The sequence below is a fragment of the Dyella tabacisoli genome (genome assembly GCF_003350925.1).
In the GTDB taxonomy this organism is placed as follows: Bacteria; Pseudomonadota; Gammaproteobacteria; order Xanthomonadales; family Rhodanobacteraceae; genus Dyella_C; species Dyella_C tabacisoli.
The window spans coordinates 45,681-103,351 of the sequence record NZ_KZ857178.1 but is presented as its reverse complement, the minus strand read 5'-3'; the positions used below and the strand labels follow the sequence as shown (position 1 = coordinate 103,351).

The window sequence follows — 57,671 nt, the reverse complement described above, 5'->3', positions numbered from 1 at the left end:
ATGGGCAGGTACATAGTCTTTATCGCCATGGCAGGCCACAGCGTTTATTGCCGTCAGGCATGCATCTGGTGCTGCCGCTGCTTGATCGGGTAGGTCATCGCATTGATCTTGGTGGTCAGGTGCTGCGTTTCGAGCAGTCGATGGCCGATGCGCACGATGTGCGCGGCACGGTGTACTGGCAAGTGCTTGAGCCTGAGCGTGCGGATGCGGTCATCGAGCAAGCCGATCAGTTGATTCGCGGCGGCGCCCTTGCCGCGCTGCGCGAAGAGCCCGAGTCGGCGAATGCGGATTTCAGCAACACGGACAGCCGCGATCTCGGCACCCGCCTGAAGCAGGCCATGAATAAAGTATTGCGCGAGCGCGGCATGATGGTGACGCGCGTTGAGTTGGATTTCGCCTAAGCGCCTGTTCAATGGCTCTACGCGAAATCCATGCGCAAAACGCCTTCAGAGCGTTCGCGTTAGGGGATTCTCAAACCCGCTTCGGCGGGTTTTTCTTTGCTGCCGGTAACCCCGTGCCGGATACTGCCGGCCTTTCGCGTAACGCCAGGACTACTCATGACGCCATCATCCATGACCGCACGCGCTGATCTGCAAGCGGCACTGGAACGGGGCATCGCTGCGCTCGGTCTGGATCTGCCGGGCGATGCCGTAGATCGGTTGCTCGACTATCAAGCCTTGCTGGAGCGTTGGAACGCCACTTACAACCTCACCGCCGTGCGCGATCCCGCCGAGATGATTACCCGTCACCTGCTCGACTCGCTGGCGATCCTGCCGCATGTGCAAGGCGCCACCTTGGCCGATCTGGGCACGGGCCCCGGTCTGCCGGGTATCCCGCTGGCGATCGCGGCGCCGGGACGGCAGATTTTGCTGGTCGACTCCAATGGCAAGAAGGTGCGTTTTCTGCGCGAGGCGATCCGTGCCCTCAAACTCGACGGAGTGCGCGCCGTGCAATCGCGAGTGGAAGACGTGCAAGGTCAGTTCGACTGCGTTACCGCGCGCGCCTTTGCCAGCCTCGCCGACATGCTGGGCTGGGGTGGGCATTTACTGGCCCCGGACGGTATCTGGCTGGCCATGAAAGGCAAACAGCCGGACGACGAATTGCCCGGCGTGCCAGCCGGTTTTGCCGTACGCGGCATGCATACGCTGGCCGTGCCGGGGCTGAGTGCGGAGCGCCATCTGGTGGTGCTTGGTCGCGTACACGACTGAACAGCCCCGGCCCAGCGGGTTGACTCACGGTGGCCGCCATGCGGCAGCGCGCGGCTTGGCCTGACCGACGTCAGGCGCAGCGCCACGCACCACCACCTGACGGCCACCGTGAATCAACGCGAGCTACTCGGAGACTTTAGACAGGCTCTGAATGGTAATCTAGCCCCCTTTTCACTCGCGTACGGTACCCACGAGACCATGGCTCGCATCATCGCTGTCGCCAACCAAAAGGGCGGCGTCGGCAAGACCACGACGGCCGTTAACCTTGCTGCGGCACTCGCTGCCGCGAAGCGCAGGGTGCTGCTCGTTGATCTGGATCCGCAGGGCAATGCGACCATGGCTTCGGGTGTGGATAAGCGCGCGGCCAAGCCCAATGGCTGTGAAGTGCTGTTGGACGAGGTGCCGATCGAGCAGGCCATCGTCAAAACCGAGGCGCTTTACGATCTGCTGCCCGGCAACGGCGACCTCACCGCCGCCGAATTGAAACTGATGGATGCGATCGCCCGCGAAAGCCGGCTCAAAGAGCAGTTGGCCAAGCTGGGCGATCGTTATCACACCATCTTGATCGACTGTCCGCCCTCGTTGCACCTGCTTACCCTCAATGCACTCACCGCCGCCGATGGCGTGCTGATTCCAGTGCAGTGCGAGTATTTCGCGCTGGAGGGTCTGTCCAGTCTGTTGGAAACGATCAAGGCCGTGCGCCTGCGCTTGAATCCGCAACTGGAGATCGAGGGCATGTTGCGCACCATGTACGACGTGCGCAACAACCTGGGCAACGAAGTTTCCGCGCAATTGACCCAGCATTTTGGCGACAAGGTGCTGCGCTCGATCATCCCGCGCAACGTGCGTCTGGCCGAGGCGCCCAGCCATGGTCAGCCGATTCATTTGTACGACCGCAGTTCGCGCGGTGCGATTGCCTACATCGGCCTGGCCGGTGAGATGATCCGCCGCGAACGTGGTCTGGCCGCGGCCGCTGGCGTCAGCCAGCAAGCCGAGGCGGTAGCGCTGCACGACGAAAGCGACCCGACGTTCGACCCAGCCATACTCGACGCCGCCGTCGACATTCATCAGGAGTAAGCATGGCAGCTGCAGCGAAGAAGCGTGGACTGGGCCGCGGGCTTGATGCCCTGCTAGGCGGTAGCGGCGAAGGTAGCCCCTCAGTCATCGAGCAGGAAGGCGAGCTACGCATGCTGCCGATCCAGCAGATCCAGCCAGGCAAGTACCAGCCGCGTCGTCATTGGAACGACGAAGCGCTGGACGAGCTAGCCGCGTCGATCAAGGCGCAGGGCTTGATCCAGCCGGTGGTGGTGCGAGCCATCGGCAAGAACAGCTACGAGCTGATCGCCGGCGAACGTCGCTGGCGCGCCGCACAGCGCGCGCAGTTGAGTGAGCTGCCCGCGCTGGTGAAGGACGTGCCGGAAGTGGCCGTGCCGGCGATGGCGTTGATCGAGAACATCCAGCGCCAGGACCTCACCCCGCTGGAAGAGGCCGATGCCCTCAAGCGCCTGATCGACGATTTCGACCTCACCCATCAGCAAGCGGCCGATGCCGTGGGTCGCTCGCGCGCAGCGGTATCCAACCTGCTGCGCCTCACCGAACTGCCGGCGTCGATCAAAAAGCTGCTCGACGAGAGCAAGCTGGAAATGGGCCACGCCCGCTGTTTGTTGACCCTGCCCGAGCGTGATGCCGAGCGTCTGGCGCTGGAAGCGGCGCGTAATAGCTGGAGCGTACGCGAGCTGGAGGAGGCCGCCCGTCGCGCACAGACCGCGCCGAAAGGCAAAGCCAAGAGCGTCCCGGCACGCGATCCGAACATCGCCGACCTGGAGCGTGAGCTGGCCGAGCGCTTCGCCACGCGAGTGGAGCTGGCCCATGGTCGCGGCGGCCGCGGCAAGCTGGTGATCCACTATCACAGCAGTGACGAGCTGGAAGGGATTTTAGGCAAGATTCGTTAAGACAAGTCGGCCTGTTATAGAGGCATGCCGACTTGCGTGGGGTCTTTCGGGGAGCGACCGTGACTGCTCCTTTAAATCAATGACCTGACACCATTCATCCACACGCATTAAAATGCGTCGCCTTGCGCTTTAAGGCGCTTCCGTTTTCGTAGAAAGGCTGCCTCCATGCCGCAACTTTCCGTCGTCGTGCCGGTGTTCAACGAGCGCGACAACATTCCGCCGCTACTCGCCGAAATTGCCGCCGCATTGCGCGGCAGGATCGAGTTCGAGATCGTTTACGTGGACGACGATTCCAGTGACGACAGCGTGGCGGTGCTGGCGGCCGAAAAGGCCAGATACCCCGAGTTGCGCATCGTGCGTCACCTCGCTCGCAGCGGGCAAAGCACCGCCGTATGGAACGGCGTGCGTGCGGCGAAATCGCCGTGGATCGCCACGCTCGATGGCGATGGTCAAAACGATCCGGCCGATATCCCCAAACTGTTGGCTGCGCGAGACACCGCTGCGGCCAACGTGCGGCTGTTCGCCGGCTGGCGCACCACGCGCCGCGACAGTTTCAACAAACGCATTTCTTCAAAGATCGCCAACGCGGTGCGCTCGCGCATGCTCAAAGACGCTACGCCCGATACCGGCTGCGGCCTCAAGCTGTTTGAGCGCGAGGTGTTTTTACGCCTCCCCTATTTCGACCATATGCACCGTTATTTGCCGGCACTGACCAAACGTGCCGGTTTTGTCAGCCAGAGCGTGCCGGTAGGCCATCGCCCCCGCACCGCCGGCACCTCCAAGTACGGCATGCTCGACCGACTATGGGTTGGCATTGCCGATTTGCGCGGTGTGGCCTGGCTGATGCGCCGCGGCAAGGTGACTCAGGTCGAAGAGTTGTAAAGCCGGCTCCAGGGAGCTGTCGCACAACGGTTTCGCAGGCGTATGCTGGGCATTCGTCGCCAAGCTGGGACGTTGCCATGAGCATCGTCATCAAAAGTGTCTACGAACCGGCTGCGAAAGCCGATGGCTACCGCGTGCTGGTCGATCGAGTGTGGCCGCGAGGTCTGAACAAAGAAGACGCCGCGCTGGACGTTTGGGCCAAGGAGTTAGCGCCGTCAACCGCGTTGCGGCTATGGTTTGGACATGACCCAACGCGTTGGGAGGGGTTCCGTCATTGCTACGCCGGTGAGCTGGATGCCATCGTCGAACACTGGCGTCCGCTGGCCGAGCGGGCCGCACGTCATCCGGTCACCCTGCTCTATGCCGCAAGCGACGAAGAGCATAACCACGCGATGGTATTGATGGCTTATCTCGATACCTGGCTCAAGGCACATGGCCCGCGTGTTGGTGATGTGTCGGTTGCCAGCTAGCCAGCATCTGCCGTGTCTGTTCACGGCCCAGTTCGATCAACTCGCGCGCGCGATAAAACTCGTAAGCCGTAGAGGCGTTGCGCGGTAACTGGATCAGCAGGTCTGGCTCATACGCCGCCAGGCGCAGGCGTGACAGATTGGCTTGCATCAGATCCATCGATTGGTTCAGCAGCTCCAGCACACCGGGCTCATGCGGCTTGCTTTCACTATGCGGCAGCAGCCGACCGACAAACTCACTGATGCGCTGCCGATAGCTGGCGGGGTCGATACCGTTGCCGGTGCTCATGGGCGTCGGTGCAGCGGCCTTGGCCTGACCATCCATGCTGATGGCGATCAAATAGTCGGCAGGTTCACGAATCAGCGGTGTCACCGGCACCGGATTGAGCAAGGCGCCGTCGACCAGCCGTCGACCGTTGACGAGATGCGGCCGGAACACGGTGGGAATGGCGATCGATGCGCGAATAGCATCGAACAGCGAGCCGCGCGTCAGCCACACCTCGCGCTCGCGATCGATATCGGTGGCCACGGCGGTAAAGGCAATCGGCAACGCTTCAATACACGTGTCGCCGATCAGCTTGCGCAGCGTGCCGATAATCCGTTCGCCTTTGATGAGGCCACCGCCGGAAAACGTCCAGTCGACCAGTCGCAACACATCCAGCTTGGCCAGTGAGGTCACCCAGTCGCGATAAAGGTCCAGCTTGCCCATGGCGTAGACGCCACCGATCAGCGCACCCATCGAGGTACCGGCGATGGCGGCAATTTCGTAGCCTTGCGCTTGGATTTCCTCGATCGCGCCGATGTGTGCCAGCCCTCGCGCGCCGCCGGCGCCGAGGGCTAGTGAAACCGTAGGCTTGCGCGTAACCGGAAGATCTGTGGCGGCAGTAAGGTTTGTGCTCATAGCCTGGATCAATGGCGATTAAGTCAGATCAGCCTCTGCGCAGTCGCCACGGATTGCAAGTAAGCACGCGCGAACTACCGTGGCGTTTGCTGATAACCGGTCAGCGCGAGCTGCAGCAGGATCTTCATTTCTTCACGCAGCGACATGGGTGCAACCACCTCGGCATCCGGGCCGTACTTGAGTACATCCATCAGCAGTTCTTTGGAATTGGAATACGGCAGTTTCAGCTCGTAGCGGCCATCCGACAGCCATTCGCCCTTCTGCTGCGAATGCCATTGCTCGTCGGCGACCCAGCGTGCGGCATGTTCGGAGAAGCGGATCGTCGCCCAGGCCTTCGGTTTACCGGCAAAGATGCCGTAGCTGGAGGCGAGCATTTCATTGAGATCACCCTCGGTCACATCGATGGCGGTGGTATCGAGTGACTGCGGCTCGGCAATGCGATCCACGGCGAAGCTACGCAGTGCTTCGCGGTTGTGATCCCACACGTCGAGATACCAGTTGTCGCGATAGTGAGTCAGCCGTTGCGGCGACACGGTGCGCCAGCTATCGGCATTGGTGGTGCGTGCGCGGTAGCGGAAGCGCAGTTGTTTTCGTTCCAGCACCGAGCCTGCGACGATGCGAAAGACCTGCTGATCGAGTTTGCGCTCACCCCATGCGATGACGCGGATGCGCTCGATCGGTAGCGCTTTGCCGCTGCCTTGGTCGGAAAGCAAATGTTCGATGCGCGCCTTGAACGGCGCCAGCGCGCCGGCCAACACGCCGGGGCCTGAGCGACCGATCAATTCATTGAGCGCCAGCAAGGCGGCCAGTTCATCGGAGGTCAGCCACAGGCCGGGCAGCTCGAAGCGTTCGGCCTCGCTCTGTTCATAACGGAACGCGGCATGCTCGCCGCCGGCGCTTTCGATCGGTGCGCCCAAGGCGTCGCGTAAAAAGCCGACATCGCGATACAGCGTGGCACGCGAACACTCCAACTCATCCAGCAGTCGCGGCAGCGGCACGGGGTAGTGCGCCGATTTCAGCAATCGGTGCAAGGTGAGAATGCGTTCGTAACGATCCATGGGCTAAGGTCTGTGTGGAGCCATCCCTAGCATGGGCATGGCTTATGGCAGTCGCAAGTCCGCAAGGTCACATGCAGGCTGAAATAGCCTCTCCCAAACCCCGAACTTCTATAGATGCCAAGTACAGGACCCATGGAGCAGAGCCAAAAGATTCAAGCAGGCGCCACGGCAACGGTCCAAGCCGCAACCAGCGAGCCACGATTGCGCTGGTACGGCGCCGATCTGCTTGAAGTACTGGCGCTCAGCGGTTACGGCATCTGGATCTTGCTGGGCTTGATGCTGGGGCTGGGTATCTACAGCGAAGGCCGGGGCCAGGCCCTGGTGCCGCTGGCCCTGGGTTGCGGTTTCGTGAGTGCGGGGCTATTGGTGGCCTGCTTGCGTTTACCGATCTTGCCGGACTGGCATGGCTGGCAGCTTGGCCGTGGCAGCCGACCCACCCGCAAGGCCATGCTGGCTTTCGCGGCCTTTCTGCCGATGCTGGCCGTGGCCGGGCTAGTGCGCGGTAGCAATGATTTCTGGGCCACTCGCGTGGCTGGCGCGGCACTGCTCGCATCTAGCGTGGTGAGCCTGATCTATACGGCTAGTGAGCATCGCCGGCTGGGTCTTTCTAACTCGCCCACCACGGCATGGTGGTTCAGTCATGCCTTATCCGCATGCTATGTCGGTGGTCTTTGGCTCTGGCTTTGCGTGGCAGCACAAGACGAGTCCGTGAACCGGATCAGCTCCGCGTCGTGGGTCATGAGTCTGTTGGTGCTGGCAGTGTTGCTGGCCTTGGTCGAAAGCCTGCGCAGTCAGACATCGAGAAACCATGGCGAGAGCGGGCCGTACGCACGTTGGCTTGTTGCTCTTCTGGTTTATGGATGGCCGTCGCTGGCCTTGTTGTGGAGCTATATCGAAGGCGACAGCGTTTGGCTCGCAACGTCGGCCGCGCTTAGCTGTGGCCTGGGCAAAATCCTTGAGCTGCGACAATACGACGCTGCAAGCGCCGGACGGAGCTGAATCGCAGCCGCGCTGATCGGCTGTTATACAGGCCATTGCGGGAAAGAAGTCGCCACGGGTCTTCAAATTACCCGGATAAGACTGGATCATTGCGTCTTTAAATAATACGGATACCCCTCGATGAAGAAGACCCTGCTCGTCAGTTCCCTGCTTGTCCTATTCGCCAGCATGGGCGCGCAGGCCGATGATGCCCCCGTGCAAGGCAGCGCTAGCGCAAACAACGGCGGCTGGAGCGGCTCAGGCGAATTCGGTTTCGCGGCGGCACGAGGCAATTCGCGCACTGACAATATCAACGCCAAACTGGGCCTGAGCCAGGAAAACGAGCTGTGGAAGAACAACTTCTTCCTCAACGGCATGCGTTCCAAGGGCGAGGTCAAAGTAGTCGACAGCACCGGCGCCACCATCAGCAAATTCAGCACCACCGCCAACCGTTACGACACCGGCGCATCGGTGGGCTACAAGCTCGATCCACGCAGCTACATCGTCGGTGCGGCGCGTTACGAGCATGACGATTTCGGCGCCAATCGCTGGCAGGGCATTGTTTCGGTGGGCTATGGCTATATCGCGCTGAAAACCGAACGCTCCGAGCTATCGTTCGAAATCGGTCCCGGTTACAAGCGCTATCGTCCGGCCGATACCACCACACTGGTCAATGGCGTGAGCACCAAGGTGCACCAAGATACGAAAAGCGAAGGCGTGGCGCGCGGACTCATCAACTACAAATACCGCCTGACCGACAACACCACGTTTGAGGACACCTTCCTGCTGGAAGCCGGCTCGAACAACAAGTACTACCAAAACGACATTGGCCTGTCGGTCAGCATGACCAAGAAAATGGCGCTCAAATTCGGTTACCAACTGCGCTACAACAGCAGCGTGCAGCCAGGCACCAAGAAGACCGATACGCTGACTACGACTAACTTGGTTTATAACTTTTGATTTGAGAGCGGGGAACGGGGAATAGGGAACGGGGAACATGCGGCTTGAGTAATGGCTGTGATGCCGTGTTCTTTTTTAGGCGGGGAATAGGGAACGGGGAACGGGGAACATGAAGTTCGAGGGGATATTGCAGGTCCGCGTTCTTTTTGATTTTTCTTTGTTTTTGCTCTTGCTTTTTCGCTTCTGCTTTTTAGGCTTTTCCCCGTTCCCCGTTCCCCGTTCCCCGTTCCCCGTTCCCCGTTCCCCGTTCCCCGTTCCCCGTTCCCCGTTCCCCGTTCTTCAGTGCTGCGCCAGCAACGCAGCGGCACCGAGTTCAAACAGCGCGTTCGCTACCTGTTGACCCAGCTCATTGGCCTGATCGCTGGCGCTGCTGGCCTGCGCATGTATTAGCTGACCACTGGCGGCATCGCCGACCATGCCGCGCAGATGCAGGCCGTGTTCGGTAACTACACACCATGCGCCGACCGGCACTGTGCAGCTCCCGCCCAATGCATGATTCATCGCGCGTTCGGCGCTGACTGCCAGACGGGTTTCGTCGTCATCCAGTGCTGCAAGCAAGGCAAGTACGGCGGGTTGATCGTCGCGCGCCTCGATCGCGATAGCCCCTTGGCCCGGCGCCGGCAGCCAGGCCGGTGCCGCAAGCCGGCTGCGGATACGTGTCGCCAGACCCAGTCGTTCGAGCCCGGCGCAGGCCAGCACGATCGCGTCGTAATGGCCGTCGTCGAGTTTGGCCAGCCGCGTGCCGACATTGCCGCGCAGATCGAGCAAGCTCAGATCCGGCCGCACTGCGCGCAATTGCGCCTGCCGCCGCAACGACGAAGTACCCACGCGCGCACCTTGCGGCAGCGCAGTCAGGTTGGCGTACAGGTTGCAGACAAACGCATCGGCCGCATCCGCACGCGGCAAGATCGCCGGCAACGCAAAGCCCGGCTCCAACTCGGCCGGCACGTCTTTCAACGAATGCACCGCCAGATCGGCGCGCCCTTCCAGCATCGCCACTTCAAGCTCTTTTAAAAACAGCCCTTTGCCACCAATGGTCGCCAAAGGCTGATCGAGAATCTCATCGCCACGTGTCGACAGCGGCACCAGATCGACCGTGAGGCCTGGGTGCGCGGCACGCAGGGCCGCAGCAACATGTTCGGCTTGCCATAACGCGAGTGCGCTTTTGCGGGTGGCAATACGCAGGATGGATGGGGTCATCGGAGATCTCGTCAACTAGGCTGCGCGTGGTCGGCGCATGGCGGGTAGAAAGCGCGCCATTGTCGCGTAAACGCTGGTATTGCGCAGTTAATCTCATCGACACTCGTTGCCGCAGGATGACCGTCGATCACCCCATTCGCAGAAGCTTGCGCAATGCCGGCAGATTGCGCCGGCTGACTTCGGGGGTGAGATCGGTGCCGCCCAGGCGGGCGAGGACGCGGCCGTCGGTAAGGGTCTTCAGGCCTAGCAGGCGCTGGGGTGGTACCAGGCAGTTGCGATGCAACCGGATGAGTTGCTCGGGATAGGCCTCTTCGAGCTGGCGCAGTGATTCTTCCAGCAGCAGTTGGCCACCGCGATGTTGTACGACGACGTATTTTTCTTCGGCGAGCAGATAGATCACTTCGTCGAGGGCAATGCGTACCTGCTCGCCGCGCTGGCGACCGCCGAGGTAGCGGGTGTGCTCACGTGGCGTGCTGGCCAGGCGTTGTCGCGCGCGTTGCAGGGCATCGCGCAGGCGTTCGATGCGGACAGGCTTGAGCAGGTAGTCGATGGCGCCGAGGTCGAAGGCATGCACGGCGTAGTGTTCGTAGGCGGTGCAGAAGACGATTTGCGGACGCGGCTGGCCGGCGAGTCGCCGCGCCAAGGCGATGCCGTCCAGGCCGGGCATATTGATGTCCAGCAACAGCAGGTCGGGTTGCAGTTCACTGAGTGCGACCAGTGCGGCCTCGCCATCGCCGATGCTGCCGGCCACGGTGATCTCATCGCATTCGCTAAGCAGCGCAGCCAATCGCGCGCGCGCCAGCGGCTCGTCGTCGACGATCAGGACACGCATATTGAGGGCGTGCGTATGGAGAGTGGACATCACGAATCCTCCGGCAACTGCAGGCGCACGACAAAACGACCGTCACGCGGCCCGGCCTCCACTTGCGCGCGCGGGCCATAGCGATAGGCGACGCGTTGGCGCACGTTGTCCAGGCCATGGCCATGGCCGCGCTCACCAGGCGCCGTGGGCAGCGGGTTGTCGATTTCGATGATTAAACCGCGGCCGTCGCGATAGCCGCGCAGTACCACCTCACCGCCTTCGCGCAGGGGCTGTATGCCGTGGCGCACCGCGTTCTCCACCAGCGGCTGCAGCAGCAGGCGCGGTAGTGAAAAGGTGGCCGGTAGCGCGTCGAGTTCGCGACGCACGTGCAGGCGTTCGCCCAGGCGCAGTTGCTCAATCGCCAGATAGCGTTCGATCAGCGCGAGTTCTTCGCCCAGTGTGCCGTCACGCGAATCGTGCTGACCCAAGGCAGCGCGAAACAGTTCGGATAAATCCTCAATGGTGCGTTCGGCAGCGGCCGGGTCCAGCCGCACCAGGGCCGCTACGGTGTTCATGCTGTTGAATAAAAAGTGCGGTCGAATGCGTGCCTGCAGCGCATCGACCTGCGCCCGAGTGACGGCTTCCAGACGGGCCTGCCACTGCGCCAGAACGTAAAAATAGCGCAGCACGGCGGCACCGAGCAGCGCGGCGATCAGCATGCTGTCACGTACAAAGACAGCGGTGTCGGTATGCATCAGTTCGAGGAACAGCGCGTCGTTAAGCCAATGCGCCAGCATGCTGGCGCCGGTAGCGAGCAACAGGATCAACAACCATGCGCCGATATAAGGTGCGTGGCCGGGCAGTCGTCGCAGCAGTGGCCGCAGCTTGCACAGCGCGACCCCGATCACCAGCATCAGCCAATCGACAAACAACATACATACACAGTAGCCGCGCCAGCCGCGGCCATTGTCGGCCGCCAGCCAAACGACAGTGGCGGTCAATGCGCCGATGACGAGCAAGGCGAACAGCACCGGCAGACTGCAGAAGTCCGGTAGCGGGCTGGGTTCGATCGGTGGTCGGCGGATGCTGGAATCGCGCATGGGCGACAGTATGACCAAGAGCGGGGAGGGCTGGTGAGACGGCGCCGGCTAATGCGAGATGCATAGGCACCCACCATGCGGGTGCCTATGGAGCGGCGTCAGCCGGTAAACCGGTCGCCCATCCAGGCACGCAGATCGGCGATCTCTTCGGCGCAGACTGAGTGCGGCATCGGGTAGGTGTGCCAGGCCACGTCGTATCCCAATGACTGCAACAGGTCGCGTGAGGCCACGCCACGGGTCAGCGGGACAATCGGGTCGCCGGTGCCGTGACCCCAGAAGATCGGCGTCTTCGCATTGGCGACATGGCGCTCAGGTGCAAAAGCCTCGTGCAACGGCATGTAGGTGGACAGTGCGATCACCCCGGCCAACGGCTGAGCGTGGCGCAAGCCGGCAGCGAGGGCGATAGCGCCGCCTTGTGAGAAGCCCGCCAGCAGGATGCGTTCGCTAGGCACGCCGCGTTCGTGTTCGTGGGCAATCAATGTTTCCACGGCGGCAATCGAGGCGCGGATGCCCGTTTCGTCCTGCCGCGAGATCAGATCGATACCCGCAATGTCATACCAGGCCCGCATCGGCATGCCGCCGTTGACGGTCACCGGACGTACCGGCGCATGCGGAAACACAAAGCGCAGCGCAGGCCAGTGAGGTGCAACCAGCTCAGGCACGATAGGCGCGAAGTCGTTGCCGTCGGCGCCCAGGCCATGCAGCCAGATCACGCTGTAGAGAGGGTGGGTCGCGGTTTCGTGTTCGACAGTAAGCAGGGTCATACGGGCTCGCTGGTGGGGCGTGAGAGGCGCTGCGATCGGTAGCCGATGGTTCGCCAACGCGCCAGCAACCGGGGCCAATCGAATCTTACGCATAAGACAGATAACCGCGGAGCCTAACCGGAAGTCATGGTCAGGGGAAACGGGACACTTGGCGTTTGCGATGCGTGTGCTCTTGGCTATCCTGCATCGTTTGGATCGCGGAGTACCCCATGCGCCGAATGTTTGTTGCCGGCCTCGCAGCGCTTGTCGCCTTACCGGCGGCGAGTCAGTCGCCCATCACGCCAAGCCTCGACCTGGAAACCGTCATGGCCCCGCCGGACTGGATCGGCGCGGCGGTGACATCGCCTTATTGGAGCGTAGACGGGCGCAGTCTGTACTACAGCTTGAAGCGCGACGGCAGCAAGGTGCGCGATCTGTATCGCGTCGATCCGGCCAGCGGACAGAGCGTCAAGCTCGACGCCTCGGCGCAGGCGCAGGCCGACGGCCCGGCGGTGTTCGATCGCGCGCATCGTTACGCCGCGTTCGTGCGGCATGGTGATGTGTTCTTGGTCGAACTGGCCCAAGGGCGTCGTGTGCAGGTAACCCGCACGGCAGAGGCGGAATCCGCACCGGGCTTTTCCAGCGATAGCCGCGCGCTGCAGTTTCGCCAGAATAACCAGTGGTATAGCTACGACATCGCCGCCGGTGTCACGGCGCCGGCAGCCGTGCTGAAGCTTGCCGACGATCCGCAGGCAAAGCAGCCCGACGCACTCGGCGACGAGCAGCTCAAGCTATTCAAGACACTGCGCCAGCTCAAGGCCGATAAAGACGCCCTGCGCGAGAACGACGACGCGCTTGCCGCGGCCGATCTCGGCCGCGCACCGAAGCCGATCTGGCTCGGCGATAAAGTCGAACTTATCGATACCGAGTTGTCGCCGGACGGCCGCTGGATGCTGGCAGTGACGCAGCCGAAGGGTCATGCCGAGGGCAAGGCACCGCAGGTTACCCATTTTGTTACCGACAGTGGCTATGCCGAGCAGCAGGAAACACGCGTCTATGTAGGCCGTAAAGATCCGCCGCCACAATCGCTGCTGTTGCTCGATCTGCTCCATCGCAAGAGCTATCCGCTGGCGATCGACAGCCTGCCCGGCATCAAGGAGGACCCGCTCAAAGAGCTTCGCGGCAAGGCTATCGCCGCGCTGGAGAAGGCGGGCAAGCACGATGAGGCCAAGGCCTTGAAGGCCCCTGAACTGCGCGCCGTAAGAATCATATCTTCGGCCGACGATGGCGGTGGCGGCGGCATCGTGTGGAGCGACGACGGCCAGAACGTAGCCGTGCAATTGCGCGCGATCGACAACAAAGATCGCTGGATCGCCAGTGTCGATCTGGACAAACACACGCTGCTCAACCAGCACCGTTTGCACGATAACGCCTGGATCAACTGGAACTTCAACGATTTCGGCTGGCTCAAGGACAACCGCACGCTGTGGTATCTGAGCGAAGAAACCGGTTTCTCGCAGCTTTACAGCAAACCGCTTGGCGGCAAGGCCAAGGCCTTGACCGCCGGCAAGTTCGAGGTCAGCCATCCGCGGCTGACCGACGATGGCCAGTGGTTTTATCTGCGCAGCAATCAGGTCGCGCCTTACAGCTACGATGTCTATCGCGTACCGGCCAACGGCGGTGAGCTGAGCCGATTGACGCAATACCAGGGCTTGGAAGACTTCGCGCTATCGCCCAATGACCAGCAACTGGCGCTGCTGCATTCCTCGCCCTATGTACTGCCGCAGATGGCGGTGCAGGATGTCGCCGGCGGCGCGCCGCGTGAATTGACTAACACCATGAAGCCGGGGTTTACCGCGCGCTCGTGGATCGCCCCGCAAATCGTCGGCGTATCGTCCTCGCATGGCGCCGGCACGATCTGGGCAAAGTATTACGGCCCGGCGGATAAGGCTGCCGCTGCCGGCCGACCCGCAGTGATCTTTGTGCATGGCGCGGGCTATCTGCAGAACGTCACCCTGTCCTGGTCCAACTACTACCGTGAGCAGATGTTCCACAACCTGCTGGTGCAGCAGGGTTACGTGGTGCTGGACATGGACTACCGCGCCTCCGAAGGCTATGGCCGCGACTGGCGTACCGCGATCTACCGTCAAATGGGTCACCCGGAGTTGGACGATCTGCTCGATGGCAAGGCCTGGCTGGTCAAGCAGCAAGGCGTCGATGCCAAGCGCGTCGGTATCTATGGCGGCAGTTACGGTGGTTTCATGACCGAGATGGCCTTGCTGCGTGCGCCGGGCGAATTCGCCGCCGGTTCCGCCTTGCGTCCGGTCAGCGACTGGCGGCTGTACAACCACGAATACACCTCGAACATCCTCAACGATCCGCAGCTCGACCCCGAGGCATACGCCATCAGTTCGCCGATCGAATACGCCGACAAGCTGCAAGATCCGCTACTGATCCAGCACGGCCTGATCGACGACAACGTGCTCGCCGAAGATTCGATTCGGCTGTATCAGCGCTTCATCGAGCTGCACAAGAAAAACTTCTGGATGTCGCTGTATCCGATGGAACGCCACAGCTTTGTCCATGCCGATTCGTGGTACGACGAATATCGCCGCATCGACGAGCTGTTCAATACCTGGTTGAAGCCGCAACCGTAGCCGATAAGGCTCGCTTGCAAACACCTGGTTAGCGTCGAATCTGGGCTGATGTTTTTCTCCTCCCTTGCTTGTCCCAAAAAGGGGGCGGGCAGGGGAGGGCGTCACGGGGTTGATGATGGATGCTGTGCAAAATACCGCCCAGGCGGTTGCCCGAAGCTGCGTCGAAACATCGCTACGAAAGCACTGATGCTGGCGTAGCCGAGCGCATCGGCCACACTGTTCACGGCTTCGCCGCAAGCCAGTCGTTCCAGGGCTCGGATCAGCCGTGCCTGCTGTCGCCATTGCGCGAAACTGCAGCCGGTTTCGCTGCGAAACAAACGGCTCACGGTGCGTGCCGACAGGCCGGCCCAGTCGGCCCAGGCATCCAGGCTGCGTGCATCGTGCGGCCGGTCCAGTACCGCGTGGGCAATACGTAGCAGGCGGCGATCACTGGGCATATTCAAATGCAGCGGCTCAACCGGCGCGTGGCGAATTTCATCCATCAAAACGCTGAGTACCCGCTCTTGTTCGTCGCTCAAGGTGTCTTGCAAGGCCCAGGTGCTGGCGCGCAAAACCAGGGCACGCATCAAGTCATTGACACCTAGCACGCAAGTCTTCTCGGGCAGGCCGACGGCGGCCAGCGGCGCAACATGAACGCCCCAGCCGCGCGTGGCCTCGGCAATCCGCACCGTATGCAGTTCGCCCGGCGGCATCCAGCCGACCCGGCGCGGCGGCAAGGTCCATGCGCCGTTTTCGGTGCGTACGCTGATAACGCCGCGTTCGAGATAGAACAATTGGCCACGCACATGACGATGCCAGTCGCTTTCCGTCGTCTGTAGCGGCGTGCCGTCGGCTTCGTCATCGACCACGTAGGCGATCAGTGCCGGGCCATCCAGACGCTCTACGCGTTGAAAGATTTCGTCTGCCTGATTCATGTGGATCGCTCTAAATTGGCCAGTTCTAGATATAAATTGTCCGACTAACGTTATCAGGCCAAAGCGCATTCCGCCTACGCTAGCGCTCTACGCGCATCCCCCTTACGTCGCGCGTTGTCCACCAGCCGACGCCTTGTCACGGCGAAGCCAGTTCGGACGTCCTCTTATAAACAGAAGGAGATCGGTATGTCGTCATCCGACTCGCCGTCCATTCCGATGGACGCTACTGAGGCACTCACCAGCTTTGTCGTCAACGCACTGGTGATGTTGGACCCGGCTACCCCCGAGGCGTTGCGGCGTCAGGTGGAGCCACGCATGTTGGCGCAGTTGCCTACGCTGTACGCGCTGGGCGTATTCGAACTATTTGCGATACGCGATCCGGCCCTGCGCGCGCTGGTGCAAGAAGAGCTGGCGGAGCGGGAGCGTAGCTGGCAGCGACAAAGTGAGGCTGCCTAGCTGGCTGAATAGTTCTCAAGGCAGATAGTGTCATGCATATATTTGCCTTGACAAATATATTCAAAGCAATATTATGCGCGACATGAAAAAGGATCCCACCCCATTTGAGCCCGCCAGAGAGAATCTGGGCGTACTGTTAGGCCTGGTACGCAGCGAGATTGTTCGGGCGATGGAAGCCGAGCTGTTGGCGATGGGTGTGGAGCTGCGTTTCACCCAGTTCCTGATACTGAAGCGGCTGGCCCGGCTGGGCCCGATGTCGGCCAGCGAGCTGGCTCGGGCGGTGGAGTTGGATGGCGGCGCGATGACTCGTCAGCTCGATCAACTGGAACGCAAAGGTTATTTGCGCCGCAGTCCGCACGAACAAGACCGGCGCGCTTTGCGCATTGAGCTGACCGAAGCCGGCACGGCGCTATGGCTGCAAATGACTGATTGCAATACCCGAGTGCTGGAAGCCGCCCAGCGTTCATTGAACGAAGTCGAGCGAGAGCATCTGCACGACTACCTGGATCGCGTATTGAGCGCGCTGCGCGATAAATCCTGAAGCTTCGTTTTCATCCCTGGATTTCTTAAAGCTCGTTTTCCCTGGCCCGTTTCTTAAAACCCGTCTCAAACACTACTCATCGGACATATCTCCATGCGTCTGCACCTACTTGCGGCTGCCGTCGGCCTGACTCTCGCGTTGGCGGGATGTGCCAGCAGCGGCGGTTTGCATCCTGACGGCACGCCGATGGATCCGGCCTCGCTCAAGAGCGAGCGCAGCCTTGCCACATTCGATGTATCGCCGGCGTCATGGCCGGCGCAGGATTGGTGGACAGGCCTGGGCGATCCGCAGCTCGATGCCCTAATCACCGAAGCGTTGCAAGACAACCCGAACCTGGCGGTGGCCGATGCGCGTGCGCGCCAGGCACAAGCACAGGTCGGCGTAGCCGATGCCGCGCGCGGCCCCAGTGTGAATGCCGGCGCCAGTGTGGCTGGCGCGCGCTTGCCGACGACCTTGCCACCGCCGATCGGCAGCGGTCATTTTGGTTTGGCCAAATACGGCTATGCCAGCTTCAAGTGGGATCTGGATCTGTGGGGCGGCAAGCGTGCAGCCTGGCAGGCCGCCCTGGGTGCGGCTCGTGCTGCGGATGTAGAGCAGCGCGCGGCACGCATCGAGGTTTCCGGCAATGTGGCGCGCGGCTATGTGCAACTGGGCTATGCCTATGCACAGCAAGACGTGGCCAAGGCCGAACTGGAACGCGCCGACAACGCCCGCAAGCTGACTACGCAACGCGTCACTGCCGGTATCGACAACCAGATACAGCTCAAGCAGAGCGATGCGGAAGTCGCCAGTGCGCAAGAGCAGTTGGCGCTGGCCGATCGCGCCATTGATGCGGCCTGCTCGGCGTTGTCGGTACTCCTTGGCAAAGGGCCCGACCGTGGGCTGGACATCGGTCGCCCCCAGGTACTCAAGCCATCGACGCTGGCGGTTCCAGCCAATCTCTCGGTCGATCTGCTCGGCCATCGTGCCGATCTGGTCGCCGCGCGCTGGCGGGTAGAGGCGGCGAGCAAGGACATCAAGGCCGCCAAGACGCAGTTCATGCCCAATGTCAGTTTAAGCGCCATGGCCGGTGTGATCGGGCTTGGCGGCGGCACCAATATTTTCCAGCTACCGGCGCGTTTCTATGAAGGCGGCCCGGCGATCAGCCTGCCGATCTTTGACGGTGGCCGCCTGCGTTCCAACCTGGCCGGAAAAGACGCTGAGTACGATCTCGCCGTGGCGCAGTACAACCAGACTCTGGTCGGGGCAGTCAACGAAGTAGCCGATCATTTGTCGGCATTGCGCTCGCTGCAAGAGCAGATGGTCGCGGAACAGCACGCGCTGGACGCCGCCTCGCAGGCCTGGCAGCTCGCGCAACAGCGCTTCAAGTCGGGTATCGGTAGTTATCTCGAAGCGCTTAGCGTGCGCCAGCAATTGCTGGTGGCCGATCAGCGCATGGCCGCGCTGCAATCGCAGCAGGTCGATCTTTCAGTGCAGTTGATTCAGGCGCTCGGCGGCGGTTTCCGCCCCCAGGCCGATGACGCTGAGCTTGCCAATCATTCCAACTCACCCCGTTTCTGAGGCTGATCCCATGTCTAGCCAAACCCCGCTCGCGGCCGACAATACGGCCGTCCAGCCGCCCAAAAGCCGCCGCGGTTTTCTGCTGCGCCTGCTCATAGCCGTTCTTGTGCTCGGCACGATTGCCTGGGCGCTGTGGTATTTCCTCGATGGCCGCTGGTACGAGGGCACCGACGATGCCTATGTCAACGGCAATGTCGTGCAAATCACTCCGCAGATCGCCGGCACCGTGGTCAGCATCGGCGCCGACGACGGCGACCTGGTTCACCAGGGTGACGTGCTGCTCAAGCTCGACCAGGCCGATGCCGATGTCGCGCTGGCGCAAGCCAAGGCCAACCTGGCCAATACCGTACGCAAAGTGCGCGGCTTGTACAGCAACGTATCCGGTGCCCAGGCCGATGTTGCCGCACGCAAAGTGGCCGTGGACAAGGCACGCGCCGATTTCGATCGTCGTCGCAACCTGGCTCAGTCCGGCGCGATCTCGGCCGAAGAACTGTCGCATGCACGCGATGCGCTGACCTCCGCCGAAAGCGCGATGACGGCATCGCAACAGCAGTACCAGACCAACAAAGTGCTGGTGGACGACACTGTGGTTGCCTCGCATCCCGATGTGCAGGCCGCTGCCGCACAGTTGCGTGCGGCCTACCTCAATGACGTGCGCACCACCCTCGTCGCGCCGGTAACGGGCTATGTCGCCAAACGCACGGTGCAAGTGGGACAGCGCGTGCAGCCAGGCGCCGCGTTGATGGCCGTCGTGCCGTTGCACGAAGTGTGGGTGGATGCGAACTTCAAAGAAACCCAATTGACCCATATGCGCATCGGTCAGCCGGTGAATGTCACCACCGATGTCTATGGCAGCAAGGTCGTCTACAAAGCCCAGGTGAAAAGCCTTGGTGTGGGCACGGGCAGCGCGTTCTCCCTGCTGCCGGCGCAAAACGCCACCGGCAACTGGATCAAGATCGTGCAACGTGTTCCGGCGCGCATCGTGTTCACCGAGCCCAAGCAGCTCGAAGAGCATCCGTTGCGCATCGGCCTGTCGACCAATGTCGACGTCAATCTGCATGACCAGAGCGGCCCGATGCTGTCGCAGCAAGCACCCACCCAGCCCGCTTTCAGCACCGATGTGTATCAGCAGCAGCTAGCCAAGGCCGATGGCGTGATCGAGCAGATCGTGCACGCGAATATGCCGAAGTAAGTGGCGGGGAATGGGGAATAGGGAACGGGGAACGTGCAGACTGATGGATGCTTGCGGCGCCGCGTTCTTTTTTGATCTTTGTTTGTTTTTGCGCTTGCTTTCTTGCCTCTGCTTTTTAGGCTTTTCCCCGTTCCCCGTTCCCCGTTCCCCGTTCCCCGTTCCCCGTTCCCCGTTCCCCGTTCCCCGTTCCCGATTCTCTGACCCTATCCATTAGGCCGCCATGAGCACCGAATTCCGTCCGCCCAATCTGGCGTTGTCCACGATCGGTTTGTCGCTGGCCACCTTTATGCAGGTGCTCGATACGACGATCGCCAACGTATCGTTGCCGACCATTGCCGGCAATCTTGGCGTCAGCTCTAATCAAAGCACCTGGGTTATCACCTCGTTTGCGGTGAGCAACGCGATTGCCTTGCCGCTGACCGGCTTTCTCACGCGCCGCTTCGGTGAAACCAAGCTGTTCGTATGGGCGACCCTGCTGTTTTCGCTGGCCTCTTTGCTGTGCGGTATGGCGCAAAGCATGGGCATGCTGATTCTGTTCCGTGCGATCCAGGGCGCCGTGGCCGGGCCGATGTATCCGATCACGCAGAGCCTGTTGATCTCGATTTATCCGCCGGCCAAACGCGGCATGGCGCTGGCGTTGCTGGCGATGGTCACGGTGGTGGCGCCTATTGCCGGTCCGATCCTTGGCGGTTGGGTCACGGACAACTATTCGTGGCCGTGGATCTTCTTTATCAACGTACCCATCGGCATCTTCGCCAGCATGGTCGTGGCCAATCAGATGAAGGGTCGACCGGAGCGCACCGAGCGTCCGCGGGTGGACTACGTCGGCCTGATTACCTTGGTACTCGGCGTGGGTGCGCTGCAGATCGTGTTGGACAAAGGCAACGACGAGGACTGGTTCAACTCGCAGTTCATCGTACTCACCAGCATCGTCGCGGTAGTCGGCTTGATCGTGTTCCTGATCTGGGAGCTCACCGACAAAGATCCCATCGTCAATCTCAAGCTGTTCCGGCATCGCAACTTTCGCTTCGGCACCTTATCGCTGGTGCTGGGCTATGCGGCGTTTTTCGCTATCGCTTTGCTGGTGCCGCAGTGGCTGCAGCGAAACATGGGCTATACCTCGACGTGGGCGGGCCTTGCCACGGCACCGTTGGGCGTCTTGCCGGTGCTGCTGACACCATTCGTGGGTAAGTACGCCGGTCGGTTTGATCTGCGCATGCTCGCCTCGATCTCTTTTATCGTGATGGGCGCCACCTCGTTCATGCGTGCGGATTTTTTCCCCGGCGTGGATTTCGGTCACATCGCTTTTGTGCAGTTATTGCAGGGCCTGGGCGTGGCGTTCTTCTTTATGCCGGTGCTGACCATCCTGCTATCGGATCTGCAGCCCAACGAGATTGCCGCGGGCTCCGGCTTGGCGACTTTCTTGCGCACCCTGGGCGGTAGCTTCGCGGCCTCGCTGACTACGTTTTTGTGGGACCGCCGCGCGACCGTTCACCATGCCCAGTTGACCGAGCATGTAACGCCCTACGATCCGGCTACGGTGGCGACGATGAACGGTATTGGCGATCCACAAACCGCCGCAGTAACGGTCAATCAACTGATTACCCAGCAGGGTTATCACATCGCCTTCAACGAAGTGTTTCATCTATTGGGCTGGATTTTCTTCAGCCTGATCTTGGTGGTGTGGTTGGCTAAGCCGCCGTTTGCGGCAAAAGCTGGCCCGGCGGCAAGCGGACATTGATTCCGTTTCACTCTCCCTCGTTGTCTACGAGGGAGAGTGAAGAGCCTAGATATCGAAAGCCAGCCCTACCAGCGCCGACGTCTCGCCACGATTGGGATCGTGCAAGCCACCGTTCGAAATATGACGGATCTGAAAGCTCCAGCGTTGCCCTTGCCAGCCCACGGTGTTGACGAATTGGCCGGTGCTGCTCAGCGCTTGAGAGCGGCCGCTCAGCAGGGCGCCCTGAAACGAGTAAAACAGCGGGAAATACCAATCGCCGGGTTCGCCGTAATGCAGGCGCGCGCCACCGGCGACCAGCCAGATCGCGGTATTAGTGCCAAAACGGCTATAGCGGAAACGATCGATATGGCGGCTGTCGATCCAGCCCAGCGATACATCCGGCGACCATCTGAAACGACTGTCGCCGATGCGATGCGCGTCAAGCAGGACCTCGACAAAAGCACTATTGGCACCGTAGCTATCCATATAACTACGGCCACCTTGTATCTCGATGCGGGCGGCAGCGGCGGGCAGGGTGGCGCCAATCAGGCTGATTGCGAGTGCACCGCGGGAGAGTAGAGAGGGATAAGTCATGGTGAGGCCCCAGGGGTGGAGACTCCGTTTATGTACTCAAAAGTTCAAATATCAAGGTGACGCTTGCATCGGCTAGATCAGAGCAGCCTTGGGCTATTCTGCGCTTTCAGAACCGGTGTGCAAGCCAGCTTACTCCGTCTTTATCGCTGAAATTTGCCGCATGTGGTGGGATAAATATTTTACCCGGCACTTATTGACAAGGATATTCAGCCGGGTAGAATGCCTCGACTTTCAGCCGGGTAAAACACTCCCATGCAAGCACATAGCAACGTCACCTGCACCGCCTTTGTCGGGCACCGCCTGATTGCCTCAGGACCGCTCAGCGAGGTCGTGCTGGCGACCAAACAGGCGCTCGATGCCGCTGGCGATGAGCCGGTGCTTATCTTTAACGATCGCAGCAGCCGGCAAGTCGAGATCGATTTTCGCGGCACACCGGGCGAGGTGCTTGCGCGACTAAGCGACGATACGACAGCCCCGCCCGCAGCGCGCGGACCGGGCCGGCCAAAGCTTGGCGTGGTGGCGCGTGAAGTGACCTTGCTGCCACGGCACTGGGACTGGTTGGCAACGCAGCCTGGCGGTGCATCGGCGGCGTTGCGGCGCTTGGTTGAAGATGCCTCGCGCGGCAACAACAGCAAGGTCCGTGCGCGCGAAGCCAGCGAAGCCGTCGATCGCTTCATGCAAACCATGACCGGCGATTTCCCCGGTCATGAGGAAGCTTCGCGTGCGTTCTGGCGTAAGGAGGCTGCGATGTTCGAGGCGGTGACCGCTCCATGGCCGGTCGATGTGCGCGATCATCTGCGTCGACTGGCGGCCATGGCTTGGGACGAAGCCAGCGGTACGTCGTGAGATCTCAAAAAAAAGCGCCAGGACACCACTTCCTGGCAACTCTAATTCTACTCGTCTTCCGGCCCGTGCTGGAGTGGCAAGAGAGCTATTCCGATCGCTGAATCAGCCCTCGTAAGATCAGGCCCCCCGTAACACCACCACATCGCGGAAAAACCATCCATGTCTGCCCCAGCTACCCGTCGGCCCGTGCTGACCGAAGGCCCGATCGCCCGTACCTTGCTGATGTTCGCCCTGCCGATTCTCGGCAGCACGGTGCTGCAGTCGTTGAATGCCTCGGTCAATGCGATGTGGATCGGCCACTATCTCGGCGAATCGGCATTGAGTGCGATCAGCAACGCCAACCTGATTTTGTTTCTGCTGCTCAGTGCCGTGTTTGGCATCAGCATGGCTTGCACGATTCTGATCGGTCAAAGCCTAGGCGCGCGCAATATCGCCGAAGCCAAACGCGTGGTCGGCACCAGCGCGAGTTTCTTCATCGTCGTCTCGGTGGTGATCGCCCTGCTCAGCTATATCGGCACGCCATGGTTGTTGCAGCGGCTTGGCACCCCGGTCGATTCGCTGCCCTATGCGGTGCCGTATCTGCGTGTGATCTTTATCGCGTTGCCGTCGATGTATTTCTACAGCTTTCTGATGATGAGCTTGCGTGGCGCGGGCGATTCGCGCACACCATTTTTGTTCATGGGTATCTCCGTGTTACTGGATATCGGACTCAATCCGCTGCTGATGTTCGGTATCGGTCCGTTTCCGCGCATGGGCATTGCCGGTTCGGCCATGGCAACGCTGATCGCTCAAAGCCTGACCTTGTTCGCGCTGCTCGGTACCTTGTATGCGCGCAAGCATTTTCTGCGCCTGACCGGCGCGGAGCTGCGCTATCTCAAGCTCGATCCGCAGATCTTGCGCACATTGATATTCAAAGGCTTGCCGATGGGCTTGCAGATGATCGTCATTTCATCCTCGGCGATGCTGATGATGCGTCTGGTCAACAACTACGGATCGCAGACGACCGCGGCCTACGGCGCGGCCAATCAGCTATGGAACTATGTGCTGATGCCGGCCATGGCGATCGGCGCGGCGGTATCGTCGATGGCGGCGCAAAATGTCGGCGCGCAATTATGGGATCGCGTGAATCGCATCGCCCGCATCGGTGTGCTGTACAGCCTTTTGCTCAGCGGCGGGCTGATCGCGCTGATTTGCATCTTCAATCGGAGCGCATTGAATCTGTTTCTGCCCGGCGACGGCGACGCCATGCAACTGGCCCGGCACCTCAACATCATTGCGGTGTGGTCCTACATGTTTCTCGGCGTCACCTTTGTCTTGTTCGGCGTGGTGCGTGCCACCGGTGCGGTATGGCCGCCACTCATCATTTTGTTCGTGACTACGTGGCTGATCCGGCCGCCGTTTGCGCTAACGATGATCCCTGCGTGGGGGTCCGATGCGATCTGGTGGAGCTTTCCTCTGAGCGCGATGATTTCGATGTTGCTGGCGGTGGCGTATTACCGATGGGGTGGCTGGCGGGATGCGCGGATGTTGAGTGCGCCGATTGGGGCTGCCAAGTAGCTTGCTTCGCTGAGATCCAGCGGATGGCGTGCGTATGCGGCTATTTCGATAGCCGCTGTGCTCTTACCGTCAGTCAAACCCAGGAAGAGGTTGATCTTCGGCGGTGCTGCCGACGCCTTTCCTATGTCGATGCATCGTGGACTTCAATCGCGAATAAACCTTACGCGGAAGCGATTTGAGAGAGAGCATCGGTTTTTCGATGGCGTACCAAGAGAACGCCGCCAGGAGAAGAGCAAGCGGCCAGGCGATAAGCGCGTTTGCCAAGGACGAGATGCCGGGAATGTGGTGGGCTATCGCTTGTTGAACGGGGAATCCCCAAAGGTATAGGCCGTACGAATAGTCTCCGAAACGGTTATAGCCATACCAGGGTATGTTGTAGGCAAACGCAAATACGAAGCTGGCCAACGCGACCGCCATTGCAAATGGGTAAAGACCACTGTCACGCAGGAGCCAGGCCAAGGCGCTGGCCGCAAAGACGACGGGCCAGCCGATATACACCCACTGCCGATTGATAAAACAGAAGGCACCCAAAGCAAAGTAGGCCGCGAGCTGGACAAAGTCCGGCAGCGGAATCAGTGGAATAGTGGAAGGCCTTAGCAGACCCCAAACACACAACGCCACGATCAGAATGTTGAACAGGTACTTGCGCGCCAGAATGCCCGATACCCCGACGATCGCCACCCACAAATACATCCGCACCTCGGCTGGCAACGTCCAGATCGACCCGTTGACTGCACCGTGCACCTGGTTCCCGGTAAACACGCCAGGAAGGTTGAAAGCGAGATTCTTCCCAAGCTCAAGGTTCTTCATGACGTAGTGCATGACCTCGGTCGCGCGCAGATAGTCGCGAAGCGGGAGTTCGGTGAAGATGGCCCCGAGCAAAAATGCCGAGCCCAGCAAGCAGAATGCGTAGGCGGGGTAGATTCTCAGAAAACGCGCCCATAAAAAGCTGGGCAAATGACCGCGGCGAAGGTAGCTGCCGGTAATCATCAAGCCGCTTATGACGAAGAACGCGTTAACCGCCAGGGTACCCGAATAGACGCCCCAGCCAAGCCAGGTGAACAGGTCAGGCAGCGCAGTATTTCCACTAATCGCCGCACTATGCCCATAGATCACCATGCTCGCGGCAAGCAAGCGAAGTAACAGGAAGTTGTCCTGATCTTGGTTCAACGCATCGGCGAGTGTTCTTACTCGAAACATAGTGTCGTTGGGATGGTGAGCGGGTCACGCATAGTAGCGGGGGCTTTGCGCATGTAGGCATATCGGCAACAGAGATCAGTAAGCAACGCAGAACGCCGCATCCTTGCAGCTTTCTAGCAAACGGATCGAGTAGTGCGTGGTCTGCGCACTCGCCGACGAATGAGATGGTGAGGCAGCGTAGCTCCCTCCCCTGCTAGTCCCGAAAAGGGGACTCCCATCGGTCGCAGGGAGGGTTGGGGAGGGGTAAAGGCTTGCGGCAAGGTTGCACCCCCTCCCAGCCTCCCCCTGCAAGCAGGGGCAAAAGCAACGCTCGCAGCTTTTGACCTTGTTTTTGATTTTGACCTTGCTCTTGACCTTGGGGCCCCTGTGCGTCGGTGAGGGTCGGACGACAAGGCCCGCAGGGGACTCGGCATGGATGCCGAGTCCTTTTCGCCAGTGCATGGATGCACTGGCGAAAAGCCCGGCCGACCCTCACGCACCCGAAGGGCGACGCGCGGGGTGGCCTTCTCTTTGGTTACTTTCTCTTGGCCACTCAAGAGAAAGTGACTCGGGCCCCGGCAGGGGTTCGAAAGCCCGCCGCAGGCGAACAACCTAGCCACAACAGCCATTAACAACACCAGATACCACAGCAAAAAAAGCACCCACAAAAAACGGCCGCCGTAGAACGCCTACGACGACCACTTGGGCAAAACACCGAATCACTTCAGCGCCTAAGGTCCCAACAATCACACAGCCCTACAGCGAAAAGTCATAACGCGCGCCGAGCTGAAAATAACGTGGCGTTTGGAAGGCCACCGGACGTAGATAGTCAATGTTTTGGCTTGGCAAGCCGGTCTTAGGGTTGAGCGCGGAGTTTTCACCCACCTCGATCACACTCAGCACCTGCTTCTTTGAAAACAGGTTGAAGACACCCAGGGTAAAGGCCAGCGGCTGCTCGTTGCCGGCCCAGCGCGGACGGTACTCGGCGTTCATATCCACGGACCAGGTCCACGGCAAACGACCTTTCGAGCCGCGCGGACTGGGTTTGAAATTGCACTCGAAGTACGAAGCGCCATAGCCGATCGAATCGACTGGATCGAGACCAATGCAATTCTTCGGTCGGCCCGAGGCAACGGCGAGATTTGCGCCGAACAACCATTCCGGCGTGGCCTGGAAATAGCCGAAGGCTTTCAACTGATGAGTGCGATCGTTAGGCAACGGGCCGTTGGTGTATTGCATGATCTCTGGCGCATCCCAGTCCTGAGTGACCGACGGATCGAGCTGACCGATGTCCGATTTCAATTGGCCTTCCGAATTGCCATAGCTGCGCGAAAAGGTGTAGTCCACGCGACCGTACCAGCGCTGATCGAACTGGTGCTCCAGGTACATATTCAAGGCGTAGTACTTGCGCTTGAGATCCGGGAAAGCCACGCCGTTTGGTGTAGTGAAGTCGTCCTTGGTCAGCTTGAACGGCACGTAGTTGCCCTTGCCGCTGATGTCTACCAGGAACTCGTTCGATTGCCCCGGATTGAACAGATAGCAGCCGGCAATACGCGCATTGCTGATGTCGATGCCGTTGCGATCGGCGTATTTCTTGAACGGCCGATCGTCGCAGAAATCGTCGATCGAACTCTTCAACTTACGCACCGTGGCTTTGGCGCCGAAGCTCCAGTTGCTGTTGATCGCCTTGTCGAAACCCAGGATGTACTCATCCTGGTAATAGGCTTTCAGGTTTTGTGCGGCGACCGAACGCGGGTCCGGGGTCACGCCATCTTCGCCATTCAAATAAAAGCGACTGCCCAGAGGAGCCAAGTTGAGCGGCTCACCGTTCGCGGCCACGCCGTTATAAGCGTAGTACTCGCTGTAATAAGTGGATGCGGAGGCGCCGCGAATGGCGACGTTCGACGGCACCGCGAGATGGTAGCGGCCGGCATTGGCATAGAGCTTGAAGCTGGAATCGCCGAACACATCCCAGGTGACGCCCAGGCGTGGCGCTAGCTGGTGGCGTTGTTTGACATAGACCTGGCCGGCGCCGTTGAGATTCTTGAACTGCTCGTTGCGCAAGCCGAGGTAGGCCATCCAGCGATCGCTGATCTGCCAATGGTCTTCGATGAACTGTGCAGCCTGCACGACTTTGACCGTGGCGCCGGTTTTGAACAAACGCTTTTCGACCATGTACAGCGCGTCTGGAGGCGGGACAATATCGGGTCGACCTCGTATTTCACCGGCGTCTTTGTAGATCCAGCGATAACCGCCTTCGTATTCATTGCCGGCAGTCGATTGCAAGGTCTGCGTATCCAGGCCGGCGCGCAAACTGTGTGAGCCTAGCTTGTATTCCGCATCCAATCGCCAGCCGCTCGTCTTGTCCTGCGCACCCTTGCCGAGCACGGTGCGATTGACCAGGCCGCAGCCGACGATGGGCCTGCCGGCGCCATCGCGCGCATCGAGAATCCACGGACAATTCGGATCGGAGGCGTAAGCGAGATTGCGCACATGCTCGGTCTTACTGGTGCCGTACAGCGCGTTGACCGTCAGATCATCGGTGAGATAGCCGGTGTATTTGCCGATATACACATCGCCGCCTGGGGCAGAGCCCGGACCCGAATCGAAGTTCTTGGTCTTGTCCGAACCAAGGTAATCCGTTGCCCGCCCGACCGCGTAGTCGTACTTGTAGACCTGACTGTCGACACTGGTTTTGTCCGACAGACCGGTAAGCTCGATCAGATGGTTATCACTGATGTTCCAGTCGATCTTGGCCAACCATTTGGTCGCCTTAGAGTCGTAGCTCACTTGCTGCGGCGTGGTGATCGGTTCGACCGTCTTGCCGCTGGTGCCAGTGAAATCGCCCGCCGCATAGAAAAATAGCTTGTCTTTGATAAGCGGGCCGCTGACATAACCGGTGTACTGCGTCGACGAACTCTTGTTATCGCCACGCGACTGGTAAAGCCTGCCATCGGTGTAATAAATGCTGCGCGGCGAGTCGCGTAGATACTGCGGAATCACATAGGTGCCTACGCCGCTTTTCCATCGGTTGCCGCCGCGCTTGGTGACCACGTTGATGACACCGCCGGTGGAGCGGCCGTACTCAGCGCCATAACCGCCGGTATAGATCTGCTGCTGGTCGATAGCGTCGTAGGGCAGGCTGGTGAAGCCCAGGCCGGTGAGCGCATTGGTGACCGCGTAGCCATTGATGTAGTACTGATTTTCAGAGGCCGACGAGCCGCCGAACGAAGCCACATTGCCGTAACGCGAGTCGCCGGAGATAACGCCCGGCGCCAATAAAGCAGCCGCGGTGACATTGCGTGCCAATGGCAGCTTCTGCAATTGCTCGGAGGTCAGCACCGTGCGCGAATCGACCGCGGATACATCGATCGCCGGCAACACGGTACCTGTGACGTGAATGCTTTCCAGGTTCTTGGCCTGTCCGGCCGTAGCGACGGTGAAAGAGACGTCGGTACCGGAGCCTACGTTGACTTGCACGTTGTCGCGGCTTTCGATGGCGTTGCCGTTCTTTTGCAAGGTGACTTTGTAGCGGCCGACCGGCAACGAACCCGCACGATAACGGCCATCGGCTTCTACGCTGATGTCACGACTGAAACCGGTATCGAGGTTCTGGATTTTTACGTGGCTGCCAGGTTCGGTCACGCGACCAAAGATTGCACCGGAAGCGTTGGACTGAGCCATCGCGGCATCGGCGAAGTTAAGACTCAAAGCCGCCGCGAGCGCGGTGTGGCGCCACGACGGTGTCCGTGTGTATTTTTGGATCGACATCGATAACTCTCCCCGAAGCGGTTCAAAGCAGACGAGCGCAGTGGCGCCCAATGGCGAAGCGCGGGCTTACGACGGCTTAGCTGCTTGCACCGGATAAACCGCCGTGGCATCCCTCCGTGCCTCGGCTGTTTTCGTAAGTTCTCGCGATCCGCCCGCCGACCTTAGGGGGCATGTAAAGAATAAGTCAACAAAAAAACCAATGACCTTCATGGCGTTGTAACGTCGACGCGGCATCGCGACGGCGTTGCACTTCGCCTGTAAAATTTTACGAAACCAGATAGTTGCTGCCCAAAGGCACCGACTGGCCCGCGCCATGGGTGTGGATATCGATAGCTAAACGGATGCTTAATGGATGAGCGAATTTACTTGCGAATTGGATGCTCGTCCTGGCACCGAACAGGAGCGTTGCAGCGACTGATCGGGCGGCCACAAACCGGTTTAGTGATGCCTTATGGAACCACCGCGGGCAGTCACGATGCTTGCCATCTCCATCCCCGCACCCCTTGGCCCATCAAGGAAGTCAGTGCTTATTAAAGCGCAGAGCTTTGGCTTATTACCGTCTAATCAAGTGGTTTGTTGCACCACCGCATTATCTAGAGGTGTAACTTTTTTGTCTCAAAATTAATCCAATGAGAAAGCTTTCCAGATAACCTTCTTGAAGCTTGCATATAACTTGCGCGAAGCTTGCGATTATTAATCGCAATAACTTAAATATCAATGTTTTTAATGATATAGGCCATCATCAAGGGCATGAAAACAGAAGTCATATAACCGCCTATTCATGCTCGCAGTTAATGGCCCTAATTACGCAGACCACTATGATTTTTATGTAAATGGCGCATACCATCCGTTGGGGCAAATCATTTCGCCCTATGCATCGCAAGGATGCTGGAATGACTTCGGGACATTCATTCTTTGGGGAGAGGTGAAGTGAACTTCAAGACAACGACATTGCGCGACTCGATCGTCGTCGCGCTGATAGCAGGTTGTGCGGCATTCGCCAGTACGGCGACAGCGCAAGAAACAGCTAAAACCCTGGACCGCATCGTTGTTACGGGATCCAATATTCCACGCATCGATACGGAAACGGCTTCGCCGGTCCAGGTGATTTCGCGCCAGGAAATAGAGCGCAGCGGCAAGGCGACCATCGCCGAGTATTTGCAGACGTTGACCTCCGATGGCGCCGGCTCGATTCCGAAAACCTTCGGTAACGGCTTTGCCGGTGGCGGTACCGGTATTTCGCTGCGCGGCCTCGGCGCCGGCTCGACTCTGGTGCTGTTGAACGGCCGGCGCATGGCGCCGTTCGGTCTCGCCGACGATGGACAAAAGGTGTTCACTGATCTCAGTACGATTCCGATGGAAGCTGTCGATCGCATCGAAGTGTTGAAAGACGGCGCCTCGGCGATTTACGGCTCGGATGCGATCGCCGGCGTGGTGAATGTCATCCTACGTAAGGATTTCACTGGAGCCGTGATAAAGGGCTCTTATGGCGTGTCCGACTCGGGTGACGGCAATCAGTGGAAAGGCTCGATCACCGCAGGCATGGGCGATCTGGCGAAAGATCGCTACAACGTTTTCTTCAGCCTTGAAGGCACCAAGACCGAAGAGATGCTGGTCCGCGATCGTACTGATCGCGATTGGATCGGTACCGGCGACTTGCGTCCCTGGGGCTACAACATCACGAGCAGCCAGAATCTAGCCGGTGCGATCACCGGTGGCGGCACCGTTGCAAGCAGTTCGCCTGTGGGTTCAATCCGCAATCCGGCAACCGGCATTTATAAGTCGCTGCCTGGCTGCTCGACGTTTTCTCAGATTACCCCGGTCGATCCGGGCGGCGGCTGCCTCTGGCAGGCCGGTCAATTCCGCTCCCTGACGCCGAACGACAAGACCATCAACTTCTTCGTACGTGGCAGCTATGCCCTTTCCGACCACGCCGAGTTGTACAGCGAGTTTGGCTATTCGAACAAGCAAACCAAGTTTCACACCACGCCTTCGGGCGTATCGGGTACCTGGGGATATCCGGGCGGGCCAGTCAATGCCAGCAGCGGTCCAGGTGCCGTCGTGCTTGGCGCCAACCATCCCGATAATCCGCTAGGTGTGCCGGCCAGGCTGCGCTATGCCGCATTCGACGTCGGCCCGCGCACCATCCTTACCGACAACGATTTCTATCGTTTCCTGGTGGGTATCAAAGGCAGCTTTGGCGAGTGGGATTACGACGTCGGCTATTTGCACTCCGAAACCAGCATGACCAATGAGCGGCATAATTTCCTGCGCTATAGCCATGTCAGAACTGCACTGACCGATCCCAACAGCCCGGTCGGCTACTGGCGCATCGGTCAAAACTCCTATCTGAATAGCCGTGCGCTATACGACTACATCTCACCGGCTATCCAGGCCGATGCCGCCAGTAAGCTGGACTCTATCGATGGCCGGGTGTCGCGTTCGCTGATGGATCTACCCGGCGGCTCGCTGGGCCTGTCGATCGGTGGTGAATATCGGCGTCAATCCGTTTCGTTGTCGCCACAAACGTATACCGATATCGGCGACATCATCGGCCTTGGCTTTTCTTCCTATCGCGGTGTGCAGCAGGTCGGGGCCGCCTATGTGGAATTGGTGGCGCCGGTCTTGAAGACGGTGGAGTTGTCCGCCGCGATGCGTGTGGATGCCTACCGGCACGGTGACAGCTCGACCACGCCTAAAGTGGGTATCAAATGGACGCCTGCCGAATGGGTCGCGCTACGTGCTACCTATGCGGAGGGCTTCCGCGCGCCGAACCCGGCCGAGTCGGGCAAGGGTGGCCTGGCTGCCTTTAGCAACGCCCAGGACCCGGTGCGCTGCCCGAACGGTACGCCGGTACCTGGTGGCATTGCCACCCAGGCTGATTGCAACGCCGCCATCGCCATCATCACTTCGCCCAACCCGAACTTGAAACCCGAGGAATCGAAGAGTTACACCTTGGGTCTCGTATTGGATCCAACCCCCACCACCTCACTGACCATCGACGCTTGGCGGATCAAGCGCAGCAACGAAATCAACCAAGGTGATACGGCGGCGGCGATCTTAGCTGGCAATGTGACACGCAGCGATAACAACCTGCCTGGCATCCCCAATAGCGGCACCCTGATGGCGACGAGCGTCGGCTATATCAACTCCGCTTCCACTACGGTACGCGGTATCGACCTTGATGTGCGCCAGCGCTTTGAAATGGGCGAGTACGGCCGCTTAAGGCTTGACCTGCAATGGAGCCGGGTCAACTCGTTCGAGCGCAAAGATCAGGGCATTACCCGGCAGTACGCCGGCACGCACGGCAATTGCGATACCACCAACTGCATCGGCACACCTAAAGATCGCATCAACTTCGGCGCGACCTGGGACATCAATACCTTTACCTTCGGTGCGGTAGTGAATTACATCGGCAGCTTTAAGAACATCCGCTTCAAAGGCGATGTTTGCGCCAACACGTTTGCCGATGGCTCTCCCGCTCCAAACGGCTGCAAAATCCCTTCGTTCTATACGGTGGATCTAACTGGCCGCTGGAAGCCAGCCGAGGCATGGGAGATCTTCGGTTCGATCCAGAACGCGTTTGACAAGACTGCCCCGCTGGACCCGTTGACGTATGGCGCCATGGGTTACAACCCGCTGCATTCGAGCGGTGCCATCGGCCGGTACTACACGATCGGTGCCAGGTACGCGTTCAAGTAAGCGTCTACCGCTTGGCCTCCCAGAGCGGGAGGCCAAGCCTCGCTACACACGACACCTTCCATTGCATTACCCCCCAGTAAAAGCTAGGGTGCCGCCTGTTTCGGGTGTCCCACGGCTTTTCGACCATGGGATGAAACGGGAAGCCGGTGCGATGCCGGCGCTGCCCCCGCAACGGGTAAGCGAGAGATACAGACAGCGATGGCCACTGTGCTCGATCGAGCATGGGAAGGCGCTGTACCGGCACGCGGCTCACCGTGTGCAACTCGCAAGCCCGGAGACCGGCCCGAATGACTCATTGGTGGCTCGCGGTGGGCGAGGCCGAACCACGTGACAAGCGTAAGTCGCTTGCCGTCGTTCTGCGCTGCCCTCCGTCGCGTCGCCTATCCATAGATGCTTCGGGGTAACAAAATCATGAAAAAGACTCTGCTGGCGACGGCACTGCTGTCCTGCACGATGGCTGCCTATGCGGCTGATCCAAACACCACGGCGCTGCCCACGGTCTTGGTCACCGCAACACGTACCGCGATCACCACAGATGAGGCCCTGGCCTCGGTTACCGTGATTACGCGCGAAGACATCGAACGGCTGCAACCGGTGTCGGTTACCGATCTGCTCATTGGCTTGCCGGGCGTCACCGTCGCGCAAGCGGGTGGCCTGGGTCAGCAGACCTCGATGTTTCTCCGTGGCACCAACTCGACGCATACCTTGGTCTTGATCGATGGCGTGCGGGTCGGCAACGTCAACTTCGATCTGCCGGCGTACGAGCAGATTCCGGTCGATCAAATCGAGCGTATCGAACTGGTACGCGGCCCGCGTTCGAGTCTGTACGGCTCCGATGCGATCGGTGGCGTCATTCAAATCTTCACCAAGCGTGGGCAGCGCGATGGCGGCCTCACACCTTCGCTGCGGGTATCCACCGGCAGCAACCACTACGTGGACGGCCAAGTCGGCCTTGCCGGCGGTGATACGCATGCGTGGTACAACCTGAGTCTGGACGGGCAGTACACGCGCGGCATCAATGCCTGCCGCGTCGGCGCGGCCGAGGCAGGCGCAGGCTGCTTTGTCGACGAGCCGGATCGGGATGGCATGCGCAATTGGAACGGTGCCTTCAGCGGCGGTTATCGCTGGGACAACGGTACCGAGCTGACAGCTAGCTGGCTGCGCAGCAAAACCGATATCAAATCCGACGGTAGCCCAGCGGCTGGCAATCTGGTGCAGAACGAACAAGACGTCGCCGGCGCGCACCTGAGCTTTAGCCCGCTGGACATCTGGAAGGTCACGCTGGGCGTCGGCCAGAATCGCGACCGCTCGAACCGTTTCTATCAAGGCTATTACGCCGGCGATTTCTTCAATGCCGCCGGCTACTACGCCCATGTGCCGGCCGGCTATGTCAATTCGCGACGCAATCAGGCCTCATGGCAGAACGACATCAGCCTGGCTACCAATCAGTTGCTCACCGTGGGCGTGGATTGGCAGCAGGAACATATCGCCAGCGACACCGCCTATCTCTCCACAAAGCGCGACGATACCGGCGGCTACGCACAGTACCTGGGTACCTTCGGCCGTAATGAAGTGCAGTTATCGGTACGTCGCGATCACAACGAACAGTTCGGCAACCACACCACCGGCGGCGCCTCCTGGGGTTATGGCTTCGACCACGGCCTGCGCCTCACCGCAAGCTGGGGCAGCGCCTTCCACGCGCCGACCTTCAACGATTTGTATTACCCCTATGGCGGCGGCAATCCGAATCTGAAACCGGAGAAATCGCACTCGACCGAACTCGGCCTGAGCCAGAAGCTGGATAGCTGGAACTGGGCGTTGAATGCCTACCAGACCCAGATCAACCAGCTCATTACGCTAGACAGCAACTACTACCCGATGAACATCAGCAAGGCCCGCATCAACGGCCTGGAAGCTCAGCTCGGTACGACACTGGACGGCTGGCAGGTACAGGGTTACCTGACCTTGCAGCAGCCGAAGAATCGCGACGGCGGTGCGAATGACGGTAATCTGCTGGCTCGTCGCCCGCAACGTACCGCACGTATCGACCTGGACCGCCGCTTCGGTGACATCGGCATCGGCGCTACCTTCAACGCCGCCGGCAAGCGCTACGACGATTTGGCTAACGTGCATCGCCTGGGCGGTTATGCCACCACGGACTTGCGTGCCAGCTATACCTTCGCCGCGGATTGGCAGGTTGAGGCGCGGTTGGCGAATGCGTTCGATCGTCGGTATGAGACGGTGTATTACTTCAATCAGCCAGGGCGGACTTGGTTTTTGACGGTGCGGTATAGCCCTTCTTTGCGTTAAGTGACTTCGGTTGTTTTCGCTAGGTTGATCGCCTGCGGCGGGCGATCAACCTAGCCATAACCCTCAACTTATCTCAAAAAGGAGTACTACCGGCACTACACAACCCCCCACCGCGCAGGCATAAAGCCAACATGACCAAGCGCCATCCACACCATCATCGGCTCGTCCGATGGACCCCGCGAGCACCGCGCCCGTGAACTTCTTCGCGCCCATGATTCGCCGTCCGGTCGGCACCTCCCTGCTTGCCATCGGGCTCACCCTGGCTGGCATCTGTGCCTACATGCTGCTCGGCGTATCGGCCTTGCCGGTGCTGAAATTTCCCGGCATGGCCGTGTATGCCGAGGTACCCGGTGCCAATGCGCAAACCATGGCTTCTACCGTGGCCGCGCCGTTGGAGCGGCATCTGGGGCGCATTCCGGGCATCAAAGAGATGCATTCGGAGAGCAACGACGGCTCGACCTCGATCCGCCTGCTTTTCAACTACGGTAAATCGACCGACAAGTTGGCTCGCGATGTGCAGGCGGCGATCAATGCCGCGGCGATCGATCTGCCGACGAGCATGACGGTGCCGCCGCGCTACTTCAAATTCGATACGGCGCAAATGCCGGTCTTGTTGCTCTCGCTCACGTCGACCAGTTTGCCGCCGGACCGGCTGTTCGACCTTGCCGATACCTTGGTCAAACCAGCGATATCGCAAATCCCCGGCGTGGCGCAGGTACGCGTTATCGGCGGTCGGCCGAAGGCCGTGCGGGTGCAGTTGAATAACAGCGCGTTGGCCAATATGGGCCTTACCGCCAACGACGTGCGCAACGCGCTGTCTGCGGCCAATGTGACCTCGCCGCAGGGCACCTTGAGCAATGGCCTCAGCCAGATGACGGTCACCGCCAATGACGCATTGCATAACCCCGAAGAATTCGCTCGACTGGTGATCGGAACAAAAAACGGCCACTCGATTCGGCTCGCGGATGTAGCGACGGTGGAGAGCGGCCAGCAAGACGAGTACCAGGCGGCCTGGTTCAACAGCACACGCTCGGTGAGTGTGCGCATTACCCGGCGCTCCGAGGCCAACGCCGTCGCCGTCGCCGAGGCCATTCGCGCCAAGTTGCCTGAGTTTCGGGCCTGGCTACCGGCCGATCTGCAAATTACCCCGATCTTTGACCTCACCCAGACCACCAAGTCGGCGCTGCGCGAAGTGCAGATCGCCCTGCTGATTAGCGTTGCTATGGTGGCGGTGGTGATGCTGGTTTTCTTGCGCCGACTGCGGCCGACCTTGATCGCCATGCTCAGCGTGCCGCTGTCGTTGGCCGGCGCCTTCGTAGTGATGTGGGCGCTTGGCTACACGCTCAATACCTTGTCGTTGGTGGCGCTGGTGCTGTGTATCGGCTTTGTGGTGGACGATGCGATCGTGGTGATCGAAAACATCGTGCGCCATATCGAACACGGCCAGCCGCCTTTGACCGCGGCCTTGAACGGCATGCGCGAGATCGGCTTTACCGTCGTGTCGATCACCTTGTCGCTGATCGCGGTGTTCGCGCCGCTACTGTTCGGCAACAACATCCTGGTCATGCTGCTGCGCGAATTCTCAGTGACCCTGGCCGCGGCCGTGGTGATTTCGGCGCTGGTCTCGCTCACGCTTACCCCGGCGTTGTGCGGCTATTTTCTGAAATTCGAACCACCCGGCGCGCGCGCGCCGGGGCGCATGGAGCGTGCGCTGGAGCGCTTCGACCGCCGCCTGCAAGGTATCTACGAACGGGCGCTCGATTGGGCCATGCGTCACCGCCGCTTGATGCGTTGGCAGCCGTTGATCTTGCTTATCGGCACCGTAGGCCTGGCTATCGCCGTGATGAGTACCGCCGGTGCCAACTTCATGCCCGAGGAAGACATCGGCATGATCCAGGGCAATATCAACGCCGATGCCAATATTTCGCCGACGCTGATGGCCGAGCGCGCTCAGCGTGCGGCCAAGATCATGCAAGCCGACCCGGCGGTACTGGATGTAACTACCTTTCTCGGCAGCGACCGCGCCGGTGGCAATGTCGGCAATCTCGCGACTATGTTCGTTGACCTCAAGCCGCTCGGCCACGGTCCTGACCAGCGGCACGACTCCGTCAAACAGGTCATTACGCGGTTGTCCAAGGCCTACAACGCACTGCCAGAGCTGCGTGTCTCGCTCAATGCCATGGGCTTTTTCAACGAAGGCGACGGCGGTGGCCCGAGTTTTCAGCTCATAAGCAGCAACAACATCGACCTGCAACCCTGGGTGTTCAAGCTCACCAAGGTGATGCGCACGATGAAGGAATTTCGCGAAGTCAGCAGCGATTACGACAGTCTCGGCAAGCAACAAATGCTGAAAGTGGACCGCATCGCCGCCGATCGCCTGCAAATCGGCATGGGCATGATCGATTCGGCGCTGTACAACGCTTTCGGTCAAAACCAGGTATCGATCATTTACTCGGACATCAATCAGTATTGGGTGGTGCTCACCTCGTCGGCCGAACATTCGTTGAGCCCTGAAACCTTGTTGAACACCTATGTGCGCAGCCGCCAAGGCCGGATGATTCCACTGTCCGCGGTAGCGCGCATCGAATCGAACATCACCCCATCGCTGGTCATTCACAGCGATCAGCTCGAAGCCGCACAGATCTTCTATAACCTGGCCCCCGGCATCACCCAAGACCGCGGCATGCAATTGATCGAGCAGGCGGTGCAAAACACCCGGCTGCCGGCAGGCGTGCAACTGGGCTATAGCGGCGATAACCAGCGCCTGCAGGAAAGCCAGTCCAACGTTCAATTGCTGCTGATCGGTTCGATCTTGGCGATGTATATCGTGCTCGGCATTCTTTACGAAAGCCTGGGCCATCCGCTGACCATTCTGTCTACTTTGCCGGCAGCCGGTGTGGGTGCTTTCCTCGCGATGCTGGTAACTCAGACACCGCTGTCATTGATGGCGATCATCGCGATCCTGATGCTGATCGGCATCGTCAAGAAAAACGCCATCCTGATGGTCGACTTCGCCCTGGTCGCGCAACGCGAACGCGGGCTGTCGGCAGCCGAAGCCATTCGCGAAGCGGCCATCGTGCGCTTTCGCCCGATCACCATGACCACCCTGGTCGCGATGGGTGCGGCGCTGCCGCTGGCGATCGGTTTCGGCATCGGCTCGGAAATGCGCCAGCCGCTGGGCATAGCCATCGTTGGCGGGCTGTTGATATCGCAACTGTTGACCTTGCTCAGCACGCCGGCGATTTATTTGTGGAACCACGACCGGCTCATCAAGAAGGCAGCAGGCCGCGAGCGGCGCGCTGCCAAGCGTGCGCTGAAGGCGAGTGGCCAACTGGCGTAACTGTGCGGCCAGCTTGCGAGCAGAGAAGTAGTTGAAGGTCTGTAGCAAGAGCGGCCCCCCTCCCAACCTCCCCCTGCAGGCAGGGGGAGGGGCAAAAGCGGCGCGAGGACTGGCTTTTGACGTTGCTCTTGACCTTGGGGCCCCTGTGCGTCGGTGAGGGTCGGACGACAAGGCCCGCAGGGGGCTCGACATGGATGTCGAGCCCTTTTCGCCAGGGCAGGAAGCCCTGTCGAAAAGCCCGGCCGACCCTCACGTACCCGAAGGGCGACTCACCGGGGTGGCCTTCTCTTTGGTTACTTTCTCTTGGCCACTCAAGAGAAAGTGACTCGACCACCGGCAGGTGGCCGAAAGCCCGCCGCAGGCGAGCCAGCTAGCCAAAACATTCACTGGCTGGAGCAGATCATTTCGCAATACCTTGAATGGCTGGTTCCAAGAAAACGAACCCTATCCACGCCCCTGCCTTTCGGCAGGGCCGGACTTCAGGCACATTCGCATGTCATGTACGGCAGGCATAAAGTCAGCATGATTGAACCTGCCGCATACGCTGCGTTCGAATACCCGCAGCGCTATGCAGCGCATCATTGCCTGTGCGGGGCCCGCAGGATACGTTCCAACGATGGCCTGGGAGGCCTGTGAATATTTTCGCACCACTGATTCGCCGCCCGGTCGGCACCTCGCTGCTCGCGTTGGGGCTGATCCTGGCCGGCGCGTGGGCTTACATGCTGCTGGGCGTGGCGGCGTTGCCGTCGCTGGAATTCCCCGGTGTTTTTGTGGTGGCGCAGATGCCTGGCGCCAGTGCTCAAACCATGGCCAATACGGTGCTGGCCCCGCTGGAGCGTCATCTAGGCCGCATCCCTGGGGTGGAGGAAATGTACGGCAACGCCACCGAAGGCTCGGCGAGCGTGCAGGTGCGCTTCACATATGGCCGCAGCGCTGACAAAGCCGCACGTGACGTGCAGGCCGCGATCAACGCCGCCGCCCCGGATTTCCCCAGCGGCATGCCTTCCCTGCCGCAATATTTCAAATTCGATACATCGCAGATTCCCATCCTGTTTATCGCGCTGACCTCGACCAGTTTGCCGCAGGATAAGTTGTACGACCTTGCCGATACCATGCTGAAACCCGCCGTGGCGCAGATTCCCGGCGTAGCCCAGGTGCAGGTTTTCGGCGGCACGCCGCATGCCGTGCGGGTGGAATTGAACACCGCAGTGCTGGCTGCCAAAGGGATGAGCGCCAACGATGTCAGCAATGCGCTGACCGCCGCCAATGTCACCTCACCGCAAGGTTTGCTGACCGATGGCCACACGCAGATGACCGTCACCGCGAACGACTCGCTGCATACGCCGGAAGAATTCGGCCGTATGTTGATTGCGGTGAAGAACGGCATACCGGTGCGCTTATCCGATGTGGCCACCGTGAGCAGTGGCCCGCAAGACCAGTACCAGGCTGCCTGGTTCAGCGGCAGCCGTGCAGTGGCGATGCAGATCAGCAAACGAGCCGAAGCCAACGCCGTAGCCACGGTAGAGGAGATTCGCGCCAAGTTGCCCGGTTTCCACCTCTGGATGCCGGCCGACGTGGTGATGACGCCGATCTTCGATCTCACTCAAACCACCAAATCGGCATTGCACGAAGTAGAGATCGCCTTGCTGATAAGCATCGTGATGGTGGTGCTGGTGATGTTGGTGTTTCTGCGTCGGCTACGGCCGACCTTGATCGCCACACTGAGCGTGCCGTTGTCATTGGCGGGCGCCTTCGTGGCGATGTGGACGCTCGGATACACACTCAATACCTTGTCGCTGGTGGCGCTGGTGCTGTGTATCGGCTTTGTGGTGGATGACGCCATCGTGGTGATTGAAAATATCGTGCGCCATATGGAGCACGGTGAGCCTCCACTGGAGGCTGCCTTGATCGGTGTTCGCGAGATCGGCTTTACCGTGGTTTCGATCACCTTGTCGTTGGTGGCAGTGTTCGCACCCTTGCTGTTCGGCAACAACATGCTGGTCATGTTGCTGCGCGAATTCTCGGTCACGCTGACCGTGGCGGTGGTGATTTCCGCACTCGTCTCGCTCACCCTTACGCCGGCGCTATGCGGATATTTCCTCAAAGTCGAGCAGCCCGGTGAACGCACGCCGGGCCGGCTAGAGCGAGTATTGGAACGTTTCGACCGCCGCCTGCATTACCACTATGAGCGCGCCCTGGATTGGGCCATGCGCCATCGCCGGATCATGCGCTGGCAACCGTTGATTCTGCTGGGCCTGACGGTGGTGCTTGCCATCGCCGTCGCGAAAACCGCAGGCGGCAACTTCATGCCCGAAGAAGACATCGGAATGATTCAAGCTGATATCAGCGCCGACACTAATATTTCACCCACGCTGATGGCTGAGCGCGCTCAACGCGTTGCCGGCATCATGCAAGCTGACCCGGCCGTACTTGATGTGCTGACCACGCTTGGCGCCAACGACGGCAATGGCGCCGTAGGCAACACCGGCAGCATGTTCATCGACCTCAAGCCGCTCGGTAACGGCCCCAATGATCGCCGTGACAGCGCCAAAGTGGTGATGGCGCGGCTTGCCAAGCAATACGACGTCATGCCGAACACCAAGGTGACGCTTAGTCTGGTGCAGTTTCTCGGTGGCGGCGGCAGCGGCGATAAAGGCGGCAAGTACGAATTCCAGCTCATCGGCACCAACGGCGAGGACTTACAGCCATGGGCCTTGAAGATGGTTCGCCAAATGCGCACCGTCAAAGACATACGGGACGTCACCAGCACGTTCGAACGCACCGGCAAAGAGCAATTACTGAAAGTCGATCGCGAAGCCGCCAGCCGTCTGCGGGTGAGCATGGGCATGATCGATACGGCGCTGTTCAACTCGTTCGGCCAGCGCCAAGTCTCGGTGATTTACTCCGATATCAACCAATACTGGGTCGTGCTGACTGCATCGAATGCGCAATCGCTAAGTCCCGAGACCTTGCTCAACCTCCACGTGCGCAACAACCAGGGCATGATGATTCCGCTATCGGCGGTGGCGCATATCGAGCCGAACATGAGCCCGACGAAAATCCGCCACCACAATCAACTGCAGGCAGCGACTATCAGCTACAACCTCGCTGACGGCGTAGCGCAAGACCAAGGCATCAAATTGGTGGAACAAGCGGCGCTCGCGGTGCGCCTGCCCTCTGGCGTGCACGTGGAATACACCGGTGACAACCAACGCCTGCAGCAAGCGCAATCCAACGGCATGGTGCTGTTGCTCGCCTCGATCCTCGCCATGTACATCGTGCTTGGCATTCTCTACGAAAGCCTGGGCCATCCGCTGACCATTCTGTCCACCCTACCGGCCGCCGGCATGGGTGCATTTCTGGCCATGCTGGTCACGCAAACTCAGGTCACTTTGATGGCGATCATCGCGATCTTGATGCTGATCGGCATCGTCAAGAAAAACGCGATTCTGATGGTCGACTTTGCCCTGGTCGCCCAACGCCAGCATGGCATGTCGCCGCCCGACGCGATTCGCCAGGCGGCCCTGGTGCGCTTCCGTCCGATCACCATGACGACCCTGGTGGCCATGGGCGCCGCCTTGCCTTTGGCGATCGGTTTTGGCGTGGGCTCGGAGATGCGCCAGCCGCTGGGCGTAGCCATTGTCGGCGGTTTGCTGGTGTCTCAATTGCTGACATTGCTGAGTACGCCGGCGATCTATTTATGGAATTACGATCGCAAGATTCGCAAGGCGGGGCGTAAGGAGCGGCGGGCGGCTAAGCGGGCGTTGAAGGCGGCGAATCAGGCGGCGTGATATGGCTGGCTGGTCGCCTGCGGCGGTTTTCGGACCCCTGCCGGGGCCCGAGTCACTTTTCTTTGAAGTGGCCAAAGAAAAGTAACCCAAAGAAAGGCCACCCCCATGCAGCGCTCTCCGGGCATCCTGCCCTGCGAGTGTGTGAGGCTTGGCCGGGCTTTTCGACAGGGCTTCCTGCCCTGGCGAAAAGGCATCGACATCCGTGTCGATGCCCCTACGGGCCTTGTCGTCTAAGCCTCACCGCTGCAAAGGGGCCCCGAAGAGCAGCGCGCGTCCTGCGCGCACTCGGGTGCGACTGCGAGCAGTCGCCGATGAATGAAGGGGTGAGGGGCAAAAGCGCAGTGTTCACGGCTTTTGACGTTGCTCTTGATCTTGGCCTTTGACCTCGGGGCCCCTGTGCGTCGGTGAGGGTCGGACGATCAGGCCCGCAGGGGACTCGGCATGGATGCCGAGTCCTTTTCGCCAGTGCATGGATGCACTGTCGAAAAGCCCGGCCGACCCTCACGCACCCGAAGGGCGACGCGCGGGGTGGCCTTCTCCGTTGGTTACACCATCAAGAGAAAGTGACTCGACCACCGGCAGGTGGCCGAAAGCCCGCCGCAGGCGATCCAGGTCGCCATACAGTTGAGTCGCTTATCGCTAAAGAACCCTCAATCCGTCTGCAACTCAGCAACAAAATCGTAAATATCCCCGCGATACCAAGAACTGGTGAACTCCACCACCCGGCCATCATCCAGAAAACCGCGCCGCTCGATATTGAGGCCGGCACTGCCAGTAGCCACATGCAACAAACGTGCTTGCTGTGCGCCGAGCGAAACAGCGCGCAAGCGTTGCAACGCACGGCGCGGGCGGCAGCCGAACTTCTCCAGCGCTTCGTAGAGCGAGTCGTGTACCAGCATAGGGTCGGGCAGCACGCTGGCGGGTACCACGCTGCGTTCGATCGCCAGCGGCTCGTCTTCGGCATAGCGCACACGATGCAGGCGTACTACCAGCGAGCCTGGCGAAAGATTCAGCGCCATCGCTTCTTCCGGCGTGACCTCGCCAATGCCGCGCTCGGAAAACTCCGAGCGTGGATGCAGCCCGCGTGCGCGCAAGTCCTCAGTAAAGCTGGTCAGTCGCGACATCGGTTTGACGATACGTTCAGCGACGAAGGTGCCGGCGCCGTGGCGCTGCGTCAGCAGGCCTTCCTCGACCAGGCCGGCGATCGCCTTGCGAATGGTCACGCGCGACAGATTGAGTACGCGCGATAAGTCGCGCTCGCTGGGCAGGGTTTGTCCGGGTTCGATGTCACGGTGTTCGATGACGTTACGAATGGCCCGCCGCAGCCTTAGATAGGCAAGTGGTTGATGTATCGCCGAATCATCGCAGAGGCGGCGGTATTCGTTGGCTAGGGCGGTTTCCATGGCGCGAACGATACCAATGACCATACCAGTAGAGCAACTGGCGCGTGGTTACGCGGTTGCTGGCGGATACCAGCTTGCTTGAATACTGGATGGCATGGGCCGTCAGGCCGCATACGTATGCATGGGGCGATAGACGCTGGCGTGATCTGGTATTTCACTGGTACGATCCTGGGCGATCCGGCACGGCATTCCGGCCGTTGCCCACATCGTTCGAGGATATCGAAGTGACGGCTTCCCAGGCTCAGGTCGAAGCGTTCGATCTGGTGATTTTTGGCGGTACCGGCGATCTCGCCATCCGCAAGTTGCTACCTGCTTTATTTCATCGTTTTGTCGACGGCCAGATTCCGGCCGGCAGTCGCATCATCGGCGTCGCTCGCGAGTCGCTGGACGACGATGGATACCGTTCCAGCCTGCGCACGGCGTTACACGAGGCCGGCGGAACCAAGGCCAAAGTCGACGCCTTCCTGAAACAGGTCGGCTACCGCCCATTGGATGCACGCAAAGATGAGGGTTGGGATGCGTTCGCCGCGCTGATCGGCGAGCAGTCTGAGCATGTGCGGGTGTTCTACCTGTCCACGTCGCCCGAACTGTTTGTCGATATCTGCGCGCGGCTGGGCCATCACGGGCTCAATCACGGCAAATCGCGAGTTGTGCTGGAGAAGCCGATCGGCCGCGACCTGGCCAGTGCGAATCAGATCAACGATGCCGTCGGCCGTGTGTTCGCCGAATCGCAGACTTTCCGCATCGATCACTACCTGGGCAAAGAAACCGTACAGAACCTGCTCGCGCTGCGTTTCGGCAACGCCTTGTTCGAGCCGCTGTGGAATGCCGAGCATATCGATCACGTGCAGATCACCGTGGCCGAAACCCTGGGTGTAGGCCACCGCGGCGCTTATTACGACCGCGCCGGTGCGCTGCGTGACATGCTGCAAAACCACATGCTGCAGTTGTTGTGCATGGTGGCGATGGAGCCGCCTTCGTCGCTGGCGCCCGATGCGGTGCGCGACGAAAAGCTCAAAGTGCTGCGCTCGCTGAAAGCGATTGACGAGACCAATGCGGCACAAGTCACCGTGCGTGGCCAATACCGCGCCGGCGCGAGCGAAGGCCAAAGTGTGCCGGGCTATCTCGACGAGCTTGCAGGCGGCAAATCCAATACGGAAACCTTTGTCGCGTTGAAGGCCGAGATCCAGAATTGGCGCTGGGCTGGCGTACCGTTCTATCTGCGCACCGGCAAGCGTTTGCCGTCGCGGGTGTCCGAAATCGTGGTGGTGTTCAAACCCGTACCGCATTCGATTTTTGGCGCTTCGGCGGGCCCGTTGGCGCAAAATCGACTGGTCTTGCGCTTGCAGCCCGATGAAGGCGTAAAGCTGTGGCTGACCATCAAGCATCCCGGTCCAGGTGGCCTGCGTTTGCGCCATGTACCGCTGGACATGAGCTTTGCCGAGGCATTCGGCGTGCAGCAGCCCGATGCGTATGAGCGTTTATTGCTTGACGTCGTACGTGGTAACCCCACGTTATTCATGCGTCGTGACGAAGTGGAAGCGGCATGGCGCTGGGCCGACCCGATTCTGGCCGCCTGGTCCGCCAGCGGTGAAGCGCCGCGGCCATATACCGCCGGCAGTTGGGGCCCTAGCGCGGCAGTAGCGCTGATCGAGCGCGATGGCCGTACCTGGAGTGAGGACGGCGAGTAAGCCCGACTCACCTCTCGCACATCTATGCCGCTGAGTTCCTCATGCTAAATGTCACTACCCACAGCTTCACCGATGCGCTTGCACTGGCCCAGGCCTTGGCCGACCGTATCGCCGAGCATCTGCGCGCGGGCATCGCTGAGCGTGGTGCGGCGCTGTTGGCTGTTTCGGGCGGCAGTACGCCGAAACATGTTTTCGAGCGGTTGTCGCGACAGTCGCTGGATTGGTCCAAAGTGCAAGTCAGCCTGGTGGACGAGCGCTGGGTGCCTGAGAGCAATGAGCGTTCAAATGCACGGCTGGTGAAATCGCTGTTGCTGCAGCACGCTGCTTCAGAGGCGCAGTTCGTGCCGCTGTATGCCGATACCGCTACGCCCGAAGCAGGCCTTGCCATCGTCAAGACACGTATCGCAGCGTTGGCGCTGCCATTCGATGCCGTCATTCTCGGGATGGGTAACGACGGTCATACCGCTTCGTTCTTTCCCGCTGGCGATCGGCTCGACGAGGCGCTGGATCTGCACAGCAGTGTGCGTGTACTGCCCATGCGCGCGCACGGCGCCGGCGAGCCGCGCATTACCTTCACTCTGCCCGCGCTGTTACAGACCCATGCGCTGTATCTGCACATCGAAGGCGAGGCCAAGCGTGATCTGCTCGCGAATACGCGGCTGGGGATTGGCGAGGCGCGCAACTATCCGGTGCGTGCCGTGCTGGAGCAGTCGCGTGTGCCGGTGTCGGTCTATTGGTGTCCATGATCCTGATGTGTGTGACCCAGCAGCGGGTTCATTTTGATAGAAGGCGCCGACCATCGCGCGGCGCCGATTTCCGTTTCGGAGTTTTGTCATGAGTACGCTGCATCCCGTTATCGTCGAAGTCACCGAGCGTCTGCGCGAACGCAGTCGCCCGACCCGCACGGCTTATCTTGGCCGGATCGAAGCCGCCGAGGGTCCGGGGACGCATCGCGAACGGCTTTCATGCGGCAACCTCGCGCATGGCTTTGCCGCATGCGAGCCGCACGACAAGGCAGCACTGCGTGCGGGCTATACGCCTAATCTGGGCATCATCAATGCCTATAACGACATGCTGTCGGCGCATCAGCCATACGAGCGCTATCCGGCTCTGATCCGTGAAGCCGCGCGCGAGGCCGGCGTCACCGCACAAGTTGCCGGTGGCGTGCCGGCGATGTGCGACGGCGTGACCCAGGGGCGCGCGGGCATGGAGCTGTCGCTGTTCTCGCGCGATTTGATCGCCATGGCAACGGCCGTATCGTTGTCGCACGACATGTTCGACGGCGCGCTCTACCTCGGCATCTGCGACAAGATCGTGCCGGGCTTACTGATCGGTGCGTTGAGCTTTGGCCACTTGCCCGGCATTTTCGTGCCGTCGGGGCCGATGCCAAGCGGCATCACCAACGAAGCGAAATCCAAGGTGCGCCAAGCCTATGCCGAGGGCAAGGCCGATCGCGCCGAGTTGCTCGAGGCGGAGGCTGCGGCCTATCACGCGCCAGGCACCTGCACGTTCTACGGCACTGCAAACTCCAATCAAATGCTGATGGAGATCATGGGTCTGCATTTGCCCGGCTCCAGTTTCGTCGCGCCGGACACGCCACTGCGCGAAGCGCTTACCGTCGAAGCCGTGCGCCGGGTGGCTGCACTCAGCGAAGTCGGTGCCGGTCATTTGCCGCTGGGCCACATCATCGATGAGCGCGCCATCGTCAACGGTGTGATCGGCCTGCATGCCACCGGTGGCTCCACCAATCACCTGCTGCATCTGGTGGCGATCGCACGCGCGGCCGGCATTGAACTGCGCTGGGACGATTTCGACGCGCTGTCGTCGGTGATCCCATTGCTGGCGCGGGTGTACCCGAACGGCTATGCCGATGTAAATCAGTTTCACCAGGCCGGCGGCATGGCTTTCCTGATCGATCAACTGCTCGATGCCGGCTTACTGCATCGCGACGTGCGTACCGTGTTCAGTACCGGTATGGACGGCTATACCCAAGTGCCCGAGCTGAATGAGCAAGGTCGGCTGCATTGGACTGCGGTGGCCAAAGAGAGCGGCAATCGCGGTGTGCTGCGCGGCACGGCCGAACCTTTCCGCGCCGATGGCGGCTTGCGCATGCTCGATGGCAATCTGGGGCGGGCCGTCATCAAGGTATCGTCCGTACCCGATGAGCGCCTGGTGATCGAAGCACCGGCGCTGGTGTTCCACGACCAGGACGATGTGCGCCGAGCCTTCGAGCGCGGCGAGTTGAATCGCGATTTCATCGCAGTCGTGCGGTTCCAGGGGCCACGCGCCAACGGTATGCCCGAGTTGCACAAGCTCACTCCGACACTCGGGGTGTTGCAGGATCGCGGTCATCGCATCGCCTTGCTCACCGATGGTCGCATGTCGGGTGCCTCCGGCCGCGTGCCGGCGGCGATCCATGTAACGCCCGAGGCCGAGGCCGGTGGCGCGATCGCCAAGATTCGCGAAGGCGACATGATTCGTCTCGATGCGGCGACGGGGCGTCTGGATGTCCTGGTGGACGCGGCCGAGTTTGCCGCGCGCACCCCGGTCACGGCCGATCTTTCCGCACATCACATCGGTATGGGACGTGAATTGTTCGGTCTGTTTCGTCAGGCCGCGACGACGGCTGATCTTGGCGCGGGCGTACTTTGAATGTGTTTCTTACCCCACTGGGCAAATAGGCCTTCTCTATGAGCATGGAACACAAGCAGCGGCAAATCGAAGCCACCCTGCGCCTGGCGCCGGTGGTACCGGTGGTCGTTATCGACGATGTGAAAGCCGCTGTGCCGATGGCACGCGCCCTGGTTGCGGGCGGCATTCCGGCGATCGAGGTAACCCTGCGCACGGCTGCGGCATTGGAGGCCATTCGCGCCATCGCTGCCGAAGTCGAAGGGGCGATCGTCGGTGTCGGCACCGTGTTGAGCGCAAAAGATCTGCATGCGGCTGAGCAGGCCGGCGCGCGGTTTGCCGTATCGCCAGGGGTATCGCCGCATTTATTGGCCGCCGCCGATGACAGCAACTTGCCGTTGCTACCCGGTGCCGCCACCGCCAGCGAAGTGATGGCCTTGCTGGAACGCGGCTATCGCTTCCAGAAATTTTTTCCGGCGGTGCCGGCCGGCGGGGCGAAGCTGCTCAGTGCCTGGGCCAGCCCGCTGCCGCAGGTTCACTTTTGCCCTACCGGCGGCATCAGCTTAATCAGTGCGCCCGAGTTTCTGATGTTGCCGAATGTGCTTTGCGTCGGCGGCTCCTGGCTTACCCCGGCCGACAAGCTCAAGAACGCCGACTGGGAAGGTATCGAGCAACTCGCGCGCGAAGCGTCGGCACTCTGCGGCTGATCGCTTCGGCGCGCAGTTCGCACAAGGCGCGAATCAAGGCAGCCGCCCGCTTGATGAGCGGGCGAGCTGCAACGCGATGGCGAGAGCCCAGTCGCTCAGCCTATATATCCATTGCGATTTTCAGGCGTGCCGCTCAAGCCCAAAGCCTTCATCGATCCAGCCGGTGAGTCCGCCGATCATTTCCTTGACCGGCCGTCCGAGCTGGGCCAACTTCACCGCTGCCTTATTGGCACCGTTGCAATGCGGGCCCGCGCAATAGACCACGAACAACGTATCGGCCGGATACTCCGCCAGACGCTGTTCGTTGAGGGTGCGGGTTGGTGCATTGATGGCGCCAGGCAGATGGCCGGCGGCGTACAGCACGGGCGTGCGCACATCGAGTAGCACGAAGTCCTTCGTTTCGTGATGAGTGGCGTAGTACACGTCGGCACAGTCGGTTTCAAAGCTCAAGCGTGCCTGAAAATGGGCAAGCGCTTGTGCGCTGGCGGCCGCGGGAACGCGATGGATGACGCTGCTCATAAGCTACTCCGGTCGAGGTGATGGCGTCAGTTTGAACACTGGCAAGGCTGAGCGACATTGGCGAGAATGCCAGTCACCATGAAAAAACCGCCAAAGCGTTCTCGCACGCGTCCATCCACGTTGCGTCCGGGGCCATCTAACCGTCAGGTGGCCGTCCTGGTCTACGACGGGCTATGCACTTTCGAATTCGGGATTGCGGTGGAGATGTTCGGCATGCCGCGGCCTGAGATCGCCGATTGGTACGACTTCGTGCTGTGTCCGGTCGATCATGGGCCCATGCGCGCGGCGGGCGGCTGGTGTCTGTCGATAGATGGCGTGCCAGCACGCCGAGATCTAGAGACCTTGGCGCAGGCCGGTACGATCATCGTGCCGGGCTGGCGTGGCGTGGATGCCGCGCCATCACCGGCCCTGCTCGATGCCCTGCGTGCCGCACACGCGCGCGGTGCGCGGTTGCTGTCGTATTGCTCAGGCGTGTTCGTGCTTGCCGCCACCGGCCTGCTCGATGGCCGTTGCGCGACGACTCATTGGCGCTATGTGCAGGCATTGGCTGAGCGCTACCCGCGCATCCGCATCGAGCCGGATGTGTTGTATGTCGACGAAGGGAATCTGCTTACCTCGGCGGGCAGTGCTGCTGCGCTGGATCTTTCTCTGCATCTGATTCGCCGCGACTACGGCCCGCAGATTGCCAATCAGGTGGCGCGTCGCGCGGTAGTACCCACGCATCGCGATGGCGGCCAGGCCCAATTCATTCCCGCACCGCTACCCGAGCAAGGCGCATCGCTCGGCACTCTGTTGGAGTGGATGCGCCGCCGCCTCGATCAGCCACTGCCACTGAGCCTGCTCGCCGAACGCGCCAAAATGAGTGAGCGCACCCTGCTACGCCGTTTTGAAGAGGCAACCGGCAACACACCCAAGCAATGGCTGACCCGCGAACGGCTGAATCGTGCATGCGAATTACTGGAAAGCGGCAACATGCCGATCGAGCGCATCGCCGATACCTGCGGCTTTGGCAGCGCCGATACACTGCGCCATCATTTTCGCCGCACACTGCAGGTGAGTCCGCTGCGTTATCGCGAGCGATTTGGGGGTTGAGAGTGGGAGCGGAGGTAAAGCAGGGAGCGAAGGTAAAGCAGGGAACGGGGAATGGGGAACGGGGAACATGAAGTTCTAGGGGATATTGCAGGTCCGCGTTCTTTTTTGATCTTTTTTGTTTTTTCTCTTGCTTTTTTGCTTCTGCTTTTTAGGCTTTTCCCCGTTCCCCGTTCCCCGTTCCCCGTTCCCCGTTCCCCGTTCCCCGTTCCCCGTTCCCCGTTCCCCGTTCCCCGTTCCCTCTCCAGGCCAACCATGAGCTACATCCTTCTCAGCGTCATTTGCAGCGTATTGGTCTCGGTGTTGCTCAAGCTGGCGCGTCGTTTCGATGTCGATGCGGGGCAGGCCATCGCCTGGAACTATGTGGTGACCAGTGGGCTGACGGCGTTGGTATTGCATCCATCGCTGGCGGTATTGCAAAGCGCGCAGGCGCCTTGGCTGGGCTTGGTCGGGTTGGGGTTGTTGTTGCCGACGATCTTTCTCGCGCTGGCGGCATCGGTGCGTCATGCCGGCATCGTGCGTAGCGACGCGGCGCAGCGTTTGTCGCTGCTGATCTCGTTGCTGGCGGCTTTTCTGCTGTTCGGCGAGCCATGGGTGGCGCTGAAAGGCATCGGTATCGCACTGGGCCTGCTGGCCTTGCTGTGCATGGTGTGGCGCGTAGACGAGAAGCAGGCAAGCGTCGGTGTTGCCGCATGGGTCTGGCCGCTGGTGGTATTCGCCGGTTTCGGCGTCATCGACATCTTGTTCAAGCGGGTCGCGCTTGCCGGCGTGCCTTTGGGGGCATCGTTGCAGGTGATGTTCGCGTTGGCATTGCCGGTGGCGTTTGCGTTGCAACTATGGCGTGTGGCGCGCAAGCAAACCCGTTTCACCCTGCGCAGCGCATGGGCGGGCGGGCTGCTTGGCCTGGCCAATTTCGGCAATATCCTGTTCTATCTGCGCGCGCATCAGGCCCTGCCGCAGCATCCCTCCCTGGTTTTCGCCAGCATGAATATCGGCGTGGTCGCGCTGGGGGCGTTGGTCGGCATCCTGGTTTTTCGCGAGCGGTTGAGCCGGCTTAATCTGTTCGGAGTGTTGTTGGCTGTACTGGCGATTGTGCTTATTACGCATAGCTGAGTTTCAAGCTCGGGGGCAAGTTATGACTTCTGGGGTATGAAACTGTCGGCTTCGGTGCCTAAGCTGCGTTTCCGGGCGCTTGCGCTCCAGTGATCGAGAGCTGTTTCCCCATGCGTAAGCTTCCCCTCGCTGCGGCGCTGGTCGCGCTGTTACTCAGTACGGCTACCTTCGCGGCTAACGACAAGCAAGACAAAGATAAGCCCGAGGAAAACAAAGCCGATAAGGCCGAGATGGCCTTGCTACAGCCGCAGTCATCTGAGAGCACCGGTTCGGTCAGCGTGGAAGGCAAGCGCATCGATTACAAAGCGGTCGCCGGCACCCTGGTCTTGCATGGCAGCGGCGATAAAGAGCACGAGCCGCAGGTCAGCATGTTCTACGTCGCCTATTTCAAGACCGGCGCAGAGCCAGGCAAGCGGCCGGTCACCTTCATTTACAACGGTGGTCCCGGTTCGGCAACGGTGTGGCTGCATATGGGAGCGTTCGGCCCGAAGCGCGTGGTGACCCGCGACGATAGCCACACGCCGGCCGCCCCTTATGGTTTGGTCAACAACGACTACAGCCTGCTCGACACCTCTGACCTGGTTTTTATCGATGCGCCGGGCGCCGGCTTTAGCCGCCTGATCGCCGCCGACGAAGACAAAGGCAAGCGTGACGAGCAGATGAAGGACCGCCGCAAGGCGACCTACAGCGTGGATGGCGATGGCCATGCCTTTGCCCAGTTCATTACCCAGTTCTTGTCCAAGTACGGTCGCTGGAACTCGCCGAAGTATCTGTTCGGCGAAAGCTACGGCACCACTCGCTCGGCGGTGTTGGCGAACATTCTGGAGAACGAATCCAGCGTGGATCTCAACGGAGTGATTCTGCTGTCGCAAATCCTCAGCTTTGACACCAGCATCGACGGCGCGCAAACCAACCCGAGCGTCGACCTTCCCTACGTGCTGGCGCTGCCCACCTTCGCCGCCACCGCTTACTACCACAAGAAACTCCCGCAAACGCCGGCTGCGTTAGAGCCCTTTCTGCGTGAAGTGGAGCAGTACGCGATGGGCGATTACGCGCAAGCGCTGATGCAAGGTGCGCGGCTCGACGCGACGCGCAAACAGGCAGTAGCCGAAAAGCTGCATCAATACACTGGTCTGCCGGTGGCCTATTTGTTGAAGGCCGATCTGCGCGTCAACGGCGGCATGTTCGAGCAACAGTTGCAAAGCGATGCGGACATCACCACCGGCCGCCTCGATGGCCGCTTCTCCGGCCCGTCGCTCGACCCCTTGAACAAAGATTCGCAATACGACCCCCAGTCCTCGGCCATCAGCGCCGCTTACGTGGCCGCTTTCAACGACTATGTGCGCCGGCAGCTCAAGTTCGGCGATGGCCGCGGCTATCGTTTGTTCGCCGACGTCGACCATTGGGATTTCTCGCATAAAGCCCCTGGCAGCAGCGATGCGCTACAGCAATCGACCAATGTCATGCCCGACCTGGCGATGGCGATGAAGACCAATCCGGGTTTGAAAGTATCCCTGCACGGCGGCTACTACGATCTGGCCACGCCTTACTACGCCGCTGACTACGAGATGCACCATCTGCCGATCCCGACCACCTTGCAGAACAACATCAGCTACGCCTGGTATCCCTCGGGCCATATGGTCTACGCGCACGAGGATTCGCTGAAGCAACTGCACGATAATGTGGCGCACTTTATCCAGCAGACGGATAACGTGAAGAGGTGATTAAAGGCGGGGAACGGGGAATAGGGAACGGGGAACGTGGAGTTCGAGGGGCTGTTGTGGCGCCGCGTTCTTTTTTGATCTCGATATGTTTTTGTTCTTGCTCTTTTGCTTTTGCTCTTTAAGCTTTTCCCCGTTCCCCGTTCCCCGTTCCCCGTTCCCCGTTCCCCGTTCCCCGTTCCCCGTTCCCCGTTCCCCGTTCCCCGTTCCCCGGACTCTCTATGCGCGCCCTGATCGACCGCTACATCGATGCCTACAACCGCAAAGACGTGGAGGCCATGCTGGGGACGATGCATCGCGAGGTGGTGTTCGAAAACTACAGCGCCGGGATGTTGGGTTTGCGTACCTTGGGTATCGAAGAGCTGCGTCACCTGGCGGAGAGTTCGCGGCATTTGTTCTCGGTGCGGCGGCAGACTATTACGGCGTATCACCAAGACGCCGGCACGGCACATGTCCAGGTTTTCTTCGAGGGCACGTTCGCGGTGGATCTGCCTAATGGCGTGCGTGCCGGCCAGGTTATCGCCATGCCGGGGCGCAGCGAGTTTCGCGAGCGCGATGGTTTGTTGGTTTATATCGCCGATTACAGCGAGTAGGCGGACCGCTCCCAACTCTCCTCCACAAGTCCCGAATAGGGACTCCCTTCGGTCGCAGGGATGGCATGGCGTGCTTTTAGCTCCTCCCCCTGCCTGCAGGGGGAGGCTGGGAGGGGGTGAGCAGCCTCAACGCCGCATCGACAAACCAACCGCATCAAGCCCAGCATCATGTCCCGCCCGACGCAACAAAGCATTGCGCCAGCGCTGGTGCTGCACGGCATCGCTCTCTATCAACCATTGCGGCTTGTTCGCCACTAACGCGGCCACTGCTACGCCGTCTTCGTACAGCACGCGAGTGCCGATCAAGGCGGGCAATCGATCGCCACTCAACACCGTGCCCACCAGGTTGAGCGGATCGCAGCCGCTAAGGCAAATTAGCTGCCCCTCGGGTTCGCGCTGACGCACGTTGCGTAGTTGCCCAATCGCCTCGGGCAGGGCGAATTGTTCACCGATCAGGCCTTCGACAAAACGTCCGCCACGAATTTCGCCGCGTGCTTCGAGTCGGTGATACACCCGCAGCAATTCGCGCCAGGTGGGCAGCCAGGGCGCTTCGCGCTCCAGCAGCTTCCAGAACACCACGCCATAGCGTTGCAGCAAGCTGCGCGCGATGTGCTCGATTCTCTCTCCATCATCCTTGGCAGAAGAGGGCTGTGCCGACGGACGCAACAACGACCAGCGCCCTGCATCCTCGATGCCGCTCAACATATTCCGCCGCAGCTTGCGATGGCGGTGGGCATCGCGTTTGGCCGCCGGCAGCAACAAGGCGCGCAAGCCGGCGAAGCTGTCGGCAGTGACGCGGCCTGCGGCAACCAGTTCGCCCAGTGCGTCTTCCAACTCGGTGCGCAGCAGGCGAGTGGCGTCGATCAACTCGTCGAAAAACAGCGCGCCATGACTGGCAAGGGCATCGGCAACGGCTTGGGAGCGCGATGAAATCAAACTGTCCTGCAGATTGTCCGCACGAGCCATGGACGCCCATACGGCCATGTTTCGTCGTGGCAGCAGCACGATGGGCGTGGCGCGTATCGGGCCACCACTACCGCCACCACTGGCGCGCAAGCGATTCCAGCTAATGCGGCCGGCGCGGCATTGCTCGTCCAGCCAATGCGTGGAGTAATCCTGGATGCGCGCCGGAAGCAGTTCAGCCTCCCAGGCGCCAGCGGCGGCCTCGTAGCCTTCTAGCTGAGTAAGCACGGCGGGCAGGGCCTCCGGGCCACTCAGCCGTGCATTGGGCGCGAGGTGCTGCCATTCAAACAGAAAGCGCATCAAGTCGCGCCGGCTCACTGGTTCGATTTCGCGGCGCAGGCGGCCGATGGTGTAGCGATGAATGCGCGCCAGCAAATGCCGTTCACACCATTCGGTTTCACTCGCCGCCGGAGTAAACAGGCCCTGGATCACATAGCCTTCCGATTGCAGTCGGGTCAGGGCCAGCGCGACCTCATCTGACCCAACCGCAAGCGCACGCGCCAACGACGCCTCCGTGACCGGACCTAAGCCAACCAGACGGCCGCGAATCAGTTCAAGCAATGCGTCGTCACGAGTCCAGGCCGTGGCGTATTCGGCAGGGACGGCTATCGGTGGCTGCGGCGTCGCGTCGGGTTGCAACGCTTGCCATAGCGGCAGCTTTTCCGCGGCGATCCAGACGGCGGTCGAAGCCGCTTCCGGTGCGGTGGGCAAGAGCTGAAGGCGGGTTGCCCGTTGCGCTTTCGCCAACGCTTGCAGCCATCCCTCCCAGCCCTGGTTATCCGCCGCTTCACTGGCCGTGACAAACCCAAGCACGCTCAGTGCCTCATGCATCTCGTCGGCATGGCGTACATCGGGCCATGCCTCCGCGCGTACGGCGGCGATGGCGTCGGCGTCGAGCTTGCCCAGATCGTCGGCATCGTTGTCGCGGTGGGTGGAAACGATGCGCGTGCGGCGCTCTTCCAGCGGGGCATCGTCCAGGAAGGCATAGGGCGCGGCGTTCAACACCTCGGCGGCGAGCGGGCTGGGCGCGGTGAGGTCGCGGGCAACCACCTCGACCGAGCCATCCTCCAGCCCGCGCAGAATGCGCAGCAGGCCATCGACATCCATCGCTTCGCGCAGGCAGTCGTGCAGGGTTTGATTGACCAGCGGATGATCTGGAATCTCGCGCTCGCCGACGATGTTTTCCTGGCACGCCACCTGGTCGGGGAACACCGTGGCAAGCAGGTCTTCGCTTTTCATGCGTTGCAGTTGCGGCGGTACTTTCTTGCCGCCGAGAAAACGCGGTAATGCCAGTGCGGTCACCGCGTTCCAGCGCCAGCGCGCGGGAAACAGCGGTGCATCGAGCAAGGCTTGAATCAGTACTTGCTCGGCGCTGTTGGAGTGCAGGTAACGGGCGACTTCCTCCAATGGAAAGCTGTGGCTGGTCGATAGCGACAGCACAATCGCGTCCTCGGTCGCCGCCGCTTGCAGCTCAAAGTTGAACTGCCGACAGAAACGCTTGCGCAGCGCCAGGCCCCAGGCACGATTGATGCGGCTGCCGTAGGGCGTATGTATCACCAACTGAGTGCCGCCGGATTCGTCGAAGAACCGCTCGAATACCAAGGTTTGCTGCGTCGGCAACACGCCCAGCGCAGCCTTGGCCTTGGTCAGATAGTCGGCCAGTTGCTGCGCGGCGGCTTCGTTCAAACCCAAATCGTGAACCAGCCAATGCAAGGCATTGCCATCGTCGATATGTACGGCGATTTCTTCACGCAGACGCGATACGCCCAGCGATAACTCGTTGCTGCGGCCGGGCGCTTCGCCCAGCCAGAACGGAATGCTTGGCGGCACGCCGTGCGCATCTTCCACGCGCAAACGATCCCGCTCCACCCGCAAGATGCGATAGCTGGTATTGCCCAACTGAAAGATATCGCCGGCCATGCTCTCGACCGCGAAATCTTCGTGCACCGAGCCAATCACCGTGGCCTGTGGCTCCAGCACCACCAGGTAATCAGCGGTGTCGGGAATCGCACCGCCGGAGGTGATCGCCGTGAGCCGCGCACCTCGCCGGGCACGCAGTTGCTTATGCACCGCATCGCGATGGATATAAGCCGCACGCGCGCCGCGCCGTGTGGTAAAGCCCTCGGCAAGCATGCGCACGATGGCGTCGAACGATTCTCGCGGCAACGCGCGATAGGGATGCGCCCGACACACCAGCGTGTATAGCGCGTCTTCGTTCCATTCCTGGCATGCCACCTCGGCGACAATCTGCTGCGCCAGCACGTCCAGCGGTTGCGGAGGCAGTATCAACGCATCCAACTCACCGCGGCGCACACAATCGAGCAGTGCGGTGCATTCGATCAAATCATCGCGGGTCGTTGGAAAAAGCCGCGCCTTGGGCGTGCCGTTGACTGCATGGCCCGAGCGTCCGGCGCGTTGCAGAAAGGCGGCAATCGAGCGTGGCGAGCCGAGTTGGCAGACCAGATCCACATCGCCGATATCAATGCCCAGCTCCAGCGAGGCGGTAGCCACCAAGACCTTGAGATCCCCGCGTTTTAGCCGCTGCTCGGCATCCAGTCGCTGTTCTTTGGCGAGGCTGCCGTGATGTGCGGCGACCGCTTCTTTACCCAATCGCTCGGACAAGTGCCGCGCAAGGCGCTCGGCCATGCGCCGCGTATTGACGAAGACCAGGGTAGTGCGGTGCTGCTGGATCAGCGCGGCCAGTTGGTTGTAGATCAGCTCCCAGCAGTCATTGGACATCACCGCTTCGAGCGGTACCGGCGGTACTTCGATGGCGAGGTCGCGCGGGCGCGTGTGGCCGACGTCGATAATGGTGCAGCTATGGCTCCCTCCCCTGTGTACAGGGGAGGGCTGGGGAGGGGTG

41 protein-coding genes and 1 riboswitch (1 of these 42 only partly in view) are annotated in these 57,671 nt (G+C 60.7%); of the genes, 28 read left to right on the top strand and 13 right to left on the bottom strand.

What is annotated here, in order from left to right:
- The 6 genes from DVJ77_RS14290 to DVJ77_RS14265 all read left to right on the top strand — a co-directional run.
- Window positions 1-401, top strand: partial view of an SPFH domain-containing protein gene (locus DVJ77_RS14290; protein ID WP_114846185.1) — the 3' portion only. Its footprint begins 73 nt before the window's first position; 401 of the gene's 474 nt are visible here — the last part of the coding sequence; the start codon falls outside the window, past its left edge; its stop codon occupies window positions 399-401.
- A 171-nt stretch (window positions 402-572) separates the two neighbouring features.
- Entirely contained in the window at window positions 573-1,208 is a 636-nt protein-coding gene (gene rsmG, locus DVJ77_RS14285) for a 16S rRNA (guanine(527)-N(7))-methyltransferase RsmG (RefSeq protein ID WP_114846342.1), read from the top strand.
- A gap of 198 nt (window positions 1,209-1,406) precedes the next feature.
- Window positions 1,407-2,285 (top strand): ParA family protein, encoded by an 879-nt coding sequence (locus tag DVJ77_RS14280; protein WP_225428007.1) that lies wholly within the window; start codon window positions 1,407-1,409, stop codon window positions 2,283-2,285.
- A 2-nt stretch (window positions 2,286-2,287) separates the two neighbouring features.
- The gene (locus DVJ77_RS14275) at window positions 2,288-3,160 is read left to right on the top strand and encodes a ParB/RepB/Spo0J family partition protein (protein WP_191983699.1); all 873 of its coding nucleotides are present in this window, start codon (window positions 2,288-2,290) and stop codon (window positions 3,158-3,160) included.
- Window positions 3,161-3,325: 165 nt separating this feature from the next.
- Window positions 3,326-4,042, top strand: a complete 717-nt coding sequence (locus tag DVJ77_RS14270; RefSeq protein WP_114846184.1) for a glycosyltransferase — start codon at window positions 3,326-3,328, stop codon at window positions 4,040-4,042.
- 77 nt (window positions 4,043-4,119) lie between these two features.
- Window positions 4,120-4,512: a DUF488 domain-containing protein gene (locus DVJ77_RS14265; protein ID WP_114846183.1), complete on the top strand. Its 393-nt coding sequence runs from the start codon at window positions 4,120-4,122 to the stop codon at window positions 4,510-4,512.
- Here the strand turns inward: DVJ77_RS14265 and DVJ77_RS14260 are convergent.
- A complete protein-coding gene (locus tag DVJ77_RS14260; protein WP_114846182.1) occupies window positions 4,466-5,410 on the bottom strand; it encodes a patatin-like phospholipase family protein in 945 nt (314 codons plus the stop codon). The genes DVJ77_RS14265 and DVJ77_RS14260 overlap by 47 nt on opposite strands.
- Window positions 5,411-5,484: 74 nt before the next feature.
- Window positions 5,485-6,468, bottom strand: coding sequence for a helix-turn-helix transcriptional regulator (locus tag DVJ77_RS14255; protein ID WP_114846181.1), 984 nt, complete (start codon window positions 6,466-6,468; stop codon window positions 5,485-5,487).
- 132 nt (window positions 6,469-6,600) lie between these two features.
- Here DVJ77_RS14255 and DVJ77_RS14250 point away from each other — a divergent pair, with 132 nt between their 5' ends.
- Both DVJ77_RS14250 and DVJ77_RS14245 read left to right on the top strand, forming a co-directional pair.
- Window positions 6,601-7,467: a hypothetical protein gene (locus tag DVJ77_RS14250; RefSeq protein WP_114846180.1), complete on the top strand. Its 867-nt coding sequence runs from the start codon at window positions 6,601-6,603 to the stop codon at window positions 7,465-7,467.
- A gap of 120 nt (window positions 7,468-7,587) precedes the next feature.
- A complete protein-coding gene (locus tag DVJ77_RS14245) occupies window positions 7,588-8,406 on the top strand; it encodes a DUF481 domain-containing protein (protein ID WP_114846179.1) in 819 nt (272 codons plus the stop codon).
- A gap of 279 nt (window positions 8,407-8,685) precedes the next feature.
- Here DVJ77_RS14245 and hemC read toward each other — a convergent pair whose 3' ends face one another.
- From hemC to DVJ77_RS14220, 4 genes are all read right to left on the bottom strand, one after another.
- A complete protein-coding gene (hemC, locus tag DVJ77_RS14235; RefSeq protein WP_114846177.1) occupies window positions 8,686-9,606 on the bottom strand; it encodes a hydroxymethylbilane synthase in 921 nt (306 codons plus the stop codon).
- A 127-nt stretch (window positions 9,607-9,733) separates the two neighbouring features.
- Window positions 9,734-10,438: a LytR/AlgR family response regulator transcription factor gene (locus DVJ77_RS14230; protein ID WP_114846340.1), complete on the bottom strand. Its 705-nt coding sequence runs from the start codon at window positions 10,436-10,438 to the stop codon at window positions 9,734-9,736.
- 29 nt (window positions 10,439-10,467) lie between these two features.
- The gene (locus DVJ77_RS14225) at window positions 10,468-11,508 is read right to left on the bottom strand and encodes a sensor histidine kinase (protein ID WP_114846176.1); all 1,041 of its coding nucleotides are present in this window, start codon (window positions 11,506-11,508) and stop codon (window positions 10,468-10,470) included.
- Between the two features lie 98 nt (window positions 11,509-11,606).
- Entirely contained in the window at window positions 11,607-12,272 is a 666-nt protein-coding gene (locus DVJ77_RS14220) for an alpha/beta hydrolase (RefSeq protein WP_114846175.1), read from the bottom strand.
- Window positions 12,273-12,481: 209 nt separating this feature from the next.
- On the opposite strand from DVJ77_RS14220, the gene DVJ77_RS14215 reads away from it, so the two are divergent.
- The gene (locus DVJ77_RS14215) at window positions 12,482-14,908 is read left to right on the top strand and encodes a S9 family peptidase (protein WP_114846174.1); all 2,427 of its coding nucleotides are present in this window, start codon (window positions 12,482-12,484) and stop codon (window positions 14,906-14,908) included.
- 101 nt (window positions 14,909-15,009) lie between these two features.
- Here DVJ77_RS14215 and DVJ77_RS14210 read toward each other — a convergent pair whose 3' ends face one another.
- Window positions 15,010-15,822 (bottom strand): AraC family transcriptional regulator, encoded by an 813-nt coding sequence (locus DVJ77_RS14210; RefSeq protein ID WP_114846173.1) that lies wholly within the window; start codon window positions 15,820-15,822, stop codon window positions 15,010-15,012.
- Window positions 15,823-16,008: 186 nt separating this feature from the next.
- Between DVJ77_RS14210 and DVJ77_RS14205 the strand changes: the two genes are divergently transcribed.
- From DVJ77_RS14205 to DVJ77_RS14185, 5 genes are all read left to right on the top strand, one after another.
- On the top strand, window positions 16,009-16,278 hold the full coding sequence (locus DVJ77_RS14205; protein ID WP_114846172.1) for a hypothetical protein: 270 nt from the start codon (window positions 16,009-16,011) through the stop codon (window positions 16,276-16,278).
- A gap of 169 nt (window positions 16,279-16,447) precedes the next feature.
- Window positions 16,448-16,819 (top strand): MarR family winged helix-turn-helix transcriptional regulator, encoded by a 372-nt coding sequence (locus DVJ77_RS14200; RefSeq protein ID WP_191983706.1) that lies wholly within the window; start codon window positions 16,448-16,450, stop codon window positions 16,817-16,819.
- Window positions 16,820-16,912: 93 nt separating this feature from the next.
- Complete coding sequence (locus DVJ77_RS14195; protein ID WP_114846171.1) at window positions 16,913-18,379, top strand: efflux transporter outer membrane subunit; 1,467 nt, start codon at window positions 16,913-16,915, stop codon at window positions 18,377-18,379.
- Between the two features lie 10 nt (window positions 18,380-18,389).
- Window positions 18,390-19,571 carry an HlyD/EmrA/EmrK family protein gene (locus tag DVJ77_RS14190; RefSeq protein ID WP_114846170.1) on the top strand — a complete coding sequence of 394 codons (1,182 nt, stop codon included), beginning with the start codon at window positions 18,390-18,392 and terminating at the stop codon, window positions 19,569-19,571.
- 220 nt (window positions 19,572-19,791) lie between these two features.
- Complete coding sequence (locus DVJ77_RS14185; protein WP_114846169.1) at window positions 19,792-21,312, top strand: DHA2 family efflux MFS transporter permease subunit; 1,521 nt, start codon at window positions 19,792-19,794, stop codon at window positions 21,310-21,312.
- Between the two features lie 45 nt (window positions 21,313-21,357).
- On the opposite strand, the gene DVJ77_RS14180 is transcribed toward DVJ77_RS14185, so the two are convergent.
- Window positions 21,358-21,885, bottom strand: a complete 528-nt coding sequence (locus DVJ77_RS14180) for an acyloxyacyl hydrolase (RefSeq protein WP_114846168.1) — start codon at window positions 21,883-21,885, stop codon at window positions 21,358-21,360.
- A 252-nt stretch (window positions 21,886-22,137) separates the two neighbouring features.
- Here DVJ77_RS14180 and DVJ77_RS14175 point away from each other — a divergent pair, with 252 nt between their 5' ends.
- Window positions 22,138-22,731 (top strand): DUF2239 family protein, encoded by a 594-nt coding sequence (locus DVJ77_RS14175; RefSeq protein WP_114846167.1) that lies wholly within the window; start codon window positions 22,138-22,140, stop codon window positions 22,729-22,731.
- 159 nt (window positions 22,732-22,890) lie between these two features.
- Entirely contained in the window at window positions 22,891-24,288 is a 1,398-nt protein-coding gene (locus DVJ77_RS14170; RefSeq protein WP_114846166.1) for an MATE family efflux transporter, read from the top strand.
- Window positions 24,289-24,357: 69 nt separating this feature from the next.
- Here the strand turns inward: DVJ77_RS14170 and DVJ77_RS14165 are convergent, their stop codons facing one another.
- Together DVJ77_RS14165 and DVJ77_RS14160 are read right to left on the bottom strand one after the other, a co-directional pair.
- The gene (locus tag DVJ77_RS14165; RefSeq protein WP_114846165.1) at window positions 24,358-25,488 is read right to left on the bottom strand and encodes an acyltransferase family protein; all 1,131 of its coding nucleotides are present in this window, start codon (window positions 25,486-25,488) and stop codon (window positions 24,358-24,360) included.
- 735 nt (window positions 25,489-26,223) lie between these two features.
- A complete protein-coding gene (locus tag DVJ77_RS14160; RefSeq protein WP_114846164.1) occupies window positions 26,224-29,238 on the bottom strand; it encodes a TonB-dependent receptor in 3,015 nt (1,004 codons plus the stop codon).
- A gap of 930 nt (window positions 29,239-30,168) precedes the next feature.
- On the opposite strand from DVJ77_RS14160, the gene DVJ77_RS14155 reads away from it, so the two are divergent.
- The 4 genes from DVJ77_RS14155 (at window position 30,169) to DVJ77_RS14140 (ending at window position 42,381) form a co-directional block, all read left to right on the top strand.
- A complete protein-coding gene (locus DVJ77_RS14155; protein ID WP_380038604.1) occupies window positions 30,169-32,940 on the top strand; it encodes a TonB-dependent receptor in 2,772 nt (923 codons plus the stop codon).
- Window positions 32,941-33,025: 85 nt separating this feature from the next.
- A riboswitch (cobalamin riboswitch) is annotated at window positions 33,026-33,241 on the top strand.
- A 110-nt stretch (window positions 33,242-33,351) separates the two neighbouring features.
- A complete protein-coding gene (gene btuB / locus DVJ77_RS14150) occupies window positions 33,352-35,250 on the top strand; it encodes a TonB-dependent vitamin B12 receptor (protein ID WP_114846162.1) in 1,899 nt (632 codons plus the stop codon).
- Between the two features lie 193 nt (window positions 35,251-35,443).
- Window positions 35,444-38,590, top strand: a complete 3,147-nt coding sequence (locus DVJ77_RS14145) for an efflux RND transporter permease subunit (protein WP_114846338.1) — start codon at window positions 35,444-35,446, stop codon at window positions 38,588-38,590.
- 632 nt (window positions 38,591-39,222) lie between these two features.
- On the top strand, window positions 39,223-42,381 hold the full coding sequence (locus DVJ77_RS14140; RefSeq protein ID WP_114846161.1) for an efflux RND transporter permease subunit: 3,159 nt from the start codon (window positions 39,223-39,225) through the stop codon (window positions 42,379-42,381).
- 650 nt (window positions 42,382-43,031) lie between these two features.
- Here DVJ77_RS14140 and DVJ77_RS14135 read toward each other — a convergent pair.
- Window positions 43,032-43,784, bottom strand: a complete 753-nt coding sequence (locus DVJ77_RS14135; RefSeq protein WP_114846337.1) for a GntR family transcriptional regulator — start codon at window positions 43,782-43,784, stop codon at window positions 43,032-43,034.
- Between the two features lie 224 nt (window positions 43,785-44,008).
- Here DVJ77_RS14135 and zwf point away from each other — a divergent pair, with 224 nt between their 5' ends.
- The 4 genes from zwf to eda all read left to right on the top strand — a co-directional run bounded on the left by zwf (window position 44,009) and on the right by eda (window position 48,810).
- Window positions 44,009-45,475: a glucose-6-phosphate dehydrogenase gene (gene zwf, locus DVJ77_RS14130; RefSeq protein ID WP_114846336.1), complete on the top strand. Its 1,467-nt coding sequence runs from the start codon at window positions 44,009-44,011 to the stop codon at window positions 45,473-45,475.
- 41 nt (window positions 45,476-45,516) lie between these two features.
- On the top strand, window positions 45,517-46,221 hold the full coding sequence (gene pgl, locus DVJ77_RS14125) for a 6-phosphogluconolactonase (RefSeq protein WP_114846160.1): 705 nt from the start codon (window positions 45,517-45,519) through the stop codon (window positions 46,219-46,221).
- A gap of 88 nt (window positions 46,222-46,309) precedes the next feature.
- Window positions 46,310-48,127 carry a phosphogluconate dehydratase gene (edd, locus tag DVJ77_RS14120; RefSeq protein ID WP_114846159.1) on the top strand — a complete coding sequence of 606 codons (1,818 nt, stop codon included), beginning with the start codon at window positions 46,310-46,312 and terminating at the stop codon, window positions 48,125-48,127.
- A 44-nt stretch (window positions 48,128-48,171) separates the two neighbouring features.
- On the top strand, window positions 48,172-48,810 hold the full coding sequence (gene eda / locus DVJ77_RS14115) for a bifunctional 4-hydroxy-2-oxoglutarate aldolase/2-dehydro-3-deoxy-phosphogluconate aldolase (RefSeq protein ID WP_191983704.1): 639 nt from the start codon (window positions 48,172-48,174) through the stop codon (window positions 48,808-48,810).
- A 120-nt stretch (window positions 48,811-48,930) separates the two neighbouring features.
- Here the strand turns inward: eda and DVJ77_RS14110 are convergent, their stop codons facing one another.
- On the bottom strand, window positions 48,931-49,329 hold the full coding sequence (locus DVJ77_RS14110) for a rhodanese-like domain-containing protein (RefSeq protein WP_114846157.1): 399 nt from the start codon (window positions 49,327-49,329) through the stop codon (window positions 48,931-48,933).
- 78 nt (window positions 49,330-49,407) lie between these two features.
- Between DVJ77_RS14110 and ftrA the strand changes: the two genes are divergently transcribed.
- From ftrA to DVJ77_RS14085, 4 genes are all read left to right on the top strand, one after another.
- Entirely contained in the window at window positions 49,408-50,421 is a 1,014-nt protein-coding gene (ftrA, locus tag DVJ77_RS14105; RefSeq protein ID WP_114846156.1) for a transcriptional regulator FtrA, read from the top strand.
- Between the two features lie 252 nt (window positions 50,422-50,673).
- Window positions 50,674-51,531 (top strand): EamA/RhaT family transporter, encoded by an 858-nt coding sequence (locus DVJ77_RS14095; protein ID WP_114846154.1) that lies wholly within the window; start codon window positions 50,674-50,676, stop codon window positions 51,529-51,531.
- Between the two features lie 110 nt (window positions 51,532-51,641).
- Complete coding sequence (locus DVJ77_RS14090) at window positions 51,642-53,255, top strand: S10 family peptidase (protein ID WP_114846153.1); 1,614 nt, start codon at window positions 51,642-51,644, stop codon at window positions 53,253-53,255.
- A 218-nt stretch (window positions 53,256-53,473) separates the two neighbouring features.
- On the top strand, window positions 53,474-53,845 hold the full coding sequence (locus DVJ77_RS14085; RefSeq protein ID WP_114846152.1) for a nuclear transport factor 2 family protein: 372 nt from the start codon (window positions 53,474-53,476) through the stop codon (window positions 53,843-53,845).
- Between the two features lie 126 nt (window positions 53,846-53,971).
- On the opposite strand, the gene DVJ77_RS14080 is transcribed toward DVJ77_RS14085, so the two are convergent.
- The coding region (locus DVJ77_RS14080) for an Lhr family helicase (RefSeq protein ID WP_225428006.1) at window positions 53,972-57,671 on the bottom strand (3,700 nt) is incomplete at its 5' end.

Bases quoted from the DNA above. Each gene is read 5' to 3' on its own strand.
- rsmG (WP_114846342.1), top strand. From the start codon at position 573: ATGACCGCACGCGCTGATCTGCAAGCGGCACTGGAACGGGGCATCGCT.
- DVJ77_RS14280 (WP_225428007.1), top strand. From the start codon at position 1,407: ATGGCTCGCATCATCGCTGTCGCCAACCAAAAGGGCGGCGTCGGCAAG.
- DVJ77_RS14275 (WP_191983699.1), top strand. From the start codon at position 2,288: ATGGCAGCTGCAGCGAAGAAGCGTGGACTGGGCCGCGGGCTTGATGCC.
- DVJ77_RS14270 (WP_114846184.1), top strand. From the start codon at position 3,326: ATGCCGCAACTTTCCGTCGTCGTGCCGGTGTTCAACGAGCGCGACAAC.
- DVJ77_RS14265 (WP_114846183.1), top strand. From the start codon at position 4,120: ATGAGCATCGTCATCAAAAGTGTCTACGAACCGGCTGCGAAAGCCGAT.
- DVJ77_RS14260 (WP_114846182.1), bottom strand. From the start codon at position 5,410: ATGAGCACAAACCTTACTGCCGCCACAGATCTTCCGGTTACGCGCAAG.
- DVJ77_RS14255 (WP_114846181.1), bottom strand. From the start codon at position 6,468: ATGGATCGTTACGAACGCATTCTCACCTTGCACCGATTGCTGAAATCG.
- DVJ77_RS14250 (WP_114846180.1), top strand. From the start codon at position 6,601: ATGGAGCAGAGCCAAAAGATTCAAGCAGGCGCCACGGCAACGGTCCAA.
- DVJ77_RS14245 (WP_114846179.1), top strand. From the start codon at position 7,588: ATGAAGAAGACCCTGCTCGTCAGTTCCCTGCTTGTCCTATTCGCCAGC.
- hemC (WP_114846177.1), bottom strand. From the start codon at position 9,606: ATGACCCCATCCATCCTGCGTATTGCCACCCGCAAAAGCGCACTCGCG.
- DVJ77_RS14230 (WP_114846340.1), bottom strand. From the start codon at position 10,438: ATGCGTGTCCTGATCGTCGACGACGAGCCGCTGGCGCGCGCGCGATTG.
- DVJ77_RS14225 (WP_114846176.1), bottom strand. From the start codon at position 11,508: ATGCGCGATTCCAGCATCCGCCGACCACCGATCGAACCCAGCCCGCTA.
- DVJ77_RS14220 (WP_114846175.1), bottom strand. From the start codon at position 12,272: ATGACCCTGCTTACTGTCGAACACGAAACCGCGACCCACCCTCTCTAC.
- DVJ77_RS14215 (WP_114846174.1), top strand. From the start codon at position 12,482: ATGCGCCGAATGTTTGTTGCCGGCCTCGCAGCGCTTGTCGCCTTACCG.
- DVJ77_RS14210 (WP_114846173.1), bottom strand. From the start codon at position 15,822: ATGAATCAGGCAGACGAAATCTTTCAACGCGTAGAGCGTCTGGATGGC.
- DVJ77_RS14205 (WP_114846172.1), top strand. From the start codon at position 16,009: ATGTCGTCATCCGACTCGCCGTCCATTCCGATGGACGCTACTGAGGCA.
- DVJ77_RS14200 (WP_191983706.1), top strand. From the start codon at position 16,448: ATGGAAGCCGAGCTGTTGGCGATGGGTGTGGAGCTGCGTTTCACCCAG.
- DVJ77_RS14195 (WP_114846171.1), top strand. From the start codon at position 16,913: ATGCGTCTGCACCTACTTGCGGCTGCCGTCGGCCTGACTCTCGCGTTG.
- DVJ77_RS14190 (WP_114846170.1), top strand. From the start codon at position 18,390: ATGTCTAGCCAAACCCCGCTCGCGGCCGACAATACGGCCGTCCAGCCG.
- DVJ77_RS14185 (WP_114846169.1), top strand. From the start codon at position 19,792: ATGAGCACCGAATTCCGTCCGCCCAATCTGGCGTTGTCCACGATCGGT.
- DVJ77_RS14180 (WP_114846168.1), bottom strand. From the start codon at position 21,885: ATGACTTATCCCTCTCTACTCTCCCGCGGTGCACTCGCAATCAGCCTG.
- DVJ77_RS14175 (WP_114846167.1), top strand. From the start codon at position 22,138: ATGCAAGCACATAGCAACGTCACCTGCACCGCCTTTGTCGGGCACCGC.
- DVJ77_RS14170 (WP_114846166.1), top strand. From the start codon at position 22,891: ATGTCTGCCCCAGCTACCCGTCGGCCCGTGCTGACCGAAGGCCCGATC.
- DVJ77_RS14165 (WP_114846165.1), bottom strand. From the start codon at position 25,488: ATGTTTCGAGTAAGAACACTCGCCGATGCGTTGAACCAAGATCAGGAC.
- DVJ77_RS14160 (WP_114846164.1), bottom strand. From the start codon at position 29,238: ATGTCGATCCAAAAATACACACGGACACCGTCGTGGCGCCACACCGCG.
- btuB (WP_114846162.1), top strand. From the start codon at position 33,352: ATGAAAAAGACTCTGCTGGCGACGGCACTGCTGTCCTGCACGATGGCT.
- DVJ77_RS14135 (WP_114846337.1), bottom strand. From the start codon at position 43,784: ATGGAAACCGCCCTAGCCAACGAATACCGCCGCCTCTGCGATGATTCG.
- pgl (WP_114846160.1), top strand. From the start codon at position 45,517: ATGCTAAATGTCACTACCCACAGCTTCACCGATGCGCTTGCACTGGCC.
- edd (WP_114846159.1), top strand. From the start codon at position 46,310: ATGAGTACGCTGCATCCCGTTATCGTCGAAGTCACCGAGCGTCTGCGC.
- eda (WP_191983704.1), top strand. From the start codon at position 48,172: ATGGAACACAAGCAGCGGCAAATCGAAGCCACCCTGCGCCTGGCGCCG.
- DVJ77_RS14110 (WP_114846157.1), bottom strand. From the start codon at position 49,329: ATGAGCAGCGTCATCCATCGCGTTCCCGCGGCCGCCAGCGCACAAGCG.
- ftrA (WP_114846156.1), top strand. From the start codon at position 49,408: ATGAAAAAACCGCCAAAGCGTTCTCGCACGCGTCCATCCACGTTGCGT.
- DVJ77_RS14095 (WP_114846154.1), top strand. From the start codon at position 50,674: ATGAGCTACATCCTTCTCAGCGTCATTTGCAGCGTATTGGTCTCGGTG.
- DVJ77_RS14090 (WP_114846153.1), top strand. From the start codon at position 51,642: ATGCGTAAGCTTCCCCTCGCTGCGGCGCTGGTCGCGCTGTTACTCAGT.
- DVJ77_RS14085 (WP_114846152.1), top strand. From the start codon at position 53,474: ATGCGCGCCCTGATCGACCGCTACATCGATGCCTACAACCGCAAAGAC.